51 protein-coding genes and 2 tRNA genes (1 of these 53 only partly in view) are annotated in these 57,081 nt (G+C 64.4%); 13 read left to right on the forward strand and 40 right to left on the reverse strand.

The window, feature by feature from the left end; all coding sequences use genetic code 11:
• Positions 1-217, forward strand: a 217-nt coding sequence (locus AC1D1Y_RS10900; protein ID WP_477682361.1) for a zinc-binding dehydrogenase, incomplete at its 5' end; no start/stop codon positions are given.
• A gap of 84 nt (positions 218-301) precedes the next feature.
• Here AC1D1Y_RS10900 and AC1D1Y_RS10905 read toward each other — a convergent pair.
• The 6 genes from AC1D1Y_RS10905 to AC1D1Y_RS10930 form a co-directional block, all read right to left on the reverse strand.
• Positions 302-377: transfer RNA gene (locus AC1D1Y_RS10905), tRNA-His, on the reverse strand.
• A 37-nt stretch (positions 378-414) separates the two neighbouring features.
• Positions 415-2,340 (reverse strand): SurA N-terminal domain-containing protein, encoded by a 1,926-nt coding sequence (locus tag AC1D1Y_RS10910; RefSeq protein ID WP_477682362.1) that lies wholly within the window; start codon positions 2,338-2,340, stop codon positions 415-417.
• 83 nt (positions 2,341-2,423) lie between these two features.
• A tRNA-Val gene (locus AC1D1Y_RS10915) sits at positions 2,424-2,499 on the reverse strand.
• Positions 2,500-2,515: 16 nt separating this feature from the next.
• Positions 2,516-2,788 (reverse strand): HU family DNA-binding protein, encoded by a 273-nt coding sequence (locus tag AC1D1Y_RS10920; protein WP_007874140.1) that lies wholly within the window; start codon positions 2,786-2,788, stop codon positions 2,516-2,518.
• A gap of 267 nt (positions 2,789-3,055) precedes the next feature.
• Entirely contained in the window at positions 3,056-4,162 is a 1,107-nt protein-coding gene (locus AC1D1Y_RS10925; RefSeq protein ID WP_477682363.1) for a tartrate dehydrogenase, read from the reverse strand.
• A 22-nt stretch (positions 4,163-4,184) separates the two neighbouring features.
• Complete coding sequence (locus tag AC1D1Y_RS10930; RefSeq protein WP_477682364.1) at positions 4,185-5,063, reverse strand: alpha/beta fold hydrolase; 879 nt, start codon at positions 5,061-5,063, stop codon at positions 4,185-4,187.
• A gap of 133 nt (positions 5,064-5,196) precedes the next feature.
• On the opposite strand from AC1D1Y_RS10930, the gene AC1D1Y_RS10935 reads away from it, so the two are divergent.
• Positions 5,197-6,177, forward strand: coding sequence for a LysR family transcriptional regulator (locus AC1D1Y_RS10935; RefSeq protein WP_477682365.1), 981 nt, complete (start codon positions 5,197-5,199; stop codon positions 6,175-6,177).
• On the opposite strand, the gene AC1D1Y_RS10940 is transcribed toward AC1D1Y_RS10935, so the two are convergent.
• The 4 genes from AC1D1Y_RS10940 to AC1D1Y_RS10955 all read right to left on the reverse strand — a co-directional run bounded on the left by AC1D1Y_RS10940 (position 6,119) and on the right by AC1D1Y_RS10955 (position 11,275).
• Positions 6,119-6,997, reverse strand: coding sequence for a DMT family transporter (locus AC1D1Y_RS10940; protein ID WP_477682366.1), 879 nt, complete (start codon positions 6,995-6,997; stop codon positions 6,119-6,121). The two genes, AC1D1Y_RS10935 and AC1D1Y_RS10940, sit on opposite strands and share 59 nt — an antisense overlap.
• A gap of 70 nt (positions 6,998-7,067) precedes the next feature.
• Positions 7,068-7,634 (reverse strand): CDP-diacylglycerol--glycerol-3-phosphate 3-phosphatidyltransferase, encoded by a 567-nt coding sequence (pgsA, locus tag AC1D1Y_RS10945; RefSeq protein WP_477682367.1) that lies wholly within the window; start codon positions 7,632-7,634, stop codon positions 7,068-7,070.
• Between the two features lie 126 nt (positions 7,635-7,760).
• Positions 7,761-9,773 (reverse strand): excinuclease ABC subunit UvrC, encoded by a 2,013-nt coding sequence (gene uvrC, locus AC1D1Y_RS10950; RefSeq protein ID WP_477682368.1) that lies wholly within the window; start codon positions 9,771-9,773, stop codon positions 7,761-7,763.
• Between the two features lie 83 nt (positions 9,774-9,856).
• A complete protein-coding gene (locus AC1D1Y_RS10955) occupies positions 9,857-11,275 on the reverse strand; it encodes an esterase-like activity of phytase family protein (RefSeq protein WP_477682369.1) in 1,419 nt (472 codons plus the stop codon).
• Between the two features lie 242 nt (positions 11,276-11,517).
• Between AC1D1Y_RS10955 and earP the strand changes: the two genes are divergently transcribed.
• From earP to AC1D1Y_RS10970, 3 genes are all read left to right on the forward strand, one after another.
• Positions 11,518-12,627 carry an elongation factor P maturation arginine rhamnosyltransferase EarP gene (gene earP, locus AC1D1Y_RS10960; RefSeq protein ID WP_477682370.1) on the forward strand — a complete coding sequence of 370 codons (1,110 nt, stop codon included), beginning with the start codon at positions 11,518-11,520 and terminating at the stop codon, positions 12,625-12,627.
• A gap of 117 nt (positions 12,628-12,744) precedes the next feature.
• The gene (gene efp / locus AC1D1Y_RS10965) at positions 12,745-13,299 is read left to right on the forward strand and encodes an elongation factor P (protein ID WP_411883615.1); all 555 of its coding nucleotides are present in this window, start codon (positions 12,745-12,747) and stop codon (positions 13,297-13,299) included.
• A 108-nt stretch (positions 13,300-13,407) separates the two neighbouring features.
• Positions 13,408-14,271 carry an LOG family protein gene (locus AC1D1Y_RS10970; protein WP_477654117.1) on the forward strand — a complete coding sequence of 288 codons (864 nt, stop codon included), beginning with the start codon at positions 13,408-13,410 and terminating at the stop codon, positions 14,269-14,271.
• Here the strand turns inward: AC1D1Y_RS10970 and AC1D1Y_RS10975 are convergent.
• From AC1D1Y_RS10975 to AC1D1Y_RS11035, 13 genes are all read right to left on the reverse strand, one after another.
• Positions 14,249-15,460: an MFS transporter gene (locus AC1D1Y_RS10975; protein ID WP_477682371.1), complete on the reverse strand. Its 1,212-nt coding sequence runs from the start codon at positions 15,458-15,460 to the stop codon at positions 14,249-14,251. The two genes, AC1D1Y_RS10970 and AC1D1Y_RS10975, sit on opposite strands and share 23 nt — an antisense overlap.
• Positions 15,461-15,484: 24 nt before the next feature.
• Positions 15,485-16,840, reverse strand: coding sequence for a DNA recombination protein RmuC (gene rmuC / locus AC1D1Y_RS10980; RefSeq protein ID WP_477682433.1), 1,356 nt, complete (start codon positions 16,838-16,840; stop codon positions 15,485-15,487).
• A 36-nt stretch (positions 16,841-16,876) separates the two neighbouring features.
• Positions 16,877-17,863 carry a 2-hydroxyacid dehydrogenase gene (locus tag AC1D1Y_RS10985; protein ID WP_477682372.1) on the reverse strand — a complete coding sequence of 329 codons (987 nt, stop codon included), beginning with the start codon at positions 17,861-17,863 and terminating at the stop codon, positions 16,877-16,879.
• A gap of 6 nt (positions 17,864-17,869) precedes the next feature.
• On the reverse strand, positions 17,870-19,162 hold the full coding sequence (locus tag AC1D1Y_RS10990; RefSeq protein WP_477682373.1) for a citrate transporter: 1,293 nt from the start codon (positions 19,160-19,162) through the stop codon (positions 17,870-17,872).
• Positions 19,163-19,199: 37 nt separating this feature from the next.
• Positions 19,200-20,396 carry a nicotinate phosphoribosyltransferase gene (gene pncB / locus AC1D1Y_RS10995; RefSeq protein ID WP_477682374.1) on the reverse strand — a complete coding sequence of 399 codons (1,197 nt, stop codon included), beginning with the start codon at positions 20,394-20,396 and terminating at the stop codon, positions 19,200-19,202.
• 99 nt (positions 20,397-20,495) lie between these two features.
• The gene (locus tag AC1D1Y_RS11000; protein WP_477654122.1) at positions 20,496-20,852 is read right to left on the reverse strand and encodes an FKBP-type peptidyl-prolyl cis-trans isomerase; all 357 of its coding nucleotides are present in this window, start codon (positions 20,850-20,852) and stop codon (positions 20,496-20,498) included.
• A gap of 79 nt (positions 20,853-20,931) precedes the next feature.
• Positions 20,932-21,588 (reverse strand): ABC transporter ATP-binding protein, encoded by a 657-nt coding sequence (locus tag AC1D1Y_RS11005; protein WP_477682375.1) that lies wholly within the window; start codon positions 21,586-21,588, stop codon positions 20,932-20,934.
• A complete protein-coding gene (locus AC1D1Y_RS11010; RefSeq protein ID WP_477682376.1) occupies positions 21,581-22,339 on the reverse strand; it encodes an ABC transporter ATP-binding protein in 759 nt (252 codons plus the stop codon). The genes AC1D1Y_RS11005 and AC1D1Y_RS11010 overlap by 8 nt, the downstream gene beginning before the upstream one ends.
• Positions 22,339-24,219 carry an ABC transporter permease gene (locus AC1D1Y_RS11015; RefSeq protein ID WP_477682377.1) on the reverse strand — a complete coding sequence of 627 codons (1,881 nt, stop codon included), beginning with the start codon at positions 24,217-24,219 and terminating at the stop codon, positions 22,339-22,341. Before AC1D1Y_RS11015 ends, AC1D1Y_RS11010 begins: the two co-directional genes overlap by 1 nt.
• 4 nt (positions 24,220-24,223) lie before the next feature.
• Positions 24,224-24,970 (reverse strand): nitroreductase, encoded by a 747-nt coding sequence (locus AC1D1Y_RS11020; protein ID WP_477682378.1) that lies wholly within the window; start codon positions 24,968-24,970, stop codon positions 24,224-24,226.
• Complete coding sequence (locus AC1D1Y_RS11025; protein WP_477682379.1) at positions 24,967-25,410, reverse strand: acyl-CoA thioesterase; 444 nt, start codon at positions 25,408-25,410, stop codon at positions 24,967-24,969. The genes AC1D1Y_RS11020 and AC1D1Y_RS11025 overlap by 4 nt, the downstream gene beginning before the upstream one ends.
• The gene (locus AC1D1Y_RS11030; protein ID WP_477682380.1) at positions 25,373-26,377 is read right to left on the reverse strand and encodes an NAD(P)H-binding protein; all 1,005 of its coding nucleotides are present in this window, start codon (positions 26,375-26,377) and stop codon (positions 25,373-25,375) included. The genes AC1D1Y_RS11025 and AC1D1Y_RS11030 overlap by 38 nt, the downstream gene beginning before the upstream one ends.
• 88 nt (positions 26,378-26,465) lie before the next feature.
• Positions 26,466-27,275, reverse strand: coding sequence for a histone deacetylase family protein (locus AC1D1Y_RS11035; protein ID WP_477682381.1), 810 nt, complete (start codon positions 27,273-27,275; stop codon positions 26,466-26,468).
• Between the two features lie 280 nt (positions 27,276-27,555).
• On the opposite strand from AC1D1Y_RS11035, the gene AC1D1Y_RS11040 reads away from it, so the two are divergent.
• A complete protein-coding gene (locus tag AC1D1Y_RS11040; protein ID WP_477654277.1) occupies positions 27,556-28,104 on the forward strand; it encodes a phasin family protein in 549 nt (182 codons plus the stop codon).
• A 180-nt stretch (positions 28,105-28,284) separates the two neighbouring features.
• Here the strand turns inward: AC1D1Y_RS11040 and AC1D1Y_RS11045 are convergent, their stop codons facing one another.
• The gene (locus tag AC1D1Y_RS11045) at positions 28,285-29,157 is read right to left on the reverse strand and encodes a patatin-like phospholipase family protein (protein ID WP_477682382.1); all 873 of its coding nucleotides are present in this window, start codon (positions 29,155-29,157) and stop codon (positions 28,285-28,287) included.
• A 139-nt stretch (positions 29,158-29,296) separates the two neighbouring features.
• Between AC1D1Y_RS11045 and AC1D1Y_RS11050 the strand changes: the two genes are divergently transcribed.
• Together AC1D1Y_RS11050 and AC1D1Y_RS11055 are read left to right on the forward strand one after the other, a co-directional pair.
• Positions 29,297-30,340 carry an extracellular solute-binding protein gene (locus AC1D1Y_RS11050; RefSeq protein WP_477682383.1) on the forward strand — a complete coding sequence of 348 codons (1,044 nt, stop codon included), beginning with the start codon at positions 29,297-29,299 and terminating at the stop codon, positions 30,338-30,340.
• A 166-nt stretch (positions 30,341-30,506) separates the two neighbouring features.
• Positions 30,507-31,274 carry a 3-hydroxyacyl-CoA dehydrogenase gene (locus tag AC1D1Y_RS11055; RefSeq protein WP_436155106.1) on the forward strand — a complete coding sequence of 256 codons (768 nt, stop codon included), beginning with the start codon at positions 30,507-30,509 and terminating at the stop codon, positions 31,272-31,274.
• A gap of 6 nt (positions 31,275-31,280) precedes the next feature.
• On the opposite strand, the gene AC1D1Y_RS11060 is transcribed toward AC1D1Y_RS11055, so the two are convergent.
• Entirely contained in the window at positions 31,281-32,213 is a 933-nt protein-coding gene (locus AC1D1Y_RS11060; protein WP_477682384.1) for a LysR family transcriptional regulator, read from the reverse strand.
• A 119-nt stretch (positions 32,214-32,332) separates the two neighbouring features.
• Between AC1D1Y_RS11060 and AC1D1Y_RS11065 the strand changes: the two genes are divergently transcribed.
• Positions 32,333-34,201, forward strand: a complete 1,869-nt coding sequence (locus tag AC1D1Y_RS11065) for a gamma-glutamyltransferase family protein (RefSeq protein ID WP_477682385.1) — start codon at positions 32,333-32,335, stop codon at positions 34,199-34,201.
• On the opposite strand, the gene AC1D1Y_RS11070 is transcribed toward AC1D1Y_RS11065, so the two are convergent.
• On the reverse strand, positions 34,198-35,094 hold the full coding sequence (locus AC1D1Y_RS11070) for a YihY/virulence factor BrkB family protein (RefSeq protein ID WP_477682386.1): 897 nt from the start codon (positions 35,092-35,094) through the stop codon (positions 34,198-34,200). The two genes, AC1D1Y_RS11065 and AC1D1Y_RS11070, sit on opposite strands and share 4 nt — an antisense overlap.
• A 187-nt stretch (positions 35,095-35,281) precedes the next feature.
• On the opposite strand from AC1D1Y_RS11070, the gene dnaG reads away from it, so the two are divergent.
• Positions 35,282-37,279: a DNA primase gene (dnaG, locus tag AC1D1Y_RS11075; RefSeq protein WP_477682387.1), complete on the forward strand. Its 1,998-nt coding sequence runs from the start codon at positions 35,282-35,284 to the stop codon at positions 37,277-37,279.
• A gap of 388 nt (positions 37,280-37,667) precedes the next feature.
• The gene (rpoD, locus tag AC1D1Y_RS11080) at positions 37,668-40,145 is read left to right on the forward strand and encodes an RNA polymerase sigma factor RpoD (protein ID WP_477682388.1); all 2,478 of its coding nucleotides are present in this window, start codon (positions 37,668-37,670) and stop codon (positions 40,143-40,145) included.
• Positions 40,146-40,210: 65 nt separating this feature from the next.
• On the opposite strand, the gene AC1D1Y_RS11085 is transcribed toward rpoD, so the two are convergent.
• From AC1D1Y_RS11085 to AC1D1Y_RS11150, 14 genes are all read right to left on the reverse strand, one after another.
• Positions 40,211-41,107, reverse strand: coding sequence for a dienelactone hydrolase family protein (locus AC1D1Y_RS11085; RefSeq protein ID WP_477682389.1), 897 nt, complete (start codon positions 41,105-41,107; stop codon positions 40,211-40,213).
• Between the two features lie 51 nt (positions 41,108-41,158).
• The gene (locus tag AC1D1Y_RS11090) at positions 41,159-42,250 is read right to left on the reverse strand and encodes an aldose epimerase family protein (RefSeq protein WP_477682390.1); all 1,092 of its coding nucleotides are present in this window, start codon (positions 42,248-42,250) and stop codon (positions 41,159-41,161) included.
• The gene (locus tag AC1D1Y_RS11095; protein WP_477682391.1) at positions 42,247-43,155 is read right to left on the reverse strand and encodes a TRAP transporter substrate-binding protein; all 909 of its coding nucleotides are present in this window, start codon (positions 43,153-43,155) and stop codon (positions 42,247-42,249) included. Before AC1D1Y_RS11095 ends, AC1D1Y_RS11090 begins: the two co-directional genes overlap by 4 nt.
• A gap of 211 nt (positions 43,156-43,366) precedes the next feature.
• Positions 43,367-44,344 (reverse strand): Bug family tripartite tricarboxylate transporter substrate binding protein, encoded by a 978-nt coding sequence (locus tag AC1D1Y_RS11100; RefSeq protein WP_477682392.1) that lies wholly within the window; start codon positions 44,342-44,344, stop codon positions 43,367-43,369.
• Positions 44,345-44,433: 89 nt separating this feature from the next.
• Positions 44,434-45,324 (reverse strand): 2-hydroxy-3-oxopropionate reductase, encoded by an 891-nt coding sequence (glxR, locus tag AC1D1Y_RS11105; protein ID WP_477682393.1) that lies wholly within the window; start codon positions 45,322-45,324, stop codon positions 44,434-44,436.
• 46 nt (positions 45,325-45,370) lie between these two features.
• On the reverse strand, positions 45,371-46,153 hold the full coding sequence (gene garL / locus AC1D1Y_RS11110) for a 2-dehydro-3-deoxyglucarate aldolase (protein WP_477682394.1): 783 nt from the start codon (positions 46,151-46,153) through the stop codon (positions 45,371-45,373).
• A gap of 50 nt (positions 46,154-46,203) precedes the next feature.
• Positions 46,204-47,193 carry a Bug family tripartite tricarboxylate transporter substrate binding protein gene (locus AC1D1Y_RS11115; RefSeq protein ID WP_477682395.1) on the reverse strand — a complete coding sequence of 330 codons (990 nt, stop codon included), beginning with the start codon at positions 47,191-47,193 and terminating at the stop codon, positions 46,204-46,206.
• A 62-nt stretch (positions 47,194-47,255) separates the two neighbouring features.
• Entirely contained in the window at positions 47,256-48,359 is a 1,104-nt protein-coding gene (locus tag AC1D1Y_RS11120) for a lactonase family protein (RefSeq protein WP_477682396.1), read from the reverse strand.
• A 31-nt stretch (positions 48,360-48,390) separates the two neighbouring features.
• Positions 48,391-49,965 carry a galactarate dehydratase gene (garD, locus tag AC1D1Y_RS11125; RefSeq protein ID WP_477682397.1) on the reverse strand — a complete coding sequence of 525 codons (1,575 nt, stop codon included), beginning with the start codon at positions 49,963-49,965 and terminating at the stop codon, positions 48,391-48,393.
• A gap of 14 nt (positions 49,966-49,979) precedes the next feature.
• Positions 49,980-51,278, reverse strand: a complete 1,299-nt coding sequence (locus tag AC1D1Y_RS11130) for a TRAP transporter large permease (RefSeq protein ID WP_477682398.1) — start codon at positions 51,276-51,278, stop codon at positions 49,980-49,982.
• Positions 51,279-51,286: 8 nt separating this feature from the next.
• Entirely contained in the window at positions 51,287-51,775 is a 489-nt protein-coding gene (locus AC1D1Y_RS11135) for a TRAP transporter small permease (RefSeq protein ID WP_477682399.1), read from the reverse strand.
• A 121-nt stretch (positions 51,776-51,896) separates the two neighbouring features.
• Complete coding sequence (locus tag AC1D1Y_RS11140; RefSeq protein WP_477682400.1) at positions 51,897-52,868, reverse strand: TRAP transporter substrate-binding protein; 972 nt, start codon at positions 52,866-52,868, stop codon at positions 51,897-51,899.
• Between the two features lie 67 nt (positions 52,869-52,935).
• Positions 52,936-53,826, reverse strand: a complete 891-nt coding sequence (locus AC1D1Y_RS11145; RefSeq protein ID WP_477682401.1) for an SMP-30/gluconolactonase/LRE family protein — start codon at positions 53,824-53,826, stop codon at positions 52,936-52,938.
• Positions 53,827-53,842: 16 nt separating this feature from the next.
• The gene (locus tag AC1D1Y_RS11150; RefSeq protein WP_477677697.1) at positions 53,843-54,652 is read right to left on the reverse strand and encodes an NAD-dependent epimerase/dehydratase family protein; all 810 of its coding nucleotides are present in this window, start codon (positions 54,650-54,652) and stop codon (positions 53,843-53,845) included.
• A 225-nt stretch (positions 54,653-54,877) separates the two neighbouring features.
• On the opposite strand from AC1D1Y_RS11150, the gene AC1D1Y_RS11155 reads away from it, so the two are divergent.
• Together AC1D1Y_RS11155 and gudD are read left to right on the forward strand one after the other, a co-directional pair.
• The gene (locus AC1D1Y_RS11155; protein WP_477682402.1) at positions 54,878-55,651 is read left to right on the forward strand and encodes a FadR/GntR family transcriptional regulator; all 774 of its coding nucleotides are present in this window, start codon (positions 54,878-54,880) and stop codon (positions 55,649-55,651) included.
• A 65-nt stretch (positions 55,652-55,716) separates the two neighbouring features.
• A protein-coding gene (gene gudD, locus AC1D1Y_RS11160; protein WP_477682403.1) for a glucarate dehydratase crosses the window boundary here: on the forward strand, positions 55,717-57,081 show its 5' portion. It continues 3 nt past the right edge of the window; 1,365 of the gene's 1,368 nt are visible here — the first part of the coding sequence; its start codon is at positions 55,717-55,719; its stop codon lies off the right edge, out of view.

Genomic DNA, 57,081 nt, shown 5'->3' on the forward strand with positions numbered 1-57,081 from the left:
ACTCAAGGGCGCCAGCATCGTTGGCGTGTTCTGGGGCGACTTTGCGAAGAAAGAACCCAAGGCCAATGCGGCCATGATGGGCGAGCTGGCCCAGTGGTATGGCCAGGGCAAGATCAAGCCCGTGATCGACCGCACCATGCCCATGGCAGAGCTCAAGGCCGCCTACGCCCACATGGGCTCACGTGGCGTGATGGGCAAGCTGGTGATGGTGAACTAGGCGCCAGATAAACCCTGGTTGCACGCTACCAAGCATCCAAAGAAAAAACCCTGCATTCTTGCGAATGCAGGGTTTTTCATATTTTGGGGTGGCTGATGGGGCTCGAACCCACGACAACAGGAATCACAATCCTGGACTCTACCAACTGAGCTACAGCCACCGGAGCCCTGCATTATAGCGGCAAAGCCGCCGCTGTTTTATTGGGTAACGACTTCTTCCGCGCTTGCCTTGGCCTGCGCGGGCTTGGGGACCAGTATTTCCGCCTTGAAACGGTCTTTCAGGCTGTTGTAGTACGCCAGGCTTTCAGCCGACGTCCACCACTGGGCGTACTGGTCGCGCTGCTGTTTGGCCGCGGCTTCAACCGGCGCGTCGCGTGGAACCACCTTCTCGACCTTGACGATGGCGTAGCCCTGGCTGCCGAGGTCGACTCCCGCAAAAGCCGGCAAGGCACTGGCATCGGCGCGCAGCGCTGCATCGATCACCGGGATCGGCAATTTCTGCGTCTGCTCCCGGGACACAGCGACCGGCGCGGCCAACCCCGTTGCCGACGCGGGAGCAGCCTTCCAGGCGGCAAGCTTGGCCACGCCTTCTTTGCGGGCATCTTCCGCGGCGCGCTGCGCGAGCCAGCGCTGGCGCACGGTGTCCTTGACTTCGGCTAAAGGACGGGTGTGTGCCGGGGTGTATTGCACGATACGGCCCGAAGCCAGCTGGCTGGGCCCCACTTCAACGGCTTCTGTGTTGCGTTTTTTCTCGATCGCGTCCGGCGCGAACAGGGCATTGAGAAATTTCGGGTTGGCCAGCGCACCGGCCACGCCGACCTGGGGCAGGCGCGTCACGTTGGCCGCGGACTTGATCTCCAGCTTCAGGCGGTCCGCCGCCGGCTTGAGGCTTTCGGCCTGCTCGTACACCGCATTGGTGAAGACGTCAGCGGATTCAGCGAATTTTTTCTGCGCTTCCTGCTTTTTCATGGCGGCTTCAAGTTCCGGGCGCAATTCTTCAAAGCTGCGTTGCTTGGCGTCCGTCAGCTTGATGATGTGGTAGCCGAACTCGGACTCGACGACATCGCTGATCTCGCCTTTCTTCATGGCAAAAGCGGCATCTGCAAAAGGCTTGACCATGGAGCCGCGTGCGAAGAAATCCAGGTCGCCTCCTTTGACCGCAGAACCGGGGTCTTGCGAATTCTTGCGCGCCACGTCGGCGAAGGTATCGGGGGACTTCTTGACCTGCGCCAGCAGTTCCTGCGCTTTCGCCTTGGCTTTTTCACGGTCAGCCGCGGGGGCGGACTGGGGAGAAGCGATCAGGATGTGGCTGGCTCGCCGCTCGCCCTCAAAGCGCTGGATATTCTGCTCGTAATAGGTTTTCAGGTCGGCCGGATTGACGGAGAGGCTCTTGCCCACGCTGTCCATGTCCAGCACCACATACTCGATGCTGGCCTGTTCGGGCGCCTGGAAGAGCTTTTCATTGGCCTTGTAGAACTGCTCGAGGTCAGCGTCCGTCGGGTTCAGCTTGGCGGCGAAATCGGCGGCGTTGAATCGGGCCACCTGGATCTCGCGTTTTTCGAAGTAGGCGTTCAGCGCGATGTCGGCTGCCGAATTGGAAGCAAAACCGCTGGCGCCGACACCTACCATCACCTGCCGGTTCGCCAGGTCGGTGCGCACATTGGCCTCGAACATCTCGGGGCTCAAGCCCTGGGGCGCCAGCAACTGGCGATAGCGATCCATGTCGAGCTTGCCGTCCGGGCCGCGCAAGGAAGCGATCTCGGGGCTTTGCTGCAGTTCGCGCGCCAGGCGCTCGTTGCTCGTGGTGAGCTTGAACTTGTCGGCCGCGGCGGCGATGACACGCTCGCGCACCAGGCGCTCCAGAGAGGCATAGCGCGCCTCGGGCGAATCCAGCAGCTTGGGGTCCAGGTTGGGCATGGAGTTGCGGAGCTGGTCCATTTCGCGCTGGTGCGCGCGGTCCCAATCCGTCTGCGTGATGTCCCTGCCGTCCACCTTGGCGACCTTCGCGCTCTGGTCCTGGGATTTGTTATAGCCGTCGAGGCCCAACAACACGAAGGACGGAAGAATCAGCAAAAACAGCAGCACCATGACGATTTTGGTGTGCTTGCGAACGAAATCAAACATCTCGAATTTCCTGTACTGCTGCTAACGGACAAACCGGGCCACCAACAAAAAAGGCGAACCTCGTTCGCCTTTTTCCTCGTGGGTGGTGGGTGCTGACGGGCTCGAACCGCCGACCTACGCCGTGTAAGGGCGCTGCTCTACCAACTGAGCTAAGCACCCCACGTCAGAGTTCTTGTCAGTTCAAAGCATCCTTGAGCGCTTTGCCCGGACGGAACTTTGGAACCTTGGCTGCCTTGATTTTAATCGCATCGCCGGTCCGTGGATTACGGCCGGTGCGCGCAGCGCGTTTGCCCACCGCAAAAGTGCCAAAACCCACCAGAGACACGGAGCCTCCTTTTTTCAGGGTGGTTTTCACAGCGCCAATCGTGGATTCCAGTGCGCGCGTGGCGGCAGCTTTGGAAATGTCAGCATGTTTGGCAATGTGCTCGATCAGTTCAGTCTTGTTCACAAGGAGCCCCTCGTTGATAAAAAGTTAATCTGGTTGTCTCTAAAAAATATCTCCCGGGACACTGTGGTGATGGTGTCAGCGGGAGCGGCATGTGCAGGTTTTCTGCTGCTTCCAATTAGAGCCATGGACTTCTAACCTGTCAATACAGCAGCAAGTTTTTACAACGTGCGGAGGCGGATTCTAGACGTTTTTTCAACGCTTTCACGACTTAATCGTAAGCATGATGTGTAATTTTCATGCTTGACAAAACGCGGCTTTCCAACAGGTTTACACCCCCGCCAGAGCCTCCGCAACAGCTTTGCCGACATCGGTTGTGCCGGCCTTTCCGCCCAGGTCCGGCGTGCGGGGCGCACCACTTGCGGGACTCAATACTTTTTCGATCGCGGCGAGGATGCCGTCGTGCGCATCCTTGTGTCCCAGAAACTCGAGCATCATTGCACCGCACCAAATCTGGCCTATGGGATTGGCGATGTTGCGTCCCGCGATGTCGGGGGCTGAGCCGTGAACCGGCTCGAACAGCGAAGGAAATTTTCGCTCCGGGTTGAGGTTGGCGCTGGGCGCGATACCAATGGTTCCGGTGCAGGCTGGCCCGAGGTCGCTGAGGATGTCACCGAACAGGTTGCTGGCCACCACCACGTCGAAGAAATCCGGGCGTTGCACAAAATGCGCGGTGAGGATGTCGATGTGAAATTTATCCAGTTGGATGCCCGGATAGTTTTTCGCCATCTCGGCCACGCGCTCATCCCAATAAGGCATGGAAATCGAGATGCCGTTGGATTTGGTTGCACTGGTCAGGTGCTTCTTGGGCCGCGACTGCGCCAGCTCGAACGCGAATTTCAGCACCCGGTCGACACCGATACGGGTGAATACAGATTCCTGCAACACGAACTCGCGATCGGTTCCGGGAAAAGCCTTTCCGCCTATGCTCGAATACTCGCCCTCGGTGTTTTCGCGGACGATGTAAAAATCGATTTCGCCGGGCTGGCGCGGGCTGCCGTCGCGCCGCACCACGGGTGCGATGATGCCGGGCATCAAGCGTGCCGGCCGCAGGTTGATGTACTGGTCGAACTCGCGCCTGAACAGCAGCAGGGATCCCCACAGCGACACATGGTCGGGGATCTTGTCGGGCCAGCCCACCGCGCCGAAGTAGATCGCGTCGTGCCCTCCGATCTGGTCCTTCCAGTTGTCGGGGAGCATCTTGCCGTGCTTTTCAAAGTAGTCCCAGCTCGAAAAATCGAAATGGTCGAACTGCAGGTCAATGCCGTACTTGACAGCGGCGGCCTCCAGGACGCGTATGCCCTCGGGCATGACTTCCTTGCCGATGCCGTCGCCTGCGATGACGGCGATTTTCTTTTTTCCGGTGTGCTTGTTCATGAGGGGCCTTTGGGTATGTTGATCAGGGTTCGAAAAAAACGAGTGCCTGCGCCAGCAGCGATGCAGGCGCTTCTTCGGCTATGTAGTGGCCGCATGGCAGGCTCATGCCCGACACATCCTGCGCGCGCTCGCGCCAGAGATCGAGCACCTTGAAGCATTGGCCCACCGTGCCGTGTTCGCCCCACAGCACACGCAGCGGTTGCTTTAGCCGCAGGCCCTCGGCGACGTCGGCGCGGTCATGGACCAGATCGATAGTGGCGGAGGCCCGGTAGTCTTCGCAAATGCTCGCGGCAGTGCCAGGGATTTGCGCGCAACGCTCGTACTCAGCCAGTGCGGCGGGCGCGAATGCGGCAAGGCCGGCATGGCGCTTGCCCATCACGCCGCGCACGTAGCGCACCGGGTCGGACTCTATCAATGCTTCCGGCAAGGGCGGCGGCTGGATCAGGAAGAACCAGTGCCAGTAAGCGCGCGCAAAGGCATCCGAGGTGGCGCCGTACATGGCAAGGGTGGGCGCGATGTCCAGCAGCATCAGGCGCTGCACCGCATCCGGATGATCGGCCGCCAGCCGGTGCGCCACGCGCGCGCCGCGGTCATGGGCCAGCACCTGGAAGCGCGAAAATCCGCAGGCCTCCATGACGGCCATGGCGTCCAGCGCCATCGCGCGTTTTGAATAAGCCTGGTGATCCGCGTCACTCGCGACCCGGGCCGAATCCCCGTAGCCGCGCAGGTCCATCATGACCACGGTGAACACCTTGGCCAGTTCGCCGGCCACCGCATGCCACATCGCATGGGTTTGCGGGTGGCCGTGCAGCAGCAGCAAGGGCGCGCCGCTGCCACACTGCAAGACGCGCAGCCTGCCGGCGGGCCCTTGCACGTCACGTGAGGAAAATCCTTCGAACATCGATCAACCTTGATTCTGGTGGGAGCAGTTGCGGCCTGCCCGCCTGCCCCATTTACCTGGGACTGATTCTGTAGAAGATGCCGCTATGATTCAAGCAATAATCAGGCAACCAATTATTTCCTTTGAGGCATGAATGGATCGCAGTGATCTTGAACTGGTGCTTGCCGTGCGCGACGGCGGCAGCCTGACCGCCGCCGCGCTCAGCCTGGACGTGGCGCCGCCGGTGGTGACCAAACGCCTCGCCGCGCTGGAGGCCCAGCTGGGGCAACGCCTGTTTCAGCGCACCACACGGCGTGTCAGCCCCACGGCCGAAGGGGAAACCGTGTGCGAACGTGCGCAGGTCCTGCTACAAGGTTTTTTGGCGCTTGAATCGGAACTGCAGGAACGCAAGGCCGAACCCACCGGGCTGATCCGCCTGGCCGCTACCTTTGGTTTTGGGCGACTCTGGCTCGGGCCGGCGCTGGCCGCCTTCCAGGAGCGTTATCCGCGCATCGAGATCCAGCTGCAGCTGACCGAGCAACTGCCCGACCTGGCGCTCGAAGGTTTTGACGGCGCCATCTGGCTGTGGTCGGTGCAGGGCCGGCAGGCCGCGCAATGGGTGTCGCGCCGGCTCGCGCGCAACCAGCGCGTGCTGGTGGCCTCGCCCCGCTATATCAAGCAGCATGGCGAGCCCGCCGACCTGGAGGCGCTGCAGCATCACGCCTGCCTGATCGTGCGCGAGAACGGCAACGCCGCCGGCCAGCGCTTTGATGTGTGGCAATTGCACCGGGAGCGCGACAAGACACCGGCGCGTGTGCGCGTCCACGGCCCGCTGGCCAGCAACTCGGGTGAACTGGTGCGCGACTGGTGCCTGGAAGGCCGCGGCATCACGCTGCGCAGCCTGTGGGACATCGCGCCGCAGCTGGCTTCGGGGCAACTGGTGCGTGTGCTGCCCGCGTATTCCATGCCGGACGCCGACATCCACTGGCTGGCGCCCTACCGCACTGACCAGCCCCGGCGCATACGCCTGCTGATAGACCACCTGGCGGCGCAATTCCAGGACACGCCCTGGAAAACTACGCGGCCGGCGGCGGCTTCGCGGACCGCACCACGAGGCTCACGCCCAGCGCCGTGAGCACCGTTCCCACAATGGTGGCCGTGGTGATGGATTCACCAAACAGCGCCCAGGCCATCAGGGCCGTGGTGGGCGGCACGAGGTACAGCAGGCTGGTCACCGCGGTCGCCGCGCCGCGCTGGATCAGCAGGTAAAGCAGCGAACTGCCGCCCAGCGTGAGCACCAGCACCGACCAGGCCATGGCGCCCAGGAAATGGGGGGTCCAGCTGATCGCCTCGGTTTCGAACAGGGCCAGCGGCAAGGTCACCACAAAGGCGGCCGCCAGCTGGATGACGTTGGCGGTGCGCACGTCAGTCGGTTTAACGAAGCGCTTCTGGTAGAGCGTGCCGGCCGTGATGCTGAACAGGGAAAAGATGGTACAGGCCAGCGTCAGCGCGGTAACCTCGTGGCCCGTTCCGAATTTGCGTGACACCACCAGCAGCAGGCCGCCCAGGCCAAGCACCAGGCCTGCCCATTGCCGCGCTGTGACTTTGCTTGCCGCCTGGTCGTCGCCTGATGACACCCAGGACACCCACAGCGCCGTGAGCACAGGCTGAAGGCCAACGATGAGGGCCGTCAGGCCCGAACCCATGCCGGCCTTGACTGCGATCCAGACACCGCCCAGATAGGCCGCATGCATCAGTACACCCGTCACGGCCAGGTGGCCCCATTGCGCGCGGCTTCTGGGCCAGGCGGCGCGGGCCAGGACTATCCAGGCCAGGAAACAAACGATGGACAGGAAAAAGCGTATCGCCAGGAAGGTCAGCGGCGGCGCGTAAGGCATGCCGTATTTGGCGACGATGAAGCCGGTGCTCCAGATCACGACGAACACAGCGGGCATGACCCGGATCAAGGCACCCGGGGAGGAGGAAGGAGAACTCAAGGACGGCAACTTCAGGAAGGCGCGGAAATTATTTGGCGCGTGCGCGGATTTCCGGGATGGCTTTTTGCAGGTAATAAATCATGGACCAGACCGTGAGGATGGCGGAGATCCAGATCAGCCAGGTGCCCCACACATGCGTGTTGATCACGCCGAACAGCACGCCGTCGAACAGCAGAAAGGGGATGGCAATCATCTGCACGGTGGTCTTGACCTTGCCGAGCATGTGCACGGCCACGCTTTTTGTCGCCCCGATCAGGGCCATCCATTCGCGCAGCGCTGAGATGGCGATTTCACGGCCGATGATGATGAGGGCCACGAACACGTCGGCGCGCTGCAGGTGCACCAGCACCAGCAGGGAGGCGCAGACCAGGAATTTATCGGCCACCGGGTCGAGGAAGGCGCCGAAGGAGGAAGTCTGGTTCAGCTTGCGTGCCAGAAAGCCGTCCAGCCAGTCGGTCGCGGCGAAGACCACGAACATCACGRTGGCGATCAGGTTGCGCTCTGTGGGCGCCAGGTTCAGGTAGAACACCCCCACGATCAGCGGAATCGCAACAATGYGGGTCCAGGTCATCAGCGTGGGGATGGTCAGAAACATGACCCGATTTTGGCATGAGCCGCACCAAGACTGCCGCGCACCTGGTTAAAGCGCACCAAAACGGTGGTTTCCGTTGCTCAAATACGTCTGGGCCGCTCCACGTCGCCCGTCGGCCGAAAGGACGTCTCAATGCAAGGCGCGGTAGATTTCCTCGGCCAGGTCCTTCGAAATGCCATCCACTGTGGCGATGTCCTCGGCGCTGGCCGAGGCAATGCCGCGTATGCCGCCAAAGCGCTGAAGCAGGCTCGCGCGCCGCTTGGGACCTATACCCGCGATGTCTTCAAGCTTGCTGCCGCCTACCCTCACCTTGGCACGCTTGGCCCGCATGCCGGTGATGGCAAAGCGATGGGCCTCGTCGCGAATCTGCGCAATCAGCATCAGCGCGGCCGAATCCCGCCCTAAATAAACCTTGTCGCGCCCGTCGGCGAACACCAGCTCTTCCAGGCCGACCTTGCGGCCCTCGCCTTTTTCGACGCCCGCGATCAGCCCCAGGTCCAGGCCCAGTTCCTCGAACACTTCGCGCGCCATCGATACCTGTCCCTTGCCGCCGTCGACCAGCACCAGGTCGGGCAGCTTGGCCTCGCCATTGCGCGCGGCTTCGGCCACGCGGGTGTAGCGGCGCGTCAGCACCTGGCGCATGGCGGCGTAGTCGTCGCCGGGCGTGATGCCTTCGATGTTGTAGCGGCGGTATTCGCTGTTGACCATCTTGTGCTCCTGGAACACCACGCAGGAAGCCTGCGTCGATTCGCCGGCCGTGTGCGAGATATCGAAGCACTCGATGCGCAATGTGTCCAGATTGTCGAGCGGCAGGTCCAGCGCCTCGGCCAGCGCGCGCGTGCGTGCCTGCTGCGAGCCCTGCTCGGCCAGTAGCCGGGCCAGCTGCAGGCCGGCGTTTTTCTGCGCCATCTCCAGCCAGATCCGGCGCTGCTCGCGCGGCTGGTGAATCGCCGTGACTTTGGTGCCGGTCTGCGCGCTGAGCGCCTCCATCAATTCCTTGTCCACCGGCTCGCTGCACACCAGGGTCGGCGGGACCGGGACGTCAATATAGTGCTGGGCGATGAAGGCCTCCAGAACCAGGGCCTCCAGCGATTTCCCGGCTGGTGAAGGCGGCGCGGGCGCGGCGCTTTCGCCGGAAGCTTCCACTTGCGCGGCCTGCCGGGCGTCCGCATCGATCTCGGCATCGAGCGCCGCTACGTCGGTCGCGTTCTCCACATGGCTGGGGAAGTAGGCCCTGTCGCCCAGATGGCGGCCGCCGCGCACCATGGCGAGGTTGACGCAGGCCTTGCCGCCCTGCACTTTCACGGCCAGGATGTCGACGTCCTTGTCGCCGCCGATTTCCATGGACTGCTGGTGCAGCACCTTGGACAGCGCCGACATCTGGTTGCGCAGCTCGGCGGCCTGCTCGAACTCCAGCCGGTCGGCATGCACCAGCATCTTCTTTTCAAGCTCGGTCAGGATGTCCTGCGCCTGGCCCTGCAGGAAGCGCTCGGCGTTGGCGGTGTCCAGCGTGTATTGCTCGGGCGACACATGGCCCACGCAGGGCGCCGAGCAGCGCTTGATCTGGTACAGCAGGCAGGGCCGGGTGCGGTTGTTGAACACCGTGTCTTCGCAGGTGCGCAGGCGGAACACCTTTTGCAGCAGCAGGATGGTGTCCTTGACGGCCCAGGCGCTGGGGTAAGGCCCGAAGTAACGGTGCTTTTTCTCGACCGCGCCGCGGTAGTAGGCGATGCGCGGGAACACCGCGGCCGTGGGCCCCTCGCCCTCCACGGGCGCGCGCGCGCCTGTCAGCTTGAGGTAGGGGTAGCTTTTGTCGTCCCGAAACAGGATGTTGAATTTCGGGTTCAGCGTCTTGATSAGGTTGTTTTCCAGCAGCAGSGCCTCSGCCTCGGARCGCACCACCGTGGTYTCCATGCGSRCAATYTTGSTSACCATRTGGCCKATGCGCGTGCCGCCGTGGTTCTTCTGGAAATAGTTGGAAACCCGCTTCTTCAGGTTGCGCGCCTTGCCGACGTAAAGCACGCCGCCCTCCGCATCGAAGTAGCGATACACGCCCGGCAACGCGGGCAGCGCGGCCACTTCGGCCAGCAGCTCGGGCGTGTGCCCGCGGTTTGGCTTTTCAACGGGGGGATGTTCAGGCATGCCCCTATTTTGCCGCGTGCCGGCGCTTCAGGAGAAAATCCCTACCGGACCGGTATCCACCTGGAGGCTCCCAAGCAAGGGATTCAGCCCGGCCGGTAGTCCATGAGTTTTTTCGGCAGCCTGACCAGCCACAGGCGGGTGGGCTTCTCATCATCACTGCCATTGACGATTTCATACTTGAGCGGTGCTGCACCTTTGCATTTTTTGCCCCCGAGGACACCGGCGGCATTCACGCTGCAATCATCAATCTTGACGGCCTTGCCGTCCGCATCGACGATATGCGCGGACACGCCAAAGTCGTTGTCATTGATCAGCGCCAGCGTGTTTTCATCCACCAGGGCCAGGCCTTCGGCCTTCTCGGGAAGCCAGCCGAACTGGAGCTTTCCGCCCGCATCCTTTTTGCGCAGGTCGAGAATCTCCAGCCGTTTCGCGGGGGAGACCCCGACGGCCGACAGCTCACCCAGGGTGCTGGCATATTCCAGCTCAAGCCCGCCCGCCAGTTTCTTGCCGGTCAGGTCCGTGGCCTGGGCCACATCCACCGCCACCAGCAGGTTGTGCACTTCACCGTCGGCCTTGAATTTACCCTGCTCTATCAGCACAAAACGCGTGTCGCTCAAGGCGACGATGTCGCCGATCTTGGCATCCTTGCTCTTGCCGTAGCTCGCCACGTCGTGCGGATAGGCAAACATGCGGGTGGCACCGTTGGCGGGGTTGAACTCCACCAGGCGGATAAAGGGCGCTTTGCCGGTATGCCGGGCCGACGAACCGCTGCCCACATCAGGCATCTCCAGGGTGCTCTGGATGGCCACGACCAGCTTGCCTCCAGGCGTAATAGCCAAGCCTTCGCAGCCGCGATTCGGCTGGCGGAACTGGATCACTTCAGGCAAGCCGCCGGCCGGGGCGAATTTGGCCGCGATGCGGCCGCTGTCAATCGCCACCTTGATCAGGTACGGGCCGTATTCATCACAGATCCACACGTGTTTGCCATCCGGGTCCACGGCGATGGCCTCGGGATCAATGCCTTGGGCGTCGAAAGCCAGGGTGGCTTGCAGGGATTCTGTCAAAGGGGTTTCGCCGGAGGAGCCAATACCGCCCTGCACCGGGCGGCCGCTCACAGGCACACCTTCGGCGGTTTTGATATCGGTCACCGACACCAGTTCAGCCACGCCGTTCCTGACGCGGATCAGGCCAAACTTGGGCGTGTAATCGGGCGCGGGAAAGCTCTTGGTTTTGTGGGCCGCCGCGCCGCTGTTGCCGTGGTCAAGATCGGGCGAATCGCCGTTGGGGCCGCGATCGGTCAATGCGTAAAACCACAAAGTACCGTCGGCATCCTTGTTGCGCAATGTCAGCCCCGAGCCCGGCGCGATGGGAAAGCCCTGGGGAAACCGCTGCTGGATGCCTGCGTCCGCACCGGTGTAAGGCACGTAAAAGCGGCTTGCAACCTGCAGCACATGCTTTGTCAGCGTCACACCTTCCACGACGGAAGTCTCTGTTTTTTCCATGCCGGCCTGCGCCCCCGTTGAAATTCCCCCGCCGGCGCATGCGGCCAAGCCGGCACCGAGGGCCAGCGCCAGGATACCAACGATGACCCGTGCGCACGAAACCGATTTATCTGGAACCACAATGAACTCCGTTTCAAATGGATGGCAGGTTGTAACCAGCCCGGGTGACGTGGTGATGACATGTGGATTGCAGAATGCCGCAGCACGCAGGTCGGCAGCGCGGCTGCATCACAATACCCGCCATGGCTGCTGCGCGCGTTTGGGACATTTTTTGCAAAGTCATCGACAACTTCGGGGACATCGGCGTGTGCTGGCGCCTGGCCGCCGACCTGGCCTCGCGCGGCCACACGGTGCGGCTCTGGGTCGATGACGCCTCGGCCCTGCGCTGGATGGTGCCGGCCGGATGCGAAGGGGTTCGCGTGCAGCCCTGGCCGCAGGACGGCACGCCGCTGGACCTGGAAGCCGCCGGCTTTGCGCACCAGGCACCCGAGGTGCTGGTCGAAGCCTTCGGCTGTGAGATTGCGCCTGAATTCGTGGCGGCTTGCGCCCGGGTAGCGGCCGAGACCGGCCGTCCACCCGTCTGGATCAACCTCGAATACCTGTCCGCCGAGGACTACGTCGAGCGCTCCCATGCCCTGCCCTCGCCGGTGCAAAACGGCCCGGCGGCGGACTGGACCAAATGGTTTTTTTACCCCGGCTTCACCGAAAATACCGGCGGGCTGCTGCGCGAACCCGGCCTGCTGGAGCGACAGACCCGTTTTGACCGCGCCGGCTGGCTCAAAGCCCAGGGAATCGGCTGGAACGGCGAAGCGCTGGTGTCCCTGTTTTGCTACGAACCCCCGGCGCTGCAAAGCCTGCTGGCCCAACTGGCACTACAAGGCCTGCAGGGCCGGCCCGTGCGCCTGCTGGTGGCCGCCGGGCGCGCCGCCGGCGCGGTGCGCGCCCTCGCGTTCGAGGAAAACGAGCAGCTCTCGATCTCCTACCTGTCCCTGTTGTCGCAAGTGGAGTTTGACCACCTGCTCTGGGCCTGCGACCTGAATTTCGTGCGCGGCGAGGWCTCCCTGGTGCGGGCGATCTGGGCTGGGAAGCCTTTCGTCTGGCAGATCTACCCCCAGCAAGACGACATCCACCAGGCCAAGCTGCAGGCCTTTCTGCACATGCTGCAAGCGCCGCCCTCCCTGCGCGCTTTTCATGTCGCCTGGAACAGCCAGGCAGAGCCCGGGGAAGCCCCGGCGCCATTGCCTGCCAACCTGTCCGCCTGGCAGGCCACGGCGCTGGCGGGCCGCGCCCGGCTGGCGGCCCAGGACGACCTGGTGACCCAATTGCTCGGCTTTGTGGCAAAAAAACGCTAAAATCATAGGCTTTGCGGATCAATCTGAAGATCGACCCAACCTGGGCGACCCGCACAACCCGCCGCGTAACCTGCACACCGGTGCAAGCGTTTAGCGGCCTACCTCAGTGAAACTGCTATGAAAATCGCTCAAGAAATACGCGCTGGCAACGTCATCATGAACGGCAAAGACCCGATGGTGGTGCTCAAGACCGAATACAGCCGCGGTGGGCGCAATTCCGCCACCGTGCGCATGAAGCTCAAAAGCCTGGTCGCCAACTTCAACACCGAAGTCGTGTTCAAGGCCGACGACAAGATCGACCAGATCGTCCTGGACAAGAAGGACTGCACCTATTCCTACTTCGCCGACCCGCTGTACGTCTGCATGGACTCCGAGTACAACCAGTACGAAGTCGAAGCCGAAAACATGGGCGACTCGCTGAACTACCTGCAGGACGGCATGGAACTCGAAGTCGTGTTCTACGACGGCAAGGCCATCTCGGTCGAACTGCCCACCAGCGTGCAGCGCGAAATCACCTGGACCGAACCCGCCGTCAAGGGCGATACCTCCGGCAAGGTCCTGAAGCCCGCCAAGATCGCCACCGGTTTTGAAATCGGCGTGCCCATCTTCGTGGCGCAGGGCGACGTGGTCGAAATCGACACCCGCACCGGCGAATACCGCAAGCGCGTGTAAACCGCTTCGGCACCCCGCAAAAAGGCTCCTCACGGAGCTTTTTTGCTTTTCGGGCCTGCTCACTTGCCCCGGAAATGACGGCCCCGCCCTGATCGTTGACAATGGCGCATGGAACAAAAACAAGACTTATCCGTCGGCCGCCTGGCCAACGCCTGGGCTGAACTACAGGCTTACGCCAGCGAGGGCAACCCCCTCGAAGCAGACGCCTCTCGCCTGGCCTTTGCCGACCCGGAGTTCTTGCTGCGGCGTGAAACCCGCGGCATACGTTTTCAGCTGGAACTGCTCAAGCCGGACCTGGAGCAGCAGGCCCACGGCATTGAAAACACCGTGGTGGTGTTCGGCAGCGCCCGGTTCCGCAGCGAAGAAGACTCCGCCCTGATGGTGGCCGAGGCCGAAGCCGGCGGCGATCCCGAGGTGATAGACCGCGCGAAGAAGCTGGCGCGCAACGCCCACTACTACGAGAGCGCCCGCGCCTTCGGCAAGCTGGTGGCCCAGTACAGCGATGACAAGCCGCCGGAAACCAAACTCTTCATCTGCACCGGCGGCGGCCCGGGCATCATGCAGGCGGCCAACCGGGGCGCGCACGAGGCCGGCGGCCTCAGCGTGGGCCTGGCCATCGTGCTGCCCATGGAAGAAGCGCCGAATCCCTACGTGCCGCCTGAGCTCTCCTTCAAGTTCCACTACTTCGCGCTGCGCAAGATGCACTTCATGATGCGCGCCAAGGCGCTGGTGGTGTTTCCGGGCGGCTTCGGCACGCTGGACGAATTGTTTGAGGTCATCACGCTGGTGCAGACGCGCAAGGCCAAACCGGTGCCCATCATTCTTTTCGGCAGCAGCTACTGGAAGCGCCTGCTCAACACCGAGATGCTGGTCGAGGAAGGCGTGATCTCGCCGAACGACCTCAAACTGCTGCAGTACGTGGACGACCCACAGGTCGCCTGGGGCCTGATCAAGGACTTTTACCGTCTTTGAGTTCGCCGTGCCCGCCATGGGCCGGCATGCAGTCCTTGAGCAGCCAGGCCGCCCGCGAGCCGGCCCCCACCATCATGCCGGTGGTCCAGAACACGCCGGCGATCCCCACCAGCGCGCCGGCCGTGCCGAACAGCATGGGCATCACCACGCTGGATGCATTGATCGCCATCAGCCGCAATCCCAGCGCCTCGCCGTGGCGCGCCTCCGGCGTGATCTGGTGCAGCATGCTCATGACCATGGGCTGCACCATGCCGAGCGCCAGGCCCAGCAGGATGGAACACAGGCCCATGCCGATCGCCGAGTGCATCAGCGGGTAGATGCCGAACAGCACCGCCGTCGTCAGCATGGACACCGCCAGCACCTTCCACTCGCGCAGATGCGCCGCCACCAGCGGCATCACCATGCGGATCAGCGCCGCCGCCACCGCGAAGGAGCCCAGGATGGTGCCAATCACCGATGCGCTGATGCCGCGCTCAAAACCCAGCACCGGCACCACAAAGGTGTGGACGTCCCAGCAGGACGACAAAAACCAGTTCACCAGCATCAGGCGGCGGAAGGTGGCCTGGCGCAGCAGATCCCAGGCCTTCGGTTGCGGGCCGCCGCTGGCGGCGATCACAGGCGGCAGCTCCCGCGTCTTGCGCACCAGGAACCAGCTGGCCATCGGCAATATGGCCATCAGCAGAAACGCCGCGCGATAACCCGAGGTGCTGCCGGGCATGGCGCCCACATGGTCGATCAGCAGGCCGGCCGAAAAGGGGCCGATGAAGTTGGAAACCGCCGGGCCTATGGCCAGCCAGCTGAACACCTGGCGCAGTTCCAGCGCGCCGACCGCCGCGCGGCCCACGTGGCGCTGCAGCGAAATCACCGCCGCACCGGTTGCGCCGCCCGTCAGCAGCGCCGCAAGGCACAGCACCGGGAACACCGGGAAGGCCACCGCCGCCCCGGCCCCCAGCACGGCGGCGAACACGCTGTAGCTGATGGGCTTGCGCAAGCCGTGCCGGTCGGCAAAGCGGCCCGCCGGCAACGCCAGGAAGACCTGCGTCAGGGCAAACAGCGCGAGCAGCACGCCCACAGCCGCCGGGCTGTAGCCTTCGCGCAGCGCCAGCAGGGGCGCCGCCATGCGCGTGCCGGCCATGCAGGCATGCAAGCAGATCTGCGCCAGGATCAGGCGAGCGAGTTCACGCGTCATGAGGCGGAGCTCATGCGATATGCATCAGGAATTGTCCAGGTCTTTGTCAAGAGGGTCCAATGGAAGCAGGCGGGCGGAATCGACTTCGGGCAGGGCTTCAACGTTGCGCAAGGCCTTGCCCATGACGCGGCTGCGCTGCTCGGCGCTGCTCAGCGTGTTGAGCACGGTTTCGGTTTGCGATTTGACCTTGGCCAGCACGTCGCCGAACTTGCCGAACTCGGTCTTGACCGCGCCCAGCACTTGCCACACCTCGCTGGAGCGCTTTTCCAGCGCCAGCGTGCGAAAGCCCATCTGCAGCGAGTTGAGCATGGCCAGCAGCGTGGTCGGGCCGGCCAGCGTGACACGGTGGTCGCGCTGCAGGAACTCCATCAGGCCGGGCCGGCGCAGCACTTCGGCATACAGGCCTTCGGTCGGCAGGAACAGGATGGCGAAATCGGTGGTGTACGGCGGGTCTATGTATTTTTCGGCGATCGACTTCGCCTCGTTGCGAATCCGCACTTCGAGCGCCTTGCCGGCGATTTCAGCACCCAGCACGTCGGCACGCTGCTGCGCATCCAGCAGGCGTTCATAGTCTTCATTCGGGAATTTCGCGTCGATCGGCAGCCACAGCGGCTCGCCCGAATCCGACCGGCCCGGCAGCTTGATCGCGAAGTCGACCGGATTCTTGCCGCCGCGCCGCGTGATGACCTGGGCCGCATACTGGTCGACAGTGAACACCTGCTCCAGCAGCGCCGACAACTGCGCTTCACCGAAAATGCCGCGCGTTTTTACATTGGTCAGCAGGTGCTTGAGGTCGCCCACGCCCTGCGCCAAAGTCTGCATCTCGCCCAGACCCTTGTGCACCTGCTCCAGCCGGTCCGCCACCTGCTTGAAGCTTTCGCCCAGGCGGGTTTCCAGCGTAGTTTGCAGTTTTTCGTCGACCGTCTTGCGCATCTCGTCGAGCTTGGCCGAGTTGGTCTGCTGCAACTGCGCCAGCTGCTTTTCCAGCGTCTCGCGCACTTCGACCATGCGCCTGGCATTCGATTCGCTGACGGACTGCAACTGCGTGGTCAGGGTATCCGACAGCGTTTTCTGCAGCAAGGTCAGCTGCTGCGCGAATGCGTCGATTTGCGTGTTCTGCGTGCGGATGGCCTCGGCACTTTGCTGCACCAGCGTTTGCTGGAAAGTCGCGAAGGTGGTCGCCAGTTCCTGGCGGCTGCTGCGCGAGTTGTCGCCGATCTCGCGCCGCAGCTCACGCTCCAGTTTGTCGTGGCCCGCCGCGATAGTTGCCAGCAGCTCTGTGCGGCCGGTATCCGAGGGTTCGGTGGGCTTGCGCAGCAGCAGCCAGACCAGCAGGAGCAGGTTGGCCCCCCCCAGGGCAATCATCAGCCAGGTTTCCATCATGGGTTCATTGTCCGCTTGCCGCCTTCTTTGTGCTTATTGGCCGGCCAGTACCGCAGGGTTGAGCGGGGTCGGAGGCTTCTTGCCACTGAAAAACGCGATCAGGTTGTCGGCGGCCAGGCTCGCCATGGCCAGGCGTGTGGGGATGGTGGCGCTGGCGATGTGCGGCGTCAACACCACGTTGGGCACGGTCAGCAGGTCGGGGTGCACCTTGGGTTCGCCCTCGAAGACGTCCAGCCCGGCGGCCGCGATGCGTTTGTCACGCAGGGCCGCGGCCAATGCGGCATCGTCCACAATGCCGCCGCGCGCGATGTTGATCAGCGTGGCGGTCGGCTTCATCATGGCCAGCTCGGCCGCCGCGATGCTGTGGTGGGAGGCCGGCGAATACGGCAGCACCAGCACCAGGTGGTCGGCCGTCTTGAGCAACTCTTCCTTGCCGACATAGCTGGCCTTGCATTCGGCCTCCAGCGCGGCATCCAGGCGCGAACGGTTGTGGTAAATCACCTTCATGCCAAAGCCATGGGCGCCGCGCTTGGCGATGCCCTGCCCTATGCGGCCCATGCCCAGGATGCCCAGGGTGGCGCCGTGGATGTCGGAACCTGCGAACATGTCGTAGCTCCATTTGGTCCATTTGCCGGCGCGCAGATAGTGTTCGCTCTCGGTGACGCGGCGGGCCGTGGCCATCAGCAGCGCAAAACCGAAGTCGGCCGTGGTTTCAGTCAGCACGTCGGGTGCGTTGGTGGCCAGCACGCCGGCCGCCGTCATCGCGTCGATGTCGAAGTTGTTGTAGCCCACGGCCATGTTGGCGCAGATCTTCAGGCCTGGGCAGGCGGCCAGCACTTCCGCATCAATCTTGTCGCCGCCGGTGGTGAAGGCGCCGGCCTTGCCTTTGAGGCGCTCGGTCAGCTGAGCCTTGGACCAAGTCTCGTCACCCTGGTTGGATTCGACCTCGAAATGTTGCTCCAGGCGGGCGATGACTTCGGGGAACACGGCGCGTGCGACAAGGATTTTGGGTTTACTCATGGTGTTTCAGGGTGGGGTGAAAGCCGATGCTAGCGATTCGGGGGAAGAATCAACAGCCGATGAAAAAGGTGAAGTGGCCGCAGCTTGCCGCACGCGGGGTGCGTCGGGATGCCAGCCCAGCACGGCCAGCAGCACGAAGAATCCGATCACGTAGCCCAGCGCCACATGCCAGCCGCCCTTGAGCCAGGCGCCGACTGATTTGGCCTCGGGGTACATATTGGACAGTGCCACGCCTGCGGAGGAGCCGAACCACAGCATGCTGCCGCCGAAGCCGACGGCATAGGCCAGGAAGCCCCAGTCGTAGCCGCCCTGGCGCAGGGCCAGCGCCGTGAGCGGAATGTTGTCGAACACCGCGCTCACAAAACCCAGGCCGAAAGCGGTTTGCCAGCTGGCGGCCGGCAAGTGCTGCACCGGCATCATGGAGGCGCACAAGACCAGCGACAACAGGAACACGCTTCCACGCGCGGCCTCGGGCAGCAGGCTCCAACTGGGGCGGCGCCAGGGCGTGGTCAGCACGATCGCGGCCCACACGGCGATGCCTATCACCGGAAGTTGTTCAAGCACCACGGGGTTGCGCAGGTTGAAGTACACATTGGCGGCCACCGCCGACAGCAGGATGATCGCCACGATGCCCAGCCGCGACCAGTGCAGCTGCGCGCCCGGCACGGCGTCTTTCATGATGGGCTGGAACGCATGCTGCTGGCGCGCGGCGATCACGCCGAAGATGGCCAGCGCCACCACGGCGCCCACATAGGACTCGAACACCTGGCCCGGAGAGACGCCGCCTATCCACATCATGGTGGTGGTGGTGTCGCCCACCACGCTGCCCGAGCCCCCCGCATTGCTGGCGGCCACGATGGCGGCCAGGAAACCGATGTGGACGCGTTTGCGGTAGAGCACGGCCGCCATGGTGCCGCCTATCATGGCCGCCGCGATGTTGTCGAGAAAGCTGGAAAGCACGAAGACCAACACCAGCATTACAAAGCCGCCCTTCCAGTCGTCGGGCAGGTAGCGCGGCAGCAGCGCTGGAATGCCGCTTTTTTCAAAATGATCGGACAGCAGCGCAAAACCCAGCAGCAGGCCCAGCAGGTTGGCCAGCGTCACCCACTCATGCGCCAGCAATTGCAGCAAGCCGCCCAATCCCGGTGTGCCCGAAAAATCTCCCAGCACTAGCTTGTAAAGCGTGATCACCGCCAGGCCCGCCAGCGCCACCTTGAGTGTGTGATGGTGCAACACCGCCACACCGAGCAGCGTCAGGCCAAACAACACAAAATCAAGGGGGACGCCTGCTATAGCCACGCGCTGGTTTTCAAATAGAAGATAAGTAAGCTGTCGATTATGCAGGCGAGGTGATTTCAAACACCTGGCGCAGGTAGGCCAGGTATTTTTCGTCGTCGCACATGTTCTTGGAAGGGGTGTCGGAGAGCTTGGCCACCGGCTGGCCGTTGCAGCGGATCATCTTGATGACGATCTGCAGCGGCTCGTAGCCGAGGTCGTTGGTCAGGTTGGTGCCGATGCCGAAGGCCAGCTGGCAGCGGCCCTTGAACTGCTGGTACAGCTCTATGGTGCGCGGCACCGTGAGGCCGTCGCTGAAGATCAGCGTCTTGGTCTTGGGGTCGACGCGGTTTTTTGTGTAATGCGCGAGCATGCGCTCGCCCCACTGGAACGGGTCCCCGCTGTCGTGGCGCGCGCCGTCGAACAGCTTGCAGAAGTACATGTCGAAGTCGCGCAGGAAAGCGCTCATGCCGTAGACATCGGACAGCGCGATGCCCAGGTCGCCCCGGTACTCCTTCGCCCAGGACTCGAAACCGAAGACCTGGCTGTCGCGCAGCCGCGGCCCCAGCGCCTGGCAGGCCTGCAGGTACTCGTGCGCCATGGTGCCCAGGGGCGTCAGGCCCAGCTTCATCGCGAACAGCACGTTGCTGGTACCGGCGAGCTGGCCCTGCACTCCCGTGCCCAGGCGGGTGACCAGCGTGCGCAGCACTTCCTCGTGCCAGGCTTTGCCGAAGCGGCGGCGCGTGCCGTAGTCGGCGATCTTGAGCGCGCCCAGGCCCTCGGCCTGCAACTGGCCTATCTTGGTGTCCAGCCGCCGGCGGCCTTCGCTGACGTCGGCCTTCTTCTGCGTGTTGCGAAAGTAGACCTCGTTGATGATGGCGAGCACCGGGATCTCGAACAGGATGGTGTGCAGCCAGGGGCCCTTGATGGACACCTCGATTTCACCCGAAGGCAGCGCCGTGACGTCCACATACTTCTCATTGAGCCGGAAGATGCCGAGGAAATCAATGAAGTCGCTTTTGATGAAACGCATGGCCTTGAGGTAGGCCAGCTCGGCATCCTGGAACCGCAGGCTGCACAGGCCGCGGATTTCCTCGCGTATCTCGGTGACATAGGGCGCCAGGTCGCCTATGCCGGACGCGCCCGCATTGCGGCATTTGAAGCGGTACTCCACCTCGGCACCCGGAAACTGGTGCAAGACCACCTGCATCATGGTGAACTTGTACAGATCCGTATCGAGCAAGCTGGTAATAATCATGGGGAACGCTTGAGGCCGTGGCGCCAAGGCGCCTTGGTGGTTAATCAGGTGAACAGGCCCGCTGCAAACCGTGCAGGCGGGCCATCAACTCGCGCCGGCTCAGGTGCCCAGAAAATCCACTTCAAACAGCAAGGTGGCGTTAGGCGGAATCACGCCGCCGGCACCGCGCGCGCCGTAGCCCAGTTCGGCCGGGATGATCAGGCGGCGCGTGCCGCCCACCGACATGCCCTGCACGCCTTCGTCCCAGCCGCGWATGACCTGGCCCGCGCCCAGCGAGAACTCAAAAGGCTGGCCGCGGTCCTTGCTGGAGTCGAACTTGGCGCCTTGCACGCCGTTGTTGTAGAGCCAGCCGGTGTAGTGGACCTTGACGTTCTGGCCCGCCTTGGCGATGGCGCCGGTGCCCAGCACCGTGTCTTCGTACTGCAGGCCGGAGGGAGTGGTCGTGATGTTGCTCATGGGGAGGTCCTTTTGGAGGAAATGGGAGGATTAAAAAGAGAAGAGAGAAAGAAAAAACGGGAAAGAAGCGGGTCTTTCTTCACGAACCCCTGACTTTACCCGCAACCAGCAAAACCAGCCTGTCAGCGCGGGCAGCGAGCAACTGGTTCTGCTCGGCCACCAGCAGGCCCAGGCCCTGTTGCCGCAGCGCCAGCAGCGCATCACGAATCGCTTCCACCAGCACCGGGGCAATGCCCTCGCAGGGTTCGTCGAGCAGCAGGATGCGGGGACCGGTCATCAGCGTACGGGCGATCGCGAGCATCTGCTGCTCGCCCCCGCTCATCTGGGCGGCGCGGCGTCCCAGCATGGACTTGAGCGCGGGGAACAGGTCCAGCGCCCTGGCCTCCTGCGCCGCCACGTCGCGACCCGCCGCAATGCGCAGGTTTTCGCGCACGGTGAGTTCGGTGAAGAGCCGCCGGTCTTCGGCGACATAACCCAGGCCGGCCTGCGCGCGGCGGTGGGTGTCCCAGCGTTCAATGGGGGCCAGGTCCGTGCCCTGGGCCCCCGCCGGGTCGCGGTAGCGGATGTGGCCTTCGGTGCGCACCTCCAGGCCCATCAGGGATTTGAGCAGCGTGGATTTCCCCGCCCCATTCAAGCCCTGCAGTACCACCAGTTCACCGGGCACCACCCGCAGCGACACCTCGAACAGCGCCTGGGCCGGGCCGTAAAAAGCGTTGAGCTTGTCGACCTCAAGCATGGCCTGGCCCCTCCCCGCCCGCCTGGCCCAGGTAGCGGCTGCGCACCACGGCGTCGCGCGAGATTTCCTCGAAGGAACCTTGCGCCGCCAGCCGGCCTTCGATCAGCACCAGTACGCGGTCGGCCACGCCGGCCACGGCGTCCATATTGTGTTCGGTGTAAAGCACCGCCATGCCCTGCCCCGCCAGGCGCTTCACGAGTTTCATCAGGTCGGCGCGCTCAGGCCCGGCGAGACCAGCGGCCGGTTCGTCCAGCAGCAGGAGTTGCGGCCGGGCCGCCAGCGCCAGGGCCAGTTCCAGCCGCTTTTTCGCGCCATAGGGCAGGCTCAGCGCATCCTGCGTTGCCAGCGCTTCAAGCCCGGTCTGCGCCAGCAAGGCCAGGGCCGGCTCGCGCGCCTGGCCGTCCAGGCGCCTGAAAGCTGAGACGGCCCGTGAGCCCAGCCGCGCCTGCACGGCCAGCTGCACATTCTGCAGCACCGTGAGCGCTTCAAACACCTGGGCCACCTGGAAGGTGCGCGCCACGCCCTGCCGCAGGCGCGACTGCGGGCTGAGCCCCTGCAGCGCCTGGCCGTTCCAGGCGATGTCGCCGCCCGTCAGCGGGTACTGGCCGGCGATGCAGGCAAAGGTGGTGGACTTGCCGGCGCCGTTGGGTCCTATCAGGGCGACGCATTGGCCCGGTAGCACCTCAAAGCTCACGCCGTCCACGGCACGCAGGCCGCCAAAATGCTTGACGAGTTGCCGGACCTGCAGCATCAGGCGGCCTTTCGAGGCTTGCGCCGCCAGATGCCGGCAAGCCGCGGGAGCAAACCCAGCAGCCCCGAGGGCGAAGCCACCATGATCAGCATGATGAAGACGCCCAGCAAGCCGCGCCAGTAAGTCACTTCCCGTCCGAGTTCGGCGCCGGCGTAGCTCAACACGATGCTGCCCGCCACCGCGCCCCAGAGCTGGTGCACGCCGCCCAGCAAGACCACCAGCAAGGCGTCGACCGAAGTGGAGACCGACGCGAGCGAGGGAAACACCGCGCCTTTGTGCGCGGCGGCCAGGCCGCCTGCCAGGCCGGCCAACACGGCGCTCTCCACAAAAATACGGTACTTGAGCCAGCCCACCGCCAGCCCCGAGGCCGAGGCGCGCAAAGGCGCGTCGCGCAAGGCCTGCAGCGCGGCCCCCATGACGGATCGGCCCAGAAAGTGCAGCGCGGCCACGGCCATCAATGCCAGCGCCACCAGCAGCGCGTAAAACACCGGCCGGCCCTCGTCGCTCACCAGCGTGAGTCCGATCAGGCCGTTGTCGCCGCCGGTGAAGTCCACCCACTGCGTGGCGCCGGCCCAGATCACCTGCGCGAGCGCCAGTGACAGCATGGCCAGGTAAACGCCGCTGCTGCGCACCACCGCCGCGCCGAACACCGCGGCCACCGCCAGGGCCGCGCCGCAGCCGGCCGCCAGTGCCAGCGGCAGCGACGCGCCCCACAGGCTGTGCGACAGTGCCGCGCCGTAAGCGCCCAGCGCAAAGAAGGCGGCATGGCCAAAGCTGACCAGGCCGCCCAGCGCCATCATGGACTGCAGGCTGATGCCGAAAATCATCAGGATCAGCGCATCAGCCGCCAGCGCCTGCCAGTAAGGCCCGCCCGCCCATGCCAGGGCGGCCAGCAGCAAAAAGGCGGCTGTGATCGCCGAGGATCCGGCCGCGCCTATTGCCAGGCCGCGAAACCTCTGGACCGCCTCGCGCACGCCGCCGCCGGCCTCCTGCGCCGAGATCGCCTTGCCGTTGAGCCCCTGGGGCCGGAACACCAGCACCACGGCCATGGTCAGGAACACGATCACCAGCGTGGCCTGCGGAAACACGTTGATGCCGAAGGCATGGACCAGCCCGATCAGCAGGGCCGCCACAAAGGCGCCGCCTATGCTGCCCAGCCCGCCGGTGACCACCACCACAAAGGTTTCCACGATCACGTTCATGTCCATCTGCAGGTGGGCGGGTTCGCGCGGAAGCTGCAGGGCCCCGGCCAGGCCGGCCAGCGCGCAGCCCAGCACCACGGCGCCCAACATCAGCGGACGCGGGTTGACGCCGAGCGCCGCGAGCATGGAACGGTCCTGCGTGGCCGCGCGCAGGCGCTGGCCGAAGCGCGAGCGCCGCAGCAGCAGGTGCAGGCCCAGCCAGACCAGCGGGCCCAGCGCGATCATCACGAGCTGGTAGACGGGAAAGAACTCGTCGCCGATCTGCACCGAGCCCCTGAGGCCCGGAAAGCGCGGCGCGAACACCTCGTCGGGACCAAAGCCCCACTGCATCGCATCGTGCATCGCCAGCGTGAGGCCGAAGGTGGCGACCAGCTGGTAAAGCTCGGGCGCGCCGCTCATGCGCCTGAGCAGCAGGAATTCAGCCGCGGCGCCCGCCAGCCCCGCGCAGGCCGCGCCCATCAGAATCGCAAGCAGGTATAGCGGAGCGCTCTCGCCCCAGGCCGGGAACCAGTGCGTGATCCAATGCGCCGTGAACAGCGCGCCCAGCATGAAAAAACTGCCGTGCGCGAAATTGACGATGCGCGTCACGCCGAAGATCAGCGTGAGCCCCGCCGCCATCAGGAACAGCGTGGTGGCGTAAGACAGTCCACCGAGCAGCTGGACCACGGAAAAGGTCATCCAATCAGTCCAGCCAGGTGGTGAACTCGGAAGCTGGGACTCTTGGCGTACGGAAGGTATTCACCAGCGCTGTTTCGTCGGCATAGCCCAGCGCCATGCCGCACACCAGCATCTCGTCTTCACCCGCACCTATATGCGGCAGGATGATTTTGCCGAAGCCGTTCCAGGCGGCCTGCGGACAGGTGTGCAGTCCCAGGCCGCGCGCGGCCACCATGAGGTTCTGCATGAACATGCCGTAGTCCACCAGCGAGCCCCGGCCCATCACGCGGTCCAGCGTGAACATCAGGCCCACAGGCGCGTCGAAGAATTGGAAGTTGCGGTGATGCTGCGCATGCATCCTGTCCTTGTCGCCCTTGGCGATGCCCAGCAGGCCGTAGAGGCCCCAGCCGTTTGCGCGGCGCCGGTCTATATAGGGCGAGACCCACTGTTCGGGGTAATAGTCGTACTCCTCTTTGTACTCGGCGGCCAGGGCCGGGTTGGCGTGCAGCGCGTCATGGGCGCGGCAGACCTTTTCGACCAGGGTATCGCGGCTCGCGCCCTGCAGCACATAGGCCTTCCAGGGCTGGGTGTTGGTGCCCGAGGGCGCGCGGCTGGCGATTTCCAGCAAGTGGGCGATGGTTTCGCGCGGCACCGGTGTGGGCAGGAACTGGCGTATGGACTGGCGGCTGACGATGGCTTCGTCGACCGCGTTGCGCGCATCGCCCGCGTGGCGGGGAGTGATATAGGGAAGCACGGGCGGTGCCTGGGTCATCGGAGTGTCTCCAGTACGGAAAGCAGTTCGGGTGGCAAGGGCGCCGGCCGGCGCGTGGCGCGGTCTACATAGACGTGGATGAAATGGCCTTTGGCGGCGCAGGGCTGGCGTTCATCGCCGGGGAACAAGGCCACCTCGTAGCGCACGCTGGACGAGCCGACGTGCGCCACGCGAATCCCGGCCACCACGGGCTCGGGAAAGGCCAGCGGCGCGAAGTAGTTGCATTGGGTCTCTATCACCAGGCCGATCACGCCGCCGGTGTGGATGTCGATGGCGCCGCGTTCAATCAGCAGGCCGTTGACGGCAGTGTCGAACCAGCTGTAGTAGACGACGTTGTTGACGTGGCCGTAGGTGTCGTTGTCGGACCAGCGGGTGCCGATGTCGCGGAAAGCTTTGTAGGCGCTACGGGCTTCGGCTTGCGGTCGTGTCGGGGAGGTCATGAGGCCCTATTTTGCCAGCGCGGGCCAGGGCGGGCTCGGGGGCCATGTTTGACCCGATGGCGTGAGGTTCACGCCCCAGCAATTCGGGCAGGCGGTTCGGCCGGGGAATGTTGTCCCGCTGCAGCAGGATCCAGTGCCCATAGGAGAAAGGAGAGAAATGCAGCACGTCACAAACATGCGAGCCCACCCGCGCCATCCAGTTGGGCAGGGGCAATTGCAGGGCGGGGGTGCCGGTGTAGTCGGCGCGCAGCGCACGCAGGTACTCGGCATAACCGTAGCGGCGTGTGCCGCCCAGTTCGACTTCGCGGTGGGCGGCCAGCGAAGGCATGGCCGCCAGGACGGCAAAAGCCAGGCCGAGGTCTGCGGCCGTCATCGCCGCGATGCCGCCGCGCGCGGCGCGCGGGATGGCGTGCAAGGGCGAGCGCGACAGGCCGCGAAGCCAACGCGCGCCAAAGCCGCCCTCGCCGTCGAGCAACGAGGGACGCACGATGGCGTAATCGCTGCCTGAGGCCGCGATGGCGCGCTCGCCGAGGGACTTGCTCGACAGGAAGCGGCTCTTGGCACCCTCGTGCAAGCCCAGGGCCGAGGTGTGGATGAAGCGTATGCCCGCCGCGGCACAGGCCAGGGCCAGCGCCGCCGGTGCGCGGTGGTGCACGTGGTCGTAAGACTCATTCGGCCGCTGGCGCAGGATGCCCACGCAGTTGACGACCACGTCGACATCCTTGAGCAAGGCGTCCCAGGCATCCGGGTTCAGCAACTGTTCAAAGCGCGCAAGGCGCATGGCGGCAAAGGGATAAGCGGCTTCATGGCGCTCCGGATGGCGGCTGCCTATCGCGACTTGTGCGCCGCAGGCATGCAGCGCCGCCACGGCATGGCGGCCGATAAAGCCGGTACCGCCGAGAACCAGTACTCGCAGAGAGGAAGGTTTTTCAAGAGCGTCGTGAATATCGGGAGTGGTCGGCGGCATGTTTTTTTGCTCTGCTACGTCAGGGGTCGCCGAGGGCGAATCCCTGGCAATGTAGCAGCAATGCCGGGCATGCCCCGGCGTACGCGCCTCAGGGATTCCAGCGCGCCCAATATTCGAGGGCCAGCGTGTAGGTGTTCATCTGCACCTGCACGGTCTCGTTGATGTTGATGCCGTAGCCGCCCGCCATGGCAAACGCCAGCGGGATGCGGCGCTGCCAGGCCCAATCGAAGACGCGCCGGTCGCGCGCCTCCAGGCCGTCGAAGCTCAAGGCCAGGCGGCCCAGCCGGTCGCCCTCATACGGGTCGGCGCCGGCCAGGAAGAGGATCAGGCCGGGCTCGAATCGCCGCTCCAGTTCATCGAGCGCTTGCTCCAGCGCCTGCAGGTAAGGCGCGTCGCCACAGCCGTCGGGCAAGTCCACGTCTAGGTCGCTGGCTTCCTTGCGAAACGGAAAGTTTTTTTGCCCATGCAGCGACAGCGTGAAGACACTGGCGTCACCGGCGAAGATGCTGGCCGTGCCGTTGCCCTGGTGCACGTCCAGATCGATGATGGCGACCTGCAGCGGCTTGCGCAGGAGACGGTGCTGCCGCGCCCACTCCGCCTGCATCAGCCTGGCGGCAACGGCCGCATCGTTGAAGACACAAAACCCGCCGCCCTTGTGCGCATAGGAATGGTGCGTGCCTCCGGCAAGGTTGGCAGCCACACCCTCGCCCCGCCGGCCGGGCGCCCCCAAGGCCCCGCGCGCCGCCGCTTCACCGTCCGTCGCGGCCGGCGCCTGGGCCATGCGCACCTGCGGGCGTTCAGTCACCAGGCGATCGCGCAGCAAACGGTATTTCGCCATCGGAAAACGGTGGCCGGGCGGCAGCGGCAAAACGAAGTTGTCGGCGTAAAAGGCTTGCAAGGTAAGAAGTGTGTTGCGATCAGAGCTTGAAGCCATTGTGGCCTCGCGCCAGGCACTGATCAAAATGGTTGCATGCAGGTGGCTGGAGTAGTTCTTTTCGGGTACTTTTCAGTGCTGTTTCAGACCGTTACCTAGAGGTCGACCTCTAAATTGGTGCACTGCAACATAAAATGCTTGCAATGGTGCAGCCATTCCCTATACTTGGGCTTATGTTGCAGTGCAGCAATTCAGCGCAAAGCAACTACTGTCCTCACCTAAACCTAAACCTATTTGGAGATTCATTATGTTGACCGCTGAACAAGTCCTCGCTTCCCACAAAGCCAACATCGAAACCCTGTTTGGCCTGACCCACAAAGCCTTCGAAGGCGTTGAAAAGCTGGTCGAGCTGAACGTGCAAGCCACCAAGGCCGCCCTGGCTGAAACCGCCAACCACACGCAAGCCGTGATGGGCGTGAAAGACGCGCAAGAACTGATGGCTCTGCAAGCCGGCCTGGTCCAGCCCCTGGCTGAAAAGACCGCCGCCTACAGCCGTCACCTCTATGACATCGCTTCGGCCGCCGGCGCTGAACTGGGCAAGACCTTCGAAGGCCAGGCCGCTGATGCACAGAAGAAATTCGTCGGCCTGGTCGACAACGCCGCCAAGAACGCACCGGCCGGTTCCGAAACCGCCGTGGCTGTACTGAAGAGCGCCGTTGCCGCCGCCAACAACGCTTTCGAGTCGGTCCAGAAGGCCGTCAAGCAAGCCAGCGACATCGCTGAAGCCAACTTCAACACGGTGGCTGCTTCCGCAGTGAACGCCACCAAGACGACCACCGCCAAAAAGCGCTGATCAAAGGCGCGTCCCTGGCGCGCTACCGTCACGGAGCCTGTTTCGCAGATCCTGTTTGACTGAACAGGGTTTCAAGCCAGTTGTCTCCTCGGGTCCTTTCCGAAATTCATTTTCACGGACCCCTTAAAGCCCGATCGCAAGATTGGGCTTTTTTTTGCCTGCACTGGCTTGCGGTGGCCGCTACTTGTGCGCCACAAGCGCCGCGGCCTCGAGTTTGGCCTTGAGCTGCGGCAGCGCCGCCAGCATGGCAGCCCGGCCCGCATCAATGGCACGCTGCCGCGCGGAGAAGTCCGCGCTTTTGAGGCCTATGAGCGAGGGACGCACGACGACGTCGGCATCCTTGAGCTCGTACTGGTTGATGCTTTTGCCCATGATGGCAAAGGTTTGCAGCAGGATTTGCAGCGTGTCGCCGGCCGGATTGTTTTCCGGTGGGCTGGAGATGTCGACCGCGACCACGATGTCCGCCCCCATCTGCCGCGCAAAACGCACCGGCACCGGTGAGACCAGGCCGCCATCCACATACTCGCGGCCGCTGATCTTCACCGGCAGGAACACCGCCGGCACCGCGCTCGATGCCCGCACCGCGGTGCCGGTATCGCCGCGCTGGAACAGCACGGCTTGGCCACTGTTGAGGTCGGTGGCGACGATGCCCAGCGGGATTGCCATGTTTTCCAGGGTGCGATTGGCCACTAGGTCGTTGACGTAACGGGCCAGCGCGTCGCCGCGGAACATGCCGCGGCCGAAGATGGGCAGCATCCAGTCGGTGATGGCCACCTCTTCCATGTTGAGCGCGGTCTGCTGCAGCTGCGCGCTGGTCTTGCCGCTGGCATAAAGCGCCGCCACCAGGCTGCCGGCCGAGGTGCCGACCACCAGTTGCGGCTTGAGCCCGGCTTCTTCCAGCACTGCGATCACMCCCACATGGGCAAAGCCGCGCGCCGCGCCCCCACCCAGCGCCAGCCCTATGCGCACCGGCTTTCTGGCGGCCTCGGCCGGCGGCGGCAACACAGGCACGCTGGAACCGGTCGGCAGCGTGCCGCAACCAGCCAGCAGCATCACAAGGGCCAGACAGGCGCCCGGCCCCCATCCCGGCACGCGCGAAGGCGGGTGCAACGTAGGGACTCTGGCAAGAATGATTCTTATTTGCTTTATCATGGCCGGGCTTTAAAAATTACCTGTAAGAAAGTGGAAAGTTATGTACAAGAAGGTGGTCCTCTCGTCGCTGCTGTTGCTGGCAGGCTTGGCATCAGCCCAGGAGCAAGTGGTCAACTTGTATTCTGCCCGGCATTACCAGACCGATGAAAAGCTCTACAGCGACTTCACCAAGGCCACCGGCATCAAGGTCAACCGCGTGGACGCCGACGACGCCGGCATCCTGGCACGCCTGAAGGCTGAAGGTGCCGCCTCCCCCGCCGACGTGATCTTGCTGGTCGACGCGGCCCGCCTCTGGAAAGGCGACGCGGACGGCCTGTTCAAACCCATCAAATCGCCGGCCCTCGAAGCCGCCATCCCGGCCAAGCTGCGCGCCAAGGAAACCGCCGAAGGCACGACCTGGTTCGGCTTCTCCACCCGTGCCCGCGTCGTGGTGTTCGACAAGCTCAAGGTCAAAAAGGCCGACGTGGACACCTACGAAAAGCTGGCCGACCCGAAAAACAAGGGCCTGCTGTGCACCCGCTCGGGCGCCCACCCCTACAACCTCTCGCTCTTCGGCGCTGTGACCGAGCACATCGGCGAAGCCAAGGCCGAACAATGGCTCAAAGGCCTGGTGGCCAACATGGCGCGCGACCCCAAGGGCGGCGACAGCGACCAGATCAAGGCCGTGGCCAGCGGCGAATGCGGCATCGCGCTGACCAACACCTACTACCTGGCGCGCATCATGCGCTCCAACGCGCCTGATGACAAAGTGGTGGCCGACCGCGTCGGCGTGGTCTTCCCCAACCAGGACAGCTGGGGCACGCATGTGAACATCGCCGGCGCGGCCGTCGCCAAGAACGCCAAGAACACGGCCAACGCCGTCAAGTTCATGGAATACCTGGCCAGCCCGAGCGCGCAGGAGTACTTCGCCAACGGCAACAACGAGTGGGCCGCGGTACCGGGCCTGGGCGTCAGCAACCCGGCGCTCAAAGCCATGAGCCCTTCGGGCAACGGCAGCTTCAAGTCCGAAACCATCCCGATCAGCGCCGTGGGCAACAACCAGCTCAAGGTGCAGCAGATGCTGGACCGCGTCGGCTACAAGTAAGCCTGCGCCCTTCTTTTGCGAAAGCCCGGCCGCCGACAGGCGCCGGGCTTTTTTCATGCGCCATAATTGACGTTTACGTTAACGTCATGTTGCTTCCGCTTTCGGAAAAGCAGCGGCGTTCGCACAAAGCCCTTTTTAACCTTCCACTCTTCATTCAAGGAACACCATGGATATCGCAGGCAAAGTATTTATCGTCACCGGCGGCGCATCGGGCCTGGGTGAAGGCACGGCACGCATGCTGGTGGCCAATGGCGCCAAGGTGGTCATCGCCGACATGCAGGCCGACAAGGGCGAAGCCATCGCCAAGGAACTGGGCGCCGACAAAGCCGCCTTCGTCAAATGTGACGTGAGCCAGGAGGCCGACGGCCAGGCCGTGGTGGCCAAGGCGGTCGCCATGGGCAAGCTGATGGGCCTGGTGAACTGCGCMGGYATYGCSCCSGCMGAAAARACCGTGGGCAAGAACGGCGCGCACAGCCTGGCCGTGTTCAGCAAGACCATCACCGTCAACCTGGTCGGCAGCTTCAACATGATCCGCCTGGCGGCCGACGCCATGTGCAAGAACGAGCCTGAAGCCACCGGCGAGCGCGGCGTGCTGATTTCCACCGCCTCCGTGGCGGCTTACGACGGCCAGATCGGCCAGGCCGCGTACAGCGCCTCCAAGGGCGGCATCGTCGGCATGACCCTGCCCATCGCCCGCGACCTGGCGCGCAACGGCATCCGCAACATGACGATCGCCCCCGGCATYTTCGGCACGCCCATGCTCTTCGGCATGCCGCAGGAAGTGCAGGACTCGCTGGCCGCCGGCGTTCCTTTCCCGTCCCGCCTGGGCACGCCGCAGGATTACGCGCGCCTGGCCAAACACATCATTGAAAACGACATGCTCAACGGCGAAGTGATTCGCCTGGACGGCGCCATCCGCCTCGCGCCGCGCTGAGTTTGTTCAGGCCGCGGGCGGGTGCAGCGCGGCCAGCCGTTCGGTCAGCAGCGCCGACAGCCGGTCTATCACCTCGTTGACGCGGGCCGGCACGTAGCGCCGGCTCGGCACCACGGCATAGAGCGGCGCGGGCTCGCCCAGATGGCCCGCGAACAGGCGCACCAGCTTCCCGCCTGCCAGCGAGGCCATGAGGTCGATCTCGGACTGGTAGACGATGCCCCGCCCTTCCAGCGCCCACTGCAACGCGATCGAGGCGTCGTTGCAGGCCAGCGGCCCGGCCACACGCACCTGGAAAGGCGCGCTGGCCTCTCCCTGCAATTCGAACTGCCACTGGTCCTGCCGGCGCTCACGCACATGGCAGACCAGGCAGTCGTGCTGCGCGAGCTCGCAGGGCTGCAGCGGCGTGCCGCGGCGCGCGAGGTACTCCGGGCTGGCACAGGCCACGCGCCGCGCCGGCGCAAGCAGGCGCGCCGAATGGGTCGAATCCATCAGCGGGCCGTTGCGCAGGGCCACGTCTATGCCTTCGCGCACCAGGTCCACGCGCACATCGCTGATCTGCAGGTCGATCTCAATGCCGGGATGGAGGGTGGCGAATTCCGCCAGCCAGTAGGCGAGCATCTCGCGCGCCAGCATGGCCGTGGCGGTGATGCGTATGCTGCCGGTGAGGCCGAAGGTGCCGGCGCGCACCTTGGCCTGGCCTTCGGACACCAGTTCGAGCGCGCGGCGCGCATGGTCGACCATGACCGCGCCTTCGGCCGTGGGCCGCACGGCGCGGGTGGTGCGTTCGAACAGCCGCACGCCCAATGAGGTTTCCAGCCGCTTGATCGCCGCGCTGACGGCGGCCGTAGAAAGCCGGCAGCGCTTGCCCGCACCCGTGAGGCTGCCGGTCTCCGCGGTGGCCAGCAGCACACGCAGGGCATCGAGATTGTCAAATTCCATGGAAGACTGATTTCTCCGAAACGCCATTGTGAGGCGCGGGACCGCTCGATATATTTGCCAGCGGGCAGGAGATGTTCCCAGGCCCCGCGACAAGCAACAACTACATTCAAGGATATCCCATGAGACACGCCTTCCCGGCGCTGGCGGCGACCGCGCTGCTGGCCGCCTGCGCCAGCAGCCCCTCTTCCTTCACCTACCAGGTCCCGGCCGACGAAGTAGCGCGCGGCGCCAAGTACATGCAGCCCGAAGGCTCTTCGGGCTTCACGCCCAAGCCGGGCTGGGCTACCAAGAAGTTCGCCGTGGCCGCCGCCAACCCGCTGGCCACCGACGCCGGCTACCAGGTGCTCAAGGCCGGCGGCTCGGCCGTAGACGCGGCGATTGCCGTGCAGATGGTGCTCACGCTGGTGGAGCCGCAGTCCAGCGGCATAGGCGGCGGCGCATTTTTGCTGCACGCAAACGGCGGCAAGGTCGAGGCCTTCGACGGCCGGGAAACCGCGCCCGCCGCCGCCGATGAAAAACTCTTCATCGGCGCCGATGGCAAGCCCATGGCTTTCTACGACGGCGTGGTCGGAGGCCGCTCCGTCGGCACGCCCGGCACGGTGCGCATGCTGGAGATGGCCCACAAGCAGTACGGCCGGCTTCCCTGGGCCCAGTTGTTCGCGCCGGCCATCCAGCTGGCCGAAGGCGGCTTCAAGGTCAGCCCGCGCCTGAACACCCTGCTCAAGGGCGAGGTACACCTGAAAAAAGACGCGACGGCCGCAGCCTACTTTTACAAGCCTGACGGCAGCCCGGTGGACGTGGGCGCGACCCTGCGCAACCCGGCCCTGGCCGAGGTGCTGCGCCGGATCGCGGCCGGGGGATCGAGCGCGCTGCTCGAAGGCCAGGTCGCGCAGGCCATCGTCGCCAAGGTGCAAGGCCACACCACCAACCCCGGCAAGCTGGCCCTGGCCGACCTGGCCGGCTACCAGCCCAAAAAACGCGATCCGATCTGCAGCGATTACAGCGCCGCCGGCAAGGCCTACCGCCTGTGCGGCATGCCGCCGCCCAGCTCGGGCGCGATTGCCGTCGGGCAGATCCTCGGCATCCTGAACAACACGCCTGCAGCCACCCTGGGCCTGGTCACCGGCACCGGCGGCGTTCCCGGCACGGTCTCGCCCACGCCTTCGGCCGACTGGCTGCACCTGTATACCGAGGCTTCGCGCCTGGCTTTTGCCGACCGCGGCCAGTACCTGGGCGACCCTGACTTCGTGCAGCCGCCCGGCGGCAGCTGGATGAGCCTGCTGGCCCCGGCCTACCTGAGCGAGCGCGCCAAACTGATACAGCCCGCCGGCCCCAGCATGAAGACCGCCAAACCCGGTGTGCCGGGCGCCGTCAAGACGGCTTACGCGCCCATGCCCGACCAACCCGAGTACGGCACCTCGCACATCAGCATCGTCGACGGCTACGGCAACGCGATCGCCATGACGACCACGATTGAGGACCAGTTCGGCTCGCGCCTGATGACCGACGGCGGCACCGGCAAGGCCGGCGGCTTTTTGCTCAACAACGAGCTCACCGACTTCAGCTTCGCCCCGGCGGACGCCGAAGGCAAGCCCGTGGCCAACCGCGTGCAACCCGGCAAGCGCCCGCGCTCGTCCATGGCGCCCACGCTGGTGTTCGACAAGACCTCCGGCCAGCTCGTCATGAGTGGCGGCAGTCCCGGCGGCGCGCTCATCATCCATTTCACGGCCAAGACCCTGTACGGCACGCTGAACTGGGGCCTCAATGCCCAGCAGGCCATCGACCTGCCCAACTTCGGCTCGCTCAACGGCCCCAGCATCCTGGAAGAAAAACGTTTCTCGCCGGCCACTGTCGAGGCCTTGCGCAGCCGCGGCGCCGAGGTGCGCGAACAGACCATGACCAGCGGCCTGCAAGCCATCCAGAAAACCCCGGATGGCTTCTTCGGTGGCGCCGACCCGCGGCGCGAAGGTTTGGTGCTGGGAGACTAACCCAGCCGCATCGGCCTGGCGGGCTGGTCCTGCCGGGCCGTGCCCAGGCGCTCGTACTCCGAGATCACCTGCGCGCCCAGCAGCAGCAAGGCGGCCGCGACCTCCAGGCTCAGCAGCACCACGATGGCGGTGGTCAGCGAGCCGTACACCAGGCCGACCTGCGACAGCGTGGAGAAATACCACACCAGAAGGTGGCGCGTCAGCTCCCACAGCAGCGCGGCCGTCACGCCGCCCAGCAGCGCATGCCGCCATTGCAGCCGGCCCACCGGCATCACCATGTACAGCGACGTGAGCAGCAGCACCTCGCCCATCAGGCCCAGCAAATACAGCAGCACGCCGGAAAACCCGCTGAGCGACCATTCCCAGCCCAGGAAGTCCAGGCTTTTTTCACCGAGCGCCTGCAGGCTTCCCGACACCAGCGTCACCAGCAGCAAACCCAGGCCCACAAACAGGATGTAGCAATAAGGCAGGATGGCCGACACCAGCAGATGGCGGCGGCGGATCGCCACGCGGTGCAGAAAGATTACCGACATCGCGTTCTCCAGCACCGTGAAGGCCAGCGAACTGAAAAACAGCATGGTGGCCAGCAAGACCCAGCCCAGCACCTCCCGGTGCGCCAGGAAATAGGCCAGCTCGGCCGTGATGTAGCCTCCCTGGCCCGGGGCGAGCCAGCCGATGTAGCGGCCCAGCGCCTGCAGCATGRCCTGCTGGTCCACCACATGCGACAGCGCGATCGCCACCAGGATCAGCAGCGGCACGACGGACAGCAGCGCGTAATAGGCCACCGCCCCTGCCAGCAGCAAGCCCTGATTGGCGCGAAAACCCTTGAGCACCCGCAGCGCGAAGGCGCCGGGATGGCTGGCAACATAGGCAAGGTTGGGGGAAAGCGTCATGGAATGGCCCCGCTCCCGGGGCGGCAGGGAAAAGTCCATTGTGGGAGACGCCGGAGGTGCCCTACTGCCGCCGGATGCCGCCAATGCGTGTCAGCCCAGCGCCCATTCCCCTCCAGGGCCATAGGCACCTTGGGCACCGGCGGCCCATCGCCGCGACGCGTGTGCTAAATTGACCCCCCTCCCCCCCATGGCCATCCCACAAACATTCATCCAGGAACTGCTCGCGCGCGCTGACGTGGTGGACATCGTGGGCCGCTACGTGCAGCTCAAAAAGGGCGGCGCCAACTTCATGGGCCTGTGCCCTTTCCACGGCGAAAAATCGCCCTCCTTCAGCGTCAGCCCCTCCAAGCAGTTCTACCACTGCTTCGGCTGCGGCAAGAACGGCAATGCCATCAGCTTTTTGATGGAACACGGCGGCATGAACTTCGTCGAGGCTGTCAAAGACCTCGCCCAGCAATACGGCCTGCAGGTCCCCGAAGACGACGTCTCGCCGCAGGACCGCGCCCGGGCCGCGCAGATGCGCGAGCAGCAGGCCACGCTCACCAGCGTGCTCGAAAAAGCCGGCATCGCTTACATCAAGGCCTTGCGCAACTCCGAGCGCGCCATCGACTACTTCAAGGGCCGCGGCGTCTCGGGCGAAGTCGCCAAGACCTTCGGCCTGGGCTACGCGCCCGAAGGCTGGCGCAGCCTGGCCAGCGTGTTCCCCGACTACAACGACCCGCTGCTGGTCGAAAGCGGGCTGGTCATCACCGGCGAACCCGGCGAGGAAAACCAGGCCGGCGAAGCCAAGCGCTATGACCGTTTTCGCGACCGGGTCATGTTCCCCATCCGCAACGTCAAGGGCGAATGCATAGGCTTTGGCGGCCGCGTGCTGGGCGACGACAAGCCCAAATACCTCAATTCGCCCGAAACCCCGGTCTTCAGCAAAGGACGCGAACTCTACGGCCTGTTCGAGGCTCGCAGCGCCCTGCGCGAGCACGGCTACGCGCTGGTCACCGAGGGCTATATGGACGTGGTGGCGCTTGCCCAGCTGGGTTTTGCCAACGCGGTGGCCACGCTGGGCACCGCTTGCACCGCCGACCATGTGCAAAAGCTGTTCCGCTTCACCGATTCGGTGGTGTTCAGCTTCGACGGCGACGGCGCCGGCCGCCGCGCCGCCCGCAAGGCGCTGGATGCCGCCCTRCCCTTYGCCACYGAYGTGCGCASCRTCAAGTTCCTGTTYCTGCCCGCCGAGCACGACCCCGACAGCTACATCCGCGAACACGGCAAGGAAGGCTTCGCGGCCTATGTCAGCAAGGCCGTGCCGCTGAGCCGCTTCCTGCTCGAAGCCGCCGCCGAAGGCTGCGACCTGGACACCGCCGAGGGCCGCGCCCACATGGCCAGCAACGCCCGGCCGCTGTGGAACCTGATGCCCGACGGCGCCTTGAAGCGCCAGCTGCTGGCCGAGATCGCCGACAAGGTGCTGATCGACAGCCGCGAGCTGCTGCAGCTGTGGCAGCCGGCCGCCACGGGCTACAAATCGGGCAACAAGGGCAGCGGCGGGCCGCGCGGATCCGGGAAGGGCCACAGGCAGGACGCCGGGCCGGCCCCCGTGCACCACGCGGAGATGCCCGACCCCGGCGGCTACCCGCCCGATTACCCCGAAGAGCGCGACTACAGCGCCTCCGAGCCCTCCGGTTATTACCCGCCCCCGTCAGCCCCGGGGCGCAGTTTTGGCGAGCGCGGCGGCAGCGCCCGCGCGCCGCGCCGCGTGGCCGGGCGCATACTGCCGGCCAGCCGCGAAGACCGCGTGCTCAGGCTGCTGCTGACCGAAGCCCAGACCTGGGACCGGCTCAGCACCGAAGAGCACCATCTGCTGGTCGAGCTGCCCGAGCCCCACGGCCCGCTGTTCGTCTGGCTGGAGAGCCAGCTCCACGAACACGGGCCCCAGCCCTGGGCGGCCCTGCGCGAGGGCCTGCGCGGCCATGTCCACGAAAGGCACGCCACGGCGCAGATCGCGCAGATCCCCGAAGGCATAGAAAGCGACTGGACCGAAGTCCGCAGCATCCTGGACCAGCTGCTGCGCCTGCGCCGCCAGCAGGAAATGAGCGAGCTGGCCGCCCGGGCCGCCACCGATCCGGACGCCCGCCAGCGCTACATGGAACTGGCCGCCAGCCTCAAAGCCCCGGTCGACACTTCCCGCTAGGCTCCCGCAAGCACCGGGAAAATACCTGTTTTGACGGCAAAAAAAACGCCCAAAAAACAGGCAACAGGGTATAATCCGATTTTCGACGGCAAGCGCGACAGCAGCACCTCCGGCCCGGCCACCCCGAAACTTCGGGGAACTCACAGATGAGACGGCCACTTCCCCCAGGGAATTCCGCAAGGACTGCACACCAAATGTTCGCCCAAACAGCTTGCCCGGAAAATAAACCGCACCGTGCCTCTGGCGCTGCCGGCCTGTTTTTCCGCTCTCCCGTTCCTGACCCTGAATCCTTGTCACCGTGCCTGTGCTTCGCGCAGGCGCCAAGGCGCATTTTTGTTTACTGGTAGCTGATAGATATTTAAAACAATTCCCGATAACTGGAGGTTCCATGCCTACTGCCAAGCCAACGAAGCCGAGCACGTCCAAGAAGCCGCAAGGCGCGCAGCCCAAAGCCGCCGCCAAGCCCAAAGCCAAGACAGCGCCGAAAGCCGCTGCCCGGCCCGCAGGCAAGCCTCCAGTCAAAGCAGTGGCCAAAGCCTCCGCCAAACCTGCCGCCAAAAGCGCCAAGGTTGAAAAACCGGGAAAAACCGCCATCTCTGTCAAACCCAGCAAACCCAATGCCCTGGTGAGCAAAGCCCCCCTGAAAACCGTGAAATCCGTGGTTTCCGATTTGCCCCTGAAGAAAGCTCCTGCCGTGCCGACCAAGTCCAGCCCTGAATCCAAGCCTCTCGCCGCCCCTGCCGACGTGCCCGTGAAAAAGAAACCCGGCCGCCCGCCCAAGAACCCCGCGGCCGACGGCAGCGCGCCTGCCGCCACCACCGGCGCCAAGCGCGGCCGCAAGCCCAAGAACGCCAGCGCCGCGCCCAAGGACGGCGAAGACCTCGACCTGTCCGACATTGAAGACGACCTGGTCGGCGAACCCGTGGCGGAAACGACCGAGAAGGTCAAGCCGCTGCGCATGAAGATCAGCAAGGCGAAGGAACGCGCCCTGATGAAGGAATTCGGCCTGGACGAGACCGTCCTCTCCGAAGAAGACATGCTCAAGCGCCGCCTGCGCCTGAAGACCCTGATCAAGCTCGGTAAAACCCGCGGCTACCTCACGCACGGCGAAATCTCCGACCACCTTCCCGACAAGCTGGTCGACGCTGAAACGCTGGAAGTCGTGGTCAACATGCTCAACGACATGGGTGTGGCCGTGTACGAGCAGGCGCCCGACGCCGAAACCCTGCTGCTGAACAACACCGGCCCCACGGTCGCGACCGAAGAGGAAGCCGAAGAAGAAGCCGAAGCCGCGCTGTCCACCGTCGACAGCGAATTCGGCCGCACCACCGACCCGGTCCGCATGTACATGCGTGAAATGGGCACGGTCGAGCTGCTCACGCGCGAAGGCGAAATCGAAATCGCCAAGCGCATCGAGGGCGGCCTCATGAAGATGATGGAAGCCATCTCGGAAAGCCCCGCCACCATCGCTGAAATCATGCGCCTGGGCGAGGAAATCCGCGAAGGCAAGATCGTCATCTCCACCGTGGTCGACGGCTTCTCCAACCCCAACGAGGCCGACGATTACGTGGCCGAGGAAGACTTCGACGAATTCGACGAGGAAGACGACGACGACGGCAAGGGCGGCTCCAAGGCCCTGACCAAAAAGCTCGAAGAACTCAAGAAGGAAGCGCTCAACCGCTTCGACAAGATCGCCACCCTGTTCGAGAAGGTCCACAAGACCTACGACAAGGAAGGCTACGGCACACCCACTTACGTGAAGTCGCAAAAAGCCCTGAGCGACGAGCTGATGACCGTGCGCTTCACCGCCAAGACCATTGAAAAGCTCTGCGACATGCTGCGCGGCCAGGTGCTGGACGTGCGCAAGAAGGAGCGCGAGCTGCGCCGCATCATCGTCGAGAAATGCGGCATGCCCCAGGAAATCTTCATCAAGGATTTCCCGCCCAACCTGTTGAATCTGAAATGGGTTGAAAAACAGGTCGCATCCGGCAAGCCCTGGTCGGTGGTGATGGCCCGCAACGTGCCGCCCATCCAGGAACTGCAAACCAAGCTGGGCGAATTGCAGGCCCGCGTGGTGGTGCCGCTGGCCCAGCTCAAGGACATCAACAAGCGCATGAACGAAGGCGAGTCCAACTCGCGCGACGCCAAGAAAGAGATGATCGAGGCCAACCTGCGCCTGGTGATCTCGATCGCCAAGAAGTACACCAACCGCGGCCTGCAGTTCCTCGATTTGATCCAGGAAGGCAACATCGGCCTGATGAAGGCCGTCGATAAATTCGAATACCGCCGCGGCTACAAGTTCTCGACCTACGCCACCTGGTGGATTCGCCAGGCGATCACGCGCTCCATCGCCGACCAGGCGCGGACCATCCGCATCCCGGTGCACATGATCGAAACCATCAACAAGATGAACCGCCTGTCGCGCCAGCACTTGCAGGAATTCGGCTTCGAGCCGGACGCCAGCATCCTGGCCGCCAAGATGGAGATTCCGGAAGACAAGATCCGCAAGATCATGAAGATCGCCAAAGAGCCGATCTCCATGGAAACGCCGATCGGCGACGACGACGATTCGCACCTCGGTGACTTCATCGAGGACAGCGCCAACACCGCGCCGCTGGAAGCCGCGATGCAGGCCGGCCTGCGCGACGTGGTCAAGGACATCCTCGACAGCCTGACGCCGCGCGAAGCCAAGGTGCTGCGCATGCGCTTCGGCATCGAGATGTCCACCGACCACACGCTGGAAGAAGTCGGCAAGCAGTTCGACGTGACGCGTGAGCGCATCCGCCAGATCGAAGCCAAGGCGCTGCGCAAGCTCAAGCACCCTTCGCGTTCGGACAAGCTGCGCAGCTTTATCGACACGCTGTAAACACGCGCCCTCCTCAAAAAAGCCCGGCCCGCAAAGCGCCGGGCTTTTTTATGCCTGGCGCAAACTCAGGGCGCGGTCAGCCCCACCTTGCGCACAAAGGCGTCCAGCGGCACCGACCACATCTTGCCGCCGTAGGTCAGCAGCGAATGCCCGTCATGCCCCTGCACCGGCCCGGTCTGGACAAGCTGCGTGTCGCTGCCGCCGGCCTTGAAGGCCTCGTGCCACTGGCGGGGTGCTTCGGGCCCCCAGTACTGGTCGTTCTCGGCATACAGCCACAGGTTGGGCACCTTGACCAGCTTGCCGAGTTCGCCATAGGTCTTGCGCAAGGTTTCCGGTCCGCAGCTTTTGGTCGGCGATGACTCGGGATTGCCGCCCGAGCCGCCGGCGAAATTGACGGCGCCAATAACGCCCGGCAGGTTGAGCGCGGCGACCGACACCGTGGTCATACCGCCCACCGACTGCCCCTCCAGCAGCAGCCTGTCCTTGCGCACCCAGGGCTGCTGCAGCGCCCACTGGTGCAGCGCGACCACCGTCTGGCCGGCCCGGCTGGCCACGCGCGTGAAGTCGGGCTCGCCACTGCAGACATTGCCGTTCCAGCGCGCGCCCGAGTCTTCCCGGTCCATCCCGCCGGTATCGCCATAACCCGGCCGCACCGGGGCAATCACCGCAACGCCCTTGTGAAGCCAGTAGTTCGCATGCCCGACCAGCACCGGGTATTCGAGCTTGGCCCTGTCGACGCGCGAAGGGGCCCGCCCATGGGAAAAGATCACCAGCGGAAACGGGCCTTCGCCGGGGGGTTTGTAGACATGGGTGACGACCTCAAACTGCTTGCCGTCGACCAGCAGGGGCAGTTTGACGACCTGCGGCGGCACACGCTCGGGCTGCTGGGCCCAGGCAGGCCCGCTCGCGATCTGCGCCACCCACATCACCCCAAGCCAACATCCCAGTTTCCACCCTTGCATGTCCGGCTCCTTGTTGTTTGTTGCCGATGCATTCTGACATGCGCAAGCTTTTCAGGAGGTGCTGAAGCGGTACAGCGTGCGGCCCCGGCGGCCCTGCCCCGGCGCATGGACGGCCGAAGGAAAGGCGGCTATGTTGGGCGCGTTTGGATAGCCCTGTGGCTCAAAGCACAGGCTTTGCTGCTGCACATAGCGCCTGCCGCCTTTGCCCGGTCCGCCGGCCAGCGCTTCACCGGCCACCATGCCGGTGTAGAACTGCATCGTGGGTTCGGTCGACCAGACCTCCATCACGCGGCCGCCGGCCGGGGCGCGCACGCGCGCGCACAGCGCCAGCTCACCTGCGGCGCCGCGGTCGATCGCGAAGCAGTCGTCATATCCCGCGACCCCGCTCGCGGCCTGCGGACCGTGCACGCGCGTATCCAGCACCGCCGGTTGCCGGAAATCAAACGGCGTGCCCTGCACCGGCAACAGCTCGCCCGTGGCGATCAGCTCGGGCGTCATCCCGAAATAGCGGCTCGCGTTGATCATGACTTCATGCCCCAGCGCGCTGCCGCTCAGCGTGCTGTTCATGCCTTCGAGGTTGAAGAAGGCATGCGTGGTGAAATTGGCCACGGTGGGCGCATCAAGCGCCACCGCGCCGTAATCGAGTACCAGTTCGTTTTCTTCCGTCACGCTGTACGTCAGGTTCAAGGCCAGTGTTCCGGGAAAACCTTCCTCGCCGTCGGCAAACACGTAGCGCATCTCCACGCTGGAATCGTTGTGCTGCACCGCATCGAACACCTGGAAGCGTGAGCCGCGCAGGCCGCCGTGCAGGCAGTGCGGGCCGTTGTTGGCGGCTAGCTGGTGTTCCACACCGCCCAGTTTGAAGCGCGCGTTTTCTATACGCCCGGCATAACGCCCGACAAAGGCGCCCACGGAGGGCGAGCCGCCCACCACGCCTTCGATGCTGTCGTAACCCAGCACCACGTCGTCAAGGCGGCCCTCGCGGTCGGGCACCAGCAGTTGTTCGATCTTGGCGCCGTAGTTGGTCACGCACACCACCATGCCGCTGCGGTTGCGCAGCGTGAACAGCCTGACCGGCTTGCCGTCGATCTCGCGCGCGAAGCGCGAGGGATCCAGCAACAGGGGAAAGTCCTCGCCGCTCACTTGGCAATGATGGTCAGCAGTTCTTCACGCGTGGTCGGGTCGGCCATGTACTTGCCGTACAGCGGCCCCATGCGCCTGACCATGGGCGAGGCATCCCGGACTTTGACGAACTGCGAGCCCTGTTTGGTGGTGGTCTCCAGCGCCGCGGCGACACGCTTGTTCCAGAGCTCGCGCATCAGGATGGCGGATTTGGCGCCGGCTTCGCTAAACGCGGCCTTGTCTTCCTTGCTGAGCTTGTCCCAGAGTTTGGTCGACACCACCAGCGCCTCGGGCGAGATCACGTGGTTGGTCATGTAGACGTTTTTGGCGACCTTGTAGTGCCCGGTGGATTCATACGAAGGCAGGTTGTTCTCGGCGCAATCAACCTTGCCCTGCTCCAGCGCGCCCAGCACTTCCTTGAAAGGCAAGGCCACCGGTTTGGCTTCCATGAGTTTGACCATCTCGATGTAGACCTCGGACTGCTGCACCCGGATGTTCATGCCGGCCAGGTCGCGGATGTTGTTCACGGGCTTGACGCAGTAAAACGAACGGCCGCCACCGTCATACCAGCCCAGCACCACGAAGCCGGCGGTTTTCAGGTTGGCGGAAAACCGCTCGCCGAGCTTGCCGTCCAGGTGACGGAACATGTGCGCGGAATCGGTGAACAGGAAAGGCAGGTTCAGCACCTTGATGCCCGGCACGGCGTCCGACAGGGGGCCGGAGCTGAACTCGGCCACGTCGATCTCGCCGCTCTTGAGCATCTGCACTGCCTTGGGCTGGTCGCCCAGCGAGCCGTTGTTGAAGAGCTCGATGTTGTAGCGGCCGCCGGTGCTTTTGGCGACCTGTTCCACAAAACTCTTCAGGGCTTCCGAGACCGGATAACCATCGGGGTGGATGTTCCAGGCCCGCAGCTTGGTCTGGGCCATCGAGGCACTCGCGCATAGCGCGAAGGAGAGGCATAAAAGCCCCTTGAAAGATATACGCAATTTTGTCTCCTGGATAGGTCGTAACGGCCGCCTCTGACGGGCTGGCTCGTATTTTGTCAGTGTTTGAATCCCTTTACGGATGTTCACACGGATGATTCGCCGCCGTCCAAAGACAAGCGGCGATATCACCACTAATTCACGCAAACACTCTTCAGTCTAACTTGATGTTGGCGTCCGAGACGACCTTGGCCCAGCGGCTGCGTTCCTGGTTGAAGAAGCCATCCTGCTGCGCCGGCGTCATGGTCACGACCTCTGCGCCCTGCCCCGCCAGCTTGGCGCGTATGTCCGGGCTGCGGATGATCTTGATGAGCTCATTGTTGAGGCGGTTGATGATGGCCGCCGGCGTGCCGTTGGCCACCAGCAGGCCCTGCCAGGTGCCGGACTCGAAGTTCGCCAGGCCTTGCTCCGCCAGCGTCGGCACATTGCCGATCAGCGGCATGCGCGTGCTCTTGGAGACGCCCAGGATTTTCAGCTTGCCGCTTTGCACATGCGGCAAGGTGGCCAGCATGCCGTTCATCAGGATCTGCGTTTGCCCGGCGATGGTGTCGCTGACGGCTTGCGAGCCGCCCTTGTAGGGGATGTACTGCCACTTGGCCTTGCTGGCCCGTTCGACGGCCACGCCGGCCAGGTGCGGCGCGCTACCCATGGCCGTCACTGCGAAATTCAACTCGGTCTTTTGCGACAACGCCACAAGTTCCTTGAGGTTGCTGACAGGCACCGAGGGATGGACCACCAGCAGGTGCGGTGAATACGCCAGCATGGTGACGCCACGCAAATCCTTGGACGGGTCGAAGCTCAGCTTGGGGTAGACCGAAGGGCTGATGGCCAGCGCGCCGGTGTCGCACAGCAGCAGCGTGTAGCCGTCGGGCGCGGACTTGGCCACGATGTCTGCGCCCAGGTTGCCATTGGCGCCGGCCTTGTTGTCCACGATGACCGACTGCTTGAGCGCTTCGGACAAAGGCTGCGCGATGGCGCGGGCAATGATGTCCGAAGAGCCGCCCGGTGGGTAAGGAACCACCAGGCGTATCGGTTTGGACGGCCATTCGGCCTGGGCGTTGGCGGCGCCGGTGCCGGCGCCCACACCCACGGCCAATGAAGCCGCGATAAGTTCTCGTCGATTGATAGCCATGCTTGTCTCCTGAATGTTCACAAAAGCGGTTACCCCTCCGCCGCGCCGGGAGCCTCTCTCGGGCCCCTCGTGCGCGCCTGTCTGTCTGCTTACGCCGACTTCGCGACTTCGTGGTTTCCCAGCAATTCCAGCGCCCGCACGAGTGCGGAGTGGTCGAGGTCCTGCATGCCGTTGGCGGCGCAGGCCTGCATCAACTGGGCGGCGCCCGCCGTTTGCGGCAGGGCCAGGCCCAGGGTGCGCGCACCGCTGAGTGCCAGGTTCAGGTCCTTCTGGTGCAGGCCGATACGGAAACCGGGTGCGAAGGTGCGCTTGATCATGCGTTCGCCATGCACTTCCAGGATGCGCGAGGAGGCAAAGCCGCCCATCAGCGCCTGGCGCACCTTGGCCGGGTCCGCGCCGGCCTTGCTGGCRAACAGCAGGGCTTCRCCSACKGCCGCGATGTTCAGCGCCACGATGATCTGGTTGGCCACCTTGCAGGTCTGGCCGTCGCCGTTGCCGCCCACCAGCGTGATGTTCTTGCCCATCAGCTCGAACAGCGGCTTGACGAGGTCGAAAGCCGCTTGCGGGCCGCCCACCATGATGGTGAGGCTGGCCGCCTTGGCGCCGACTTCGCCGCCCGACACCGGGGCGTCAAGGTAGTCGCAGCCCAGGGCATTGATTTTTTTGGCGAACTCTTTCGTGTCCATCGGCGAGATGGAGCTCATGTCGACAACCGTCTTGCCCTTGGTCAGCGCGCCGGCCACGCCGCCTTCGCCGAACAGCACCTTGGCCACGTCGGGGGTATCAGGCAGCATCAGGAAAATGATGTCGGCCTGTTTCACCACGTCGGTGATGGAATCGCAGGCCTTGCCCTTGCCCGTCAACAGTTCCGCGGGCACCTTGCCCAGGGTGGTCATGAAAACTTCGTGCCCTGCGGCGATCAGGTGCGCCGCCATCCGGTTGCCCATGATGCCCAGGCCGATAAATCCAAGCTTGCTCATTTCAAAATACTCCAGTCAAAAATTCAGTCGGAAACGATGGCGCCCATCAGGCGCGGTAACGGTCGTGCAGGGCTTGCGTCGCAGAGCGGAACACACCGAGGTCGCTGCCCACGGCCACAAAGGTGGCGCCCATCTCCATGTAGCGCCGCGCGTCGGCTTCCACCGGGGCCAGGATGCCCGTGGGCTTGCCGCAGGCCTTGGCGTTCGCAAACACGGCGGCAATGGCTTTTTGCACATCCGGATGGCCCGCGTTGCCCAGGTGGCCCAGGCCGGCCGCCAGGTCGGAGGGGCCGACAAAAATGCAGTCCACGCCGTCGACCTCGGCAATCGCGCGCGAAGCCGCGACACCGGCGCTGCTTTCGATCTGCAACGCGACGCAGATCTGGTCGTTGATGCCCTTGAAATACTCGGGCACCGTGCCGTAGCGGTTGCTGCGCTGCGATACCGACACGCCGCGCACGCCTTGCGGCGGGTAGCGCGTGGCGGCCACCGCGCGCCTCGCCTCGTCCGCGCTTTCGACGAAGGGGACCAGGAAGTTGTAGAAACCGGCGTCCAGCAGGCGTTTGATCTCGACCTCGTTGTTGCTGGTGGGCCGCACAAAGGGCGCGCTGGGGCTGTCCTTGAGCGCCATCAGCTGGGGGATGAAGGTGCCCACATCGTTGGGCGAGTGCTCGCCGTCAAGCAGGATCCAGTCGAAGCCCGCCACGCCCAGCACCTCGGTGGTGATGGCATTGGCCAGCGACGACCAGCAGCCGATCAGCTTTTTTCCGGCCAACAGGTCGCGCTTGAAGCTGTTGGGAAACGGTTGGTAGGGAGTTGCTTGTGTCATGGTGATGTGCTTTTACGTTTCTGTTGGAATCAGCGTGCGGGCATGCCGCGTTATTCGGCCTTGATGTTCGCCGCCTTGATGACCTGCGCCCACTTGGCGACTTCGGCGCGCTGGAAAGCGGCGATCTGCGCCGTCGTCATATTGGCCGGCTCCATGCCGAAGCCCTTGAGCTTTCCCTGCATTTCAGGTTCCGCCAGGATGCGGGCGATCTCGGTGTGCAGGCGGTCGACCACAGGCGCGGGCGTTCCCGCCGGCGCAAAGATGGCCTGCCAGGACAGCACTTCAAAGTTGGCCAGGCCCTGCAAGCCGGACTCGGCCACCGTCGGCACGTCCGGCATGGAGGCCAGCCGGGTGGCGGAGGTCACCGCGATCGCGCGCAGCTTGCCGCTCTGGATGTGCGGTGCCGCCACGACGCTGGTGTCGAACATCATGTCCACCTGCCCGCCGATCACGTCCTGGATGGCCGGGCCGCTGCCCTTGTAGGGGATGTGCGTGAACTTCACGCCGGAGCGGAAGGCCAGCAACTCCAGCGAAAGGTGTTGCGAGGTGCCGGTGCCGGCCGAGGCCGACGACAGGCCGCCGGACTTGCCCTTGCTGCCCTCCAGCACGTCCTTCAGGGTCTTGTAGGGGCTGGCCTGGTTGACCACCAGGACCAGTGGGTTGGTGCCGATGAGTGTGACGGGCGCAAAGGACTTGATCGGGTCATAGCCGATTTTCGGATAGAGGCTCACGTTGATCGCATGCGAGCTGACCGTGCCGCCCACCAGCGTGAAGCCGTCCGGCGCGGCGCGTGAGCCCACTTCCGAACCGACGCTGCCGCCCGCCCCGGGCTTGTTGTCGACAATGATCGTGGTGCCCAGCGCCGTGCCGAGCTTTTGCCCGATCAGGCGGCCCAGCACGTCGGTGGTGCCGCCGGCGGCGAAGGGCACCAGGTAGGTGATGGGCTTGCCGGTAGGCCAATTGCCCTGGGCGAATGCGGTCAGCGTTGAAAGGCCGGCCACGGCGGCCAGCGCGGTAGTGAGCAGGATACGGCGTTGCATGAGGGTGTCTCCTTCAGGTGTGTTGTGTTGTGTCGGGGTGAGTGGATGGACTGTTCGGCCTCTCAGGGCATCTCGACGATTTCAATCCAGTTCGGGTTCTTGCCGACGGGCAGCCGCTTCGGCGTGCCCAGCGCGCCCGTCGCGGCGTCGATGGCGTGCACGGACACGCTGTGCGAGTCCTGGCCCGCCGCGATCAGGTAGCGTCCCGCAGCGTCGATGGCGAAGCCGCGCGGGGTCTTCTCGGTGGGCGTCTGGCCCAGGGGCTCCAGCAAGCCGGTGGCGGCATCGACACGGAAGGCTGAAAGCGTGCTGGACGTGCGCTCGGACGCGTAGAGGTAGCGGCCGTCGGGCGTGAGGTGCAGGTCGGCTGCCCAGGGCTTGCCGGCAAAACCCGCCGGCAGCGTGGTTCGGGTCTGCAGCAGCTTGAGCGTGCCGCGGCCGCCATCCCAGGCAAACACCTGGAGCTGCGCGTCCAGCTCGTTGAGCAGGTAGGCAAAGCGCTGCGCCTTGTCCCAGACAAAATGGCGCGGGCCGGATTTTGCGGCGGAGGCGGTCAGCGCCGGATCGTTGGGCGAGAGCACACCGGTGGCGGCGTCAAAGCGCCAGCTGGTCACGTTGTCGTTGCCCAGGCTGGTGGCCAGCACGAAACGGTTGGCCGAATCCGCATGAATGGCGTGCGCATTCGCGATCCCGGGGATCAGCTGCTGGATGGCGCCGGCCTTGCCCTCCTTGTCGATAGCGTTGACGGTGATCTTGTGGCCGGGATAGGACGCCGCGAAAAGCCAGCGCCCCGTCAGGTCGGTGTCGATATTGGCCATGCTGTCGGCCAGCGACGCTTCGCCGAGCTTGCGCAGCTTGCCGCTGGCGCCGTCAATGGCGAAGCTCACGACACGGAAAGGCTGGGAACGCAGCGCGGCATACAGGAAGCGTTTGTCGGGACTCACGGCCATGGGCATCACGGCCCCGCCCACGTTCACGGTCTCCACCGGCTTGAGCGTGCCCTGGGCACGGTCCAGCTCGAGCACCGAGATTTCCTGGCTGTCGGCATTCGACACGTACACCCAGGTGGCGGCGGAAGCAGCACCGGCGGCGGCCGCGAGGCCTGCCGCCGCCAGCAGCCGAAAAGCCAGGCGCAGCGCGCGGGAATTTGAGGGAACGATGTTCATGGTCTGTCTCCTTTTGTTGTTGATGGACGGCTCAGGTCACAGGCGCCGGGTTGAACAGCACCAGCGCGTTGTGCAGCTTCCAGTGCTCGGCCCAGGTTTTCTTGCGGCCGCTGGCCACATCCAGCATGAACTGGAACAGTTCCCAGCCGACGTCTTCAATCGTGGCGTCGCCGTCGGCGATACGGCCGGCGTTGATGTCCATCAGGTCGTGCCAGCGCCGCGCCAGGTCGGTACGCGTGGCCACCTTGATCACCGGCACTTCCGCCAGCCCGTAAGGCGTGCCGCGGCCGGTGGTGAACACGTGGATGTTGATGCCGGCGGCCAGTTGCAGCGTTCCGCAGATAAAGTCGCTGGCGGGCGTCGCGGCGTAGATCAGGCCTTTTTGTTTGACCTTTTCACCGGGCGAGAGCACACCGCTGATGAGTGCGCTGCCGGATTTCACGATGGAGCCCATGGCCTTTTCGACAATGTTGGAAAGGCCGCCCTTTTTGTTGCCAGGCGTGGTGTTGGCGCTGCGGTCCACGCGCCCCTTTTGCAGGTAAGCGTCGTACCAGGCCATCTCGCGGATCATGGCCTCGGCCACTTCCGGCGTGCTGGCCCGTGAGGTCAGTTGGTCTATGCCGTCGCGCACTTCGGTCGTTTCGGAGAACATCACCGTCGCGCCGGCGCGCACCAGCAGGTCGGTGGCAAAACCCACCGCCGGGTTCGCCGTCACGCCGGAAAACGCGTCGCTGCCGCCGCACTGCACGCCCACCACCAGTTCACTGGCAGGCACGGTCTCGCGCCTGCGCGCGTTGAGCCGCTCCAGGTGCAGCAAGGCGGTCTCCATGATCGAGTCGATCATGGACATGAAGCCGACGTGATTCTCGGACTGCAGGCAGACCACGTCCAGCGCGGCTTCGGCGCTCATGCCCACGTCGGCCACGTTGCGCTCGTCGATGATCTGTATGCTGCCCGGCGGCAGCAGGCGCTCGGGCTGCAGTTTCTCGCAGCCCAGGCTGACCACCATGACCTCGCCGCCGAAGTTGGGGTTCAGGCTGATGTTGCGCAGGGTGCGTATCGGGATGATGGCGTCGGGCGCGTCGATCGCCACGCCGCAGCCGTAGGTGTGCTCCAGCCCCACCACGTCGTCGACGTTGGGGAAACGCGGCAGCAGCTCGGCCTTGATGCGCTGGACGGCGAAGTCCACCACGCCGGCCACGCACTGCACCGTGGTGGTGATGGCCAGGATGTTGCGGCTTCCGACCGAACCGTCCGGGTTGCGGTAGCCCTCGAAGGTATAGCCTTCCAGCGCCGGCAGCGGTTCGGGCCGCACCGTCGCCTTGGGCAGGTTGTCCAGCGAGCGCGCGTCGGGCATCTGCAGCAGGCGCTCATGCACCCAGCTGCCGGCGGGAATGTCTTTCAGCGCATAGCCGATGGGCACGTTGTAGCGCAGCACCGCCGCACCTTGCGGCAAGTCCACCAGCGCCACCTTGTGGCCCTGGGGCACACGCTCCATGAGCCGCAGGCCGTCCGCGAAGGCGCTGCCCTCGGGCAGGCCGCCGTCGTTGGCGACGATCGCGACGTTGTCGCGAGGGTGCATGCGGATGTGAAGCGGTGCGGCCATGGCGTGCGATTCCTTTATTTACCGACCACCATGTACAGGCTCGGGAGCCACATGGAGAACGCGGGAATAAACGTGACCAGTGCGAGCGCGAAGATCAGCGCGCCGTAGAACGGCCAGATGGTGCGCATCACGGTGCCCACGGACACCCCGCCTATGGCGCAGCCCACAAACTGGGTGGTGCCCACCGGCGGCGTGTTCAGGCCCAGCGCGCAATTGATCAGCAGCACGATGCCGAACTGCACCGAGCTCATGCCGTAATGCTGGGCGATCGGCAGGAAAATCGGCGTGCACAGCAGGATGGTGGCAGCCATGTCCAGGAAGGTGCCCAGCACGAACAGGATGATGTTGATCAGCAGGAAGATCACCCACGGGGTGGTTGTGATCTCGGACAGCATCTTGCCGGTCAGCTCGGCCACGCCGTAGAGGCTGATCAGGTAGCCGAAGGTGCTGGAAATACCGATCAGCAGCAGGATGACGCCGGTCGTCTTGACGGCTTTGGAGGCGGCCTTGATGAAGTGTTCCCACTTCAGGGTACGGTACACAAAGATGGTCAGGGCCAGCGCGTACAGGACAGCCACGGCGGCGGATTCGGTGGCGGTGAAGATGCCCGAAAGAATGCCGCCGAGAATCAGCACGACAATCATCAGGCCCGGCAGCGCCGCGGCGAGCGAGCGCGCAACAATCGCCCATCCCGGAAAACTGCCGGCTGGATAACCGCGTTTCACGGCGACCAGGTAGGCCGCCGCCAGATTGCAGATGGTCAGGATCGCGGCGGGCACCAGGGCGGCCAGAATCAGCGCCGCAATCGACACCTTGCCGCCGGCAGCCAGCGAATAGATGATCAGGTTGTGGCTGGTCGGCATCAACGCGCCCACCAGGGCCGCATGCGTCGTCACGTTGACGGCGTAGTCGGCGTGGTAGCCCTCTTTCTTCATCATCGGGATCATCACGGCGCCCATGGCGGACACATCGGCCACCGGAGAACCCGAAACGCCGCCGAACAGGGTGCAGGCCACCACGTTAGACATGCCCAGGCCGCCGCGCACATGGCCGACCAGGTTGCGCGCCAGGTTCACGATGCGGTCGGCAATACCGCCGTAAAGCATCAGCTCACCGGCGAAGATGAAAAACGGAATCGCGAGGAAAGAAAAGATCCCCATGCCGGAGGTCATCTGCTGGAAGCCGACCGCCAGCGGCAGGCCTTCATACAGCAGCGTGGCCAACGCGGACAGGCCGATGGAAAACGCCACCGGCACGCCGAGCAGCAGGAACAGCGTGAAGGAAATACAGAGAATGAGTAATGGAATTGTCATGATGTTGCTTAACCCCAGGCCGGTTCGACTTCTTGGCCCTTGGCGAGCGCGATGATGTGTTCAATGGAGAACATCACAATGAGAACGCCCGCAATCGTTGCGGGAACATAGCGCCATCCCTCGGAAATCCACAGGGTGGGCAAACGGTAGCTCCACACGGACTCCGCCAGCGAGGCGCAGTTGTAGGCCATGGCGGCGCCGAACAGCATGACCAGCGCGTGGATCAGGTACTCCATCTTCAGGCGAAGGCTTTCCGGCGCGAGAACCAGAAAAGATTCCAGCCCGATGTGGCCGGCGTCGCGAACGCCCACAGCCGTTCCGAACATCGTGACATACAACACCAGCAGCAAGGCCAGGCTCTCCGCCCAGGTGGGGGTGTTATTCAGGACATAACGGCCAAAGACTTGCCAGCTGACGGCGCATATCACCGCCACAAGGCCGAAAATTCCCAGCCACATGCAAGTCCGGGCGAGCCCGCGACAAATTTTTGTGTACATAAATAAAGTGCGGACGTAAAAGCCGCCCCAGAGAAAACCTGAGAAAACCAAAAAAAATTTGCAAGCGGCAAGAACCGCCGTAAAACGCGCCGGCCGCAAACGGCCGGCGCGAGATCAAGACTTACTTGGTGTCCTGGATCCGTTTGACCAGGCTCTTCAGCGCAGCGTCAGTGATGAACTTGTCATAAACAGGCTTCATGGCATTCTGGAAAGACACCTTGTCAACCTGGATGATCTCGGCACCACCGGCCTTGACGGTAGCCAGCGATTTTTCCTCGCGCTCGTCCCACAGCTTGCGCATGTAAGGCACCGACTCCTTGGCCGCCTGGCGAAGGGCCTTCTGGTCATCAGCGCTCAGGCCGTCCCAGGTGCGCTTGGAGAACAGCAGCATCTCAGGCGCCATCGAATGCTCGGTGATGGAGTAAAACTTCGCCACTTCAAAATGGCGCGAGCTTTCATACGACGGGTAGTTGTTTTCGGCGGCGTCAACCAGGCCCGTCTTCAGCGCGGTGTACACCTCGCCAAACGGCATGGGCGTCGCATTGGCGCCCATGGCTTCCAGCAACGAAACCCACAGGTCCGACTGCTGAACACGCACTTTCAGGCCTTTCGCGTCGGCAAGCGAACGAACCGGTTTTTTGACCGTGTACAGGTTGCGCGCACCGCTGTCGTAATACGCCAGGCCGATAAAGCCCTGAGGCGCGCACGAAGCCAGGATCTGCTCGCCGATGGGGCCGTCCAGCACATGGCGCATGTGATCCTTGGAGCGGAACAGGAAAGGCATGGTCGGAACCTGCGTTTCGGGGCAGATGTTGTTCATCGGCGCGATGTTCACGCGCGTCATCGCCAGGGCGCCGATCTTGGTCTGCTCGATCGTGTCTTTTTCGCTGCCGAGTGCGCTGTTGTTGAACACCTTGATGCTGTGCTTGCCGTTGGTCAGCACCTTGAGGCGCTCACCCATGAACTTGACGGCCTCGACAGTGGGATAACCGTCGGGGTGGATGTCCGACGAGCGGAACTCGGTGGCAAAGCTTGCCATCGGCATCAGTGCCAGGGCGGCGGCTACGGCAAACAATGTTTTTTTAATCTTCATGTCTCATCCTCTAAGGTTGGTGGTGGAAAGCGGGTAGCGGGTAGCGGGAAAGGGGTAGCAGGAACTTTTAATACAGGCACGCGGTTTCGGGCAGCCCGCGAACGCCGGGGCGCAACGCGAACACACCGCCGGCCAGCGGCTGGTCAGATAGATCGACACCTTCGGGGCGTATCGATGTCACGAACAGGGTGTCAAGCCCGGCACCGCCGAAGGCGCACATGGCGGGCTTCTTCACGGGCACGGCCAGCGAGCGGTCCAGCTTGCCGGCGGGCGTGAAGCGGTGAATGAGACCTGCGTCGTTGCCGCAAATCCAGTAGCAGCCGTCGGCGTCGACGGCCGCGCCGTCGGGACGGCCGGGCAGCGGGTTCATGTCGATGAAGAGGCGGCGGTTCGACGGGATGCCGGTTTTGGTGTCGTAATCAAAGGCCCAGACCGACTGCACCGAAGGGTGCGAGTCCGACAGGTACATGGTGCGGCCATCCGGGCTGAAGGCCATGCCGTTGGGCGTGATGAAACCCTCGAGCAGCAGTTTGAGGCCGTTGCCCTGGTAGCTGTAGACGTTGCCGACGCGCGCGCCCGCGGCCATGTTCATCTGCATGGTGCCGGCCAGGAAACGCCCCTGCCGGTCGCAGCGGCCGTCGTTAAAGCGCATGCCGGCCTGAGCGTGGGTCACGCTTGCGAGCCGGTCAAAGCCGAGTTCGCCGCCGGCCCGCGGGCTCAGGCGGAACACGCCGCTTTCGGCGCCGGCGATCCAGTCCTTCGCGCCCAGGCGGCCTATGCAGGCGGGCATTTCAGGCGCCAGCCATTCGGTCAGCACGGCATCGGCCGCACTCCAGCGGCACAAGCGGCGCGCCGGAATATCGACCCAATAAAGCGCCTGTTCAGCCGCGTCCCAGACGGGGCTTTCGCCCACGCCGTTGCGCGCATCCAGGACCAGTTCGGCTTGAGCTTCACTCATATATATAGAGCGATGCTCAGTCGCCGAAGGGGCCGGCCACGACAAAACCGCCGCCCTGGTACTGGGCCACCGGGTCCTTCAGGTCAGGCGCGGGCGTGCGGGCATAGACCGCCTCGCGGAAGATGTCGGAGCTGTCTTTGGGCACGTAGCCGATGTGGCGCGCGCGGCTGTTGTCCCACCAGGTCACGGCGTTGTCGGACATGCCGAAGACGATGCTGTGGCCCAGCACCGGCGTCGTGAGGCAGGCGGTGATCAGGCGGTGCAGGTCGTCAAAGCTCAGCCAGGTGGCCAGCATGCGGCGGTCCTTGGGCTCGGCGAAGGAAGAGCCGATGCGCACGCAGGCGGTTTCAATGCCGTAGCGGTCGAAATAAAGGCGCGAGAGGTCTTCGCCGAAGGCCTTGCTCAGGCCGTAAAGGCCGTCGGGGCGCGGCGGGTGGTCGGCGTTGATGGTCTGGTCCTGGCGGTAAAAGCCGGTGACGTGGTTGGAACTGGCGAAGACGATGCGCTTGACGCCGTTCTTGCGCGCCGCTTCATACAGGTTATAGGCACCCAGGATGTTGGCCTGCAGGATGGGGCCGAAGGGCCCCTCCACCGAGACACCGCCCAGGTGGACGATGGCGTCCACGCCCTGGACCATGGTGTGCACCGCGGCGGAGTCCGCCAGGTCGGCCAGGACGACTTCCTCGCCGGCCGCCGCGGCGCCGAAAGGCTGGACGTCAGACAAGCGGAGCACCGAGCAATTGGCCTTCAGGCGCTCGCGCAAGGCCTTGCCCAACCCGCCGGCCGCGCCGGTCAACAACAGTTTTTCATGAACTTTGATGGTCATTTTTTACGTCTGGGCCCGGTGTCGCCATAAATCCGACAAACACTGGACTTTTTTTTGGAGTTTGTTAAAGTCAACCTAGAAATGCATCAGTCATAGGTTGTCTGATGACTCGGAATTTTCGGTTTCGCCCCCTAGCTTGTCAATGGTTTTTTAATGGACTCAAGGAAAACCCCTAGTCGCCCGGAAGCAGGCCTTACGCCTGCCTTTCACGAGGAGCCGCCGCGCATGCGCCGGCCCCGCGGGCTGGTGGGCGAGATCGTTGAAAGCCTGGCCACCAGCATCCGCGAAGGCCGCCTGCAGCCGGGCGAAAAACTGCCCACCGAGGCCGAAATCATGGCCCGCTTCGACGTCAGCCGCACCGTGGTGCGCGAGTCGCTGTCCAAGCTGCAGGCCTCGGGTCTGGTCGAAACCCGGCACGGCATAGGCACTTTTGTGCTGCAGCCGCAGAACGCCGGCAACTTCAAGATCACGGCCGAGGACTTCGCCACCGTGGCCGACGTGATCTCGGTACTCGAGTTGCGCATCAGCCTGGAAACCGAGGCCGCGGGCCTGGCCGCCCAGAGGCGTACGCCGGAAAATCTCAAGGCCATGGAAAACGCCCTGCGCGCCTTCCACGACTCCATCAGCCTCGACTCGGACGCGGTGCCGCCGGACTTCCAGTTCCACATGGAAGTGGCCCGCTCCACCGGCAACCGCCACTTCGCCGACCTGATGACCTATCTGGGCACCATGATCATCCCGCGCACCCGCGTGAACACGGCGCACTCCGCGCCCGAGGGGCGTTTCAATTACCTGCAGCGGGTCAACAGCGAGCACGAAAGCATTTACAACGCCATCCGCAACCAGGACGCCGAGGCCGCGCGCGCCGCCATGCGCACCCACCTGTCCAACAGCCGCGAACGGCTGCGCCGGGGCAATAACGCGCACACCATGCAGCCGCCCGGAGAGCCTGCGGAGATGCTGCCTCCCCCACCCCTGGGTACAAACCTGGTTGCATAAAGAATCGGCGAGTTGTACGATAACTGATAAATCAACTTTATCAACCCTCCCACAACACGCCCGGTATGCCAGCCCCCCAAGCCTCCCCTGTTTCCCCACCCGCCGCTTCGCAAACTCCCCGCATCACCCGCGTCCAGGTGATTCCGGTAGCCGGCCAGGACAGCATGCTGCTGAACCTGAGCGGCGCGCACGGCCCCTTCTTCACCCGCAACATCCTGATCCTGACCGACAGCTCCGGCCGCACAGGCGTTGGCGAGGTACCGGGCGGCGAGAAGATCCGCAACACCCTGATAGACGCGACGCCCCTCATCGAAGGCCAGTCGATTGGCGCGTGGAACCAGATCCTCAACACCCTGCGCAGCAACTTCGCCGACCGCGACAGCGGCGGCCGCGGCAACCAGACCTTTGACCTGCGCGTGGCGATCCACGCCGTGACTGCCGTGGAAAGCGCCCTGCTCGACCTGCTGGGCCAGTTCCTCGGCGTGCCCGTCGCAGCCTTGCTGGGTGACGGCCAGCAGCGCGATTCGGTGGCCATGCTGGGTTACCTGTTTTATGTCGCCGACCGCAAGCAGACCGGCCTGGCGTACGCTTCGGCGCCCGACGAGAAAGACGACTGGCTGCGCCTGCGCCACGAAGCGGCGATGGACGCCGACGGCATCGTCGCGCTGGCCGAAGCGGCCTACAAGCGCTACGGCTTCAAGGACTTCAAGCTCAAGGGCGGTGTGCTGCGCGGCGAAGAAGAGATGGAAGCCATCACCGCGCTGGCTGAGCGCTTTCCCGACGCGCGCATCACGCTGGACCCGAACGGCGGCTGGCTGCTCAAGGACGCCATCCGCATCTGCCAGGGCCGCGGCGACGTGCTGGCTTACGCCGAAGACCCCTGCGGCGCTGAAGGCGTGTTCTCGGGCCGCGAGGTGATGGCGGAGTTCCGCCGCGCCACGGGCCTGCCGACCGCCACCAACATGATCGCCACCGACTGGCGCGAGCTGTCGCACACCATCCACCTGCAGTCGGTGGACATCCCGCTGGCCGACCCGCACTTCTGGACCATGCAGGGCTCGGTGCGCGTGGCGCAGATCTGCCAGACCTGGGGCCTCACCTGGGGTTCGCATTCCAACAACCACTTCGACATTTCCCTGGCCATGTTCACGCACGTGGCCGCCGCCGCGCCGGGCAAGGTCACCGCGATCGACACGCACTGGATCTGGCAGGACGGCCAGCGCCTGACCAAGGCGCCGCTGCAGATCGTCGGCGGCGAAGTCGCCGTGCCCAAACAACCCGGCCTGGGCGTGGAACTGGACATGGCCGAGGTGGAAAAAGCCCACCAGCTCTACCTCAAGCACGGCCTGGGCGCGCGCGACGACGCCGTGGCCATGCAGTACCTGATCCCCGGCTGGACCTTCAACAACAAAATGCCCTGCATGGTCCGG

This window comes from Polaromonas sp. P1_G1 (assembly GCF_056405595.1).

Excerpts from the sequence above, each read along its gene's own strand:
- AC1D1Y_RS10910 (WP_477682362.1), bottom strand. The coding sequence starts at position 2,340 with ATGTTTGATTTCGTTCGCAAGCACACCAAAATCGTCATGGTGCTGCTG.
- AC1D1Y_RS10925 (WP_477682363.1), bottom strand. The coding sequence starts at position 4,162 with ATGAACAAGCACACCGGAAAAAAGAAAATCGCCGTCATCGCAGGCGAC.
- AC1D1Y_RS10930 (WP_477682364.1), bottom strand. The coding sequence starts at position 5,063 with ATGTTCGAAGGATTTTCCTCACGTGACGTGCAAGGGCCCGCCGGCAGG.
- AC1D1Y_RS10935 (WP_477682365.1), top strand. The coding sequence starts at position 5,197 with ATGGATCGCAGTGATCTTGAACTGGTGCTTGCCGTGCGCGACGGCGGC.
- AC1D1Y_RS10940 (WP_477682366.1), bottom strand. The coding sequence starts at position 6,997 with ATGCCCGCTGTGTTCGTCGTGATCTGGAGCACCGGCTTCATCGTCGCC.
- AC1D1Y_RS10955 (WP_477682369.1), bottom strand. The coding sequence starts at position 11,275 with ATGGAAAAAACAGAGACTTCCGTCGTGGAAGGTGTGACGCTGACAAAG.
- efp (WP_411883615.1), top strand. The coding sequence starts at position 12,745 with ATGAAAATCGCTCAAGAAATACGCGCTGGCAACGTCATCATGAACGGC.
- AC1D1Y_RS10970 (WP_477654117.1), top strand. The coding sequence starts at position 13,408 with ATGGAACAAAAACAAGACTTATCCGTCGGCCGCCTGGCCAACGCCTGG.
- AC1D1Y_RS10975 (WP_477682371.1), bottom strand. The coding sequence starts at position 15,460 with ATGACGCGTGAACTCGCTCGCCTGATCCTGGCGCAGATCTGCTTGCAT.
- rmuC (WP_477682433.1), bottom strand. The coding sequence starts at position 16,840 with ATGGAAACCTGGCTGATGATTGCCCTGGGGGGGGCCAACCTGCTCCTG.
- AC1D1Y_RS10985 (WP_477682372.1), bottom strand. The coding sequence starts at position 17,863 with ATGAGTAAACCCAAAATCCTTGTCGCACGCGCCGTGTTCCCCGAAGTC.
- pncB (WP_477682374.1), bottom strand. The coding sequence starts at position 20,396 with ATGATTATTACCAGCTTGCTCGATACGGATCTGTACAAGTTCACCATG.
- AC1D1Y_RS11005 (WP_477682375.1), bottom strand. The coding sequence starts at position 21,588 with ATGCTTGAGGTCGACAAGCTCAACGCTTTTTACGGCCCGGCCCAGGCG.
- AC1D1Y_RS11010 (WP_477682376.1), bottom strand. The coding sequence starts at position 22,339 with ATGCTGCAGGTCCGGCAACTCGTCAAGCATTTTGGCGGCCTGCGTGCC.
- AC1D1Y_RS11015 (WP_477682377.1), bottom strand. The coding sequence starts at position 24,219 with ATGACCTTTTCCGTGGTCCAGCTGCTCGGTGGACTGTCTTACGCCACC.
- AC1D1Y_RS11020 (WP_477682378.1), bottom strand. The coding sequence starts at position 24,970 with ATGACCCAGGCACCGCCCGTGCTTCCCTATATCACTCCCCGCCACGCG.
- AC1D1Y_RS11025 (WP_477682379.1), bottom strand. The coding sequence starts at position 25,410 with ATGACCTCCCCGACACGACCGCAAGCCGAAGCCCGTAGCGCCTACAAA.
- AC1D1Y_RS11030 (WP_477682380.1), bottom strand. The coding sequence starts at position 26,377 with ATGCCGCCGACCACTCCCGATATTCACGACGCTCTTGAAAAACCTTCC.
- AC1D1Y_RS11050 (WP_477682383.1), top strand. The coding sequence starts at position 29,297 with ATGTACAAGAAGGTGGTCCTCTCGTCGCTGCTGTTGCTGGCAGGCTTG.
- AC1D1Y_RS11060 (WP_477682384.1), bottom strand. The coding sequence starts at position 32,213 with ATGGAATTTGACAATCTCGATGCCCTGCGTGTGCTGCTGGCCACCGCG.
- AC1D1Y_RS11065 (WP_477682385.1), top strand. The coding sequence starts at position 32,333 with ATGAGACACGCCTTCCCGGCGCTGGCGGCGACCGCGCTGCTGGCCGCC.
- rpoD (WP_477682388.1), top strand. The coding sequence starts at position 37,668 with ATGCCTACTGCCAAGCCAACGAAGCCGAGCACGTCCAAGAAGCCGCAA.
- AC1D1Y_RS11085 (WP_477682389.1), bottom strand. The coding sequence starts at position 41,107 with ATGCAAGGGTGGAAACTGGGATGTTGGCTTGGGGTGATGTGGGTGGCG.
- AC1D1Y_RS11095 (WP_477682391.1), bottom strand. The coding sequence starts at position 43,155 with ATGGCCCAGACCAAGCTGCGGGCCTGGAACATCCACCCCGATGGTTAT.
- AC1D1Y_RS11100 (WP_477682392.1), bottom strand. The coding sequence starts at position 44,344 with ATGGCTATCAATCGACGAGAACTTATCGCGGCTTCATTGGCCGTGGGT.
- garL (WP_477682394.1), bottom strand. The coding sequence starts at position 46,153 with ATGACACAAGCAACTCCCTACCAACCGTTTCCCAACAGCTTCAAGCGC.
- AC1D1Y_RS11115 (WP_477682395.1), bottom strand. The coding sequence starts at position 47,193 with ATGCAACGCCGTATCCTGCTCACTACCGCGCTGGCCGCCGTGGCCGGC.
- AC1D1Y_RS11120 (WP_477682396.1), bottom strand. The coding sequence starts at position 48,359 with ATGAACATCGTTCCCTCAAATTCCCGCGCGCTGCGCCTGGCTTTTCGG.
- garD (WP_477682397.1), bottom strand. The coding sequence starts at position 49,965 with ATGGCCGCACCGCTTCACATCCGCATGCACCCTCGCGACAACGTCGCG.
- AC1D1Y_RS11130 (WP_477682398.1), bottom strand. The coding sequence starts at position 51,278 with ATGACAATTCCATTACTCATTCTCTGTATTTCCTTCACGCTGTTCCTG.
- AC1D1Y_RS11135 (WP_477682399.1), bottom strand. The coding sequence starts at position 51,775 with ATGTACACAAAAATTTGTCGCGGGCTCGCCCGGACTTGCATGTGGCTG.
- AC1D1Y_RS11140 (WP_477682400.1), bottom strand. The coding sequence starts at position 52,868 with ATGAAGATTAAAAAAACATTGTTTGCCGTAGCCGCCGCCCTGGCACTG.
- AC1D1Y_RS11145 (WP_477682401.1), bottom strand. The coding sequence starts at position 53,826 with ATGAGTGAAGCTCAAGCCGAACTGGTCCTGGATGCGCGCAACGGCGTG.
- AC1D1Y_RS11150 (WP_477677697.1), bottom strand. The coding sequence starts at position 54,652 with ATGACCATCAAAGTTCATGAAAAACTGTTGTTGACCGGCGCGGCCGGC.
- AC1D1Y_RS11155 (WP_477682402.1), top strand. The coding sequence starts at position 54,878 with ATGCGCCGGCCCCGCGGGCTGGTGGGCGAGATCGTTGAAAGCCTGGCC.